46 protein-coding genes, 5 pseudogenes and 1 riboswitch are annotated in these 50,362 nt (G+C 37.0%); of the genes and pseudogenes, 45 read left to right on the plus strand and 6 right to left on the minus strand.

The genetic code is table 11. The features are described 5' to 3' along the window. The first annotated feature begins 198 nt into the window (after positions 1 to 198). The 13 genes from U473_RS13510 (at position 199) to glmS (ending at position 14,588) form a co-directional block, all read left to right on the plus strand. On the plus strand, positions 199 to 1,461 hold the full coding sequence (locus tag U473_RS13510; RefSeq protein WP_068727725.1) for a hemolysin family protein: 1,263 nt from the start codon (positions 199 to 201) through the stop codon (positions 1,459 to 1,461). 133 nt (positions 1,462 to 1,594) lie between these two features. Next, the gene (gene rocF, locus U473_RS13515) at positions 1,595 to 2,494 is read left to right on the plus strand and encodes an arginase (protein WP_068727727.1); all 900 of its coding nucleotides are present in this window, start codon (positions 1,595 to 1,597) and stop codon (positions 2,492 to 2,494) included. A gap of 49 nt (positions 2,495 to 2,543) precedes the next feature. Continuing rightward, positions 2,544 to 2,656, plus strand: a riboswitch (TPP riboswitch). A 99-nt stretch (positions 2,657 to 2,755) separates the two neighbouring features. Continuing rightward, positions 2,756 to 3,046: a thiamine-binding protein gene (locus tag U473_RS13520; protein WP_068727729.1), complete on the plus strand. Its 291-nt coding sequence runs from the start codon at positions 2,756 to 2,758 to the stop codon at positions 3,044 to 3,046. Positions 3,047 to 3,050: 4 nt separating this feature from the next. Beyond that, positions 3,051 to 3,821 carry an ABC transporter permease gene (locus U473_RS13525; protein ID WP_068727731.1) on the plus strand — a complete coding sequence of 257 codons (771 nt, stop codon included), beginning with the start codon at positions 3,051 to 3,053 and terminating at the stop codon, positions 3,819 to 3,821. 23 nt (positions 3,822 to 3,844) lie between these two features. Further along, the gene (locus U473_RS13530) at positions 3,845 to 4,873 is read left to right on the plus strand and encodes an ABC transporter substrate-binding protein (RefSeq protein WP_235589165.1); all 1,029 of its coding nucleotides are present in this window, start codon (positions 3,845 to 3,847) and stop codon (positions 4,871 to 4,873) included. 20 nt (positions 4,874 to 4,893) lie between these two features. Further along, positions 4,894 to 5,652, plus strand: coding sequence for an ABC transporter ATP-binding protein (locus U473_RS13535; RefSeq protein WP_399168322.1), 759 nt, complete (start codon positions 4,894 to 4,896; stop codon positions 5,650 to 5,652). Positions 5,653 to 5,898: 246 nt separating this feature from the next. Then, positions 5,899 to 6,489 carry an RNA polymerase sigma factor SigW gene (sigW, locus tag U473_RS13540; RefSeq protein ID WP_068727735.1) on the plus strand — a complete coding sequence of 197 codons (591 nt, stop codon included), beginning with the start codon at positions 5,899 to 5,901 and terminating at the stop codon, positions 6,487 to 6,489. Continuing rightward, positions 6,476 to 7,069 (plus strand): zf-HC2 domain-containing protein, encoded by a 594-nt coding sequence (locus U473_RS13545; RefSeq protein WP_068727737.1) that lies wholly within the window; start codon positions 6,476 to 6,478, stop codon positions 7,067 to 7,069. The genes sigW and U473_RS13545 overlap by 14 nt, the downstream gene beginning before the upstream one ends. 274 nt (positions 7,070 to 7,343) lie before the next feature. Next, positions 7,344 to 8,168 carry a diadenylate cyclase CdaA gene (cdaA, locus tag U473_RS13550; protein ID WP_068727739.1) on the plus strand — a complete coding sequence of 275 codons (825 nt, stop codon included), beginning with the start codon at positions 7,344 to 7,346 and terminating at the stop codon, positions 8,166 to 8,168. Beyond that, entirely contained in the window at positions 8,143 to 9,372 is a 1,230-nt protein-coding gene (locus U473_RS13555) for a CdaR family protein (protein WP_068727741.1), read from the plus strand. The genes cdaA and U473_RS13555 overlap by 26 nt, the downstream gene beginning before the upstream one ends. A gap of 4 nt (positions 9,373 to 9,376) precedes the next feature. Next, on the plus strand, positions 9,377 to 11,053 hold the full coding sequence (locus U473_RS13560) for an NAD(P)/FAD-dependent oxidoreductase (RefSeq protein WP_068727743.1): 1,677 nt from the start codon (positions 9,377 to 9,379) through the stop codon (positions 11,051 to 11,053). Beyond that, entirely contained in the window at positions 11,023 to 12,363 is a 1,341-nt protein-coding gene (glmM, locus tag U473_RS13565; RefSeq protein ID WP_068727745.1) for a phosphoglucosamine mutase, read from the plus strand. The genes U473_RS13560 and glmM overlap by 31 nt, the downstream gene beginning before the upstream one ends. Positions 12,364 to 12,755: 392 nt before the next feature. Then, positions 12,756 to 14,588 (plus strand): glutamine--fructose-6-phosphate transaminase (isomerizing), encoded by a 1,833-nt coding sequence (glmS, locus tag U473_RS13570; protein ID WP_068727746.1) that lies wholly within the window; start codon positions 12,756 to 12,758, stop codon positions 14,586 to 14,588. A gap of 627 nt (positions 14,589 to 15,215) precedes the next feature. Here the strand turns inward: glmS and U473_RS13575 are convergent. Continuing rightward, entirely contained in the window at positions 15,216 to 15,626 is a 411-nt protein-coding gene (locus U473_RS13575) for a cupin domain-containing protein (protein WP_068727748.1), read from the minus strand. 24 nt (positions 15,627 to 15,650) lie between these two features. Further along, positions 15,651 to 16,514 (minus strand): aldo/keto reductase, encoded by an 864-nt coding sequence (locus U473_RS13580; protein ID WP_068727750.1) that lies wholly within the window; start codon positions 16,512 to 16,514, stop codon positions 15,651 to 15,653. A 175-nt stretch (positions 16,515 to 16,689) separates the two neighbouring features. Here U473_RS13580 and U473_RS13585 point away from each other — a divergent pair. From U473_RS13585 to merA, 3 genes and pseudogenes are all read left to right on the plus strand, one after another. Next, positions 16,690 to 17,237: pseudogene (locus tag U473_RS13585) on the plus strand (TetR/AcrR family transcriptional regulator). A gap of 273 nt (positions 17,238 to 17,510) precedes the next feature. Continuing rightward, positions 17,511 to 17,909 carry an Hg(II)-responsive transcriptional regulator gene (gene merR, locus U473_RS13590; protein WP_068727884.1) on the plus strand — a complete coding sequence of 133 codons (399 nt, stop codon included), beginning with the start codon at positions 17,511 to 17,513 and terminating at the stop codon, positions 17,907 to 17,909. A gap of 144 nt (positions 17,910 to 18,053) precedes the next feature. Further along, complete coding sequence (gene merA / locus U473_RS13595) at positions 18,054 to 19,694, plus strand: mercury(II) reductase (RefSeq protein ID WP_068727752.1); 1,641 nt, start codon at positions 18,054 to 18,056, stop codon at positions 19,692 to 19,694. Positions 19,695 to 19,885: 191 nt separating this feature from the next. Here the strand turns inward: merA and U473_RS13600 are convergent, their stop codons facing one another. Then, positions 19,886 to 20,224, minus strand: a complete 339-nt coding sequence (locus U473_RS13600; RefSeq protein ID WP_068727754.1) for a helix-turn-helix domain-containing protein — start codon at positions 20,222 to 20,224, stop codon at positions 19,886 to 19,888. A gap of 169 nt (positions 20,225 to 20,393) precedes the next feature. Here U473_RS13600 and U473_RS15760 point away from each other — a divergent pair. The 4 genes and pseudogenes from U473_RS15760 to U473_RS15770 form a co-directional block, all read left to right on the plus strand. Continuing rightward, a pseudogene (locus U473_RS15760) lies at positions 20,394 to 20,669 on the plus strand (EAL domain-containing protein); the annotation flags it as partial. Between the two features lie 9 nt (positions 20,670 to 20,678). Then, the gene (locus U473_RS13605; RefSeq protein ID WP_153012094.1) at positions 20,679 to 21,572 is read left to right on the plus strand and encodes a GGDEF domain-containing protein; all 894 of its coding nucleotides are present in this window, start codon (positions 20,679 to 20,681) and stop codon (positions 21,570 to 21,572) included. Between the two features lie 36 nt (positions 21,573 to 21,608). After that, positions 21,609 to 21,812, plus strand: a pseudogene (locus U473_RS15765) (PAS domain-containing protein); the annotation flags it as partial. Positions 21,813 to 21,824: 12 nt separating this feature from the next. Then, positions 21,825 to 22,007, plus strand: coding sequence for a transposase (locus U473_RS15770; RefSeq protein WP_407701960.1), 183 nt, complete (start codon positions 21,825 to 21,827; stop codon positions 22,005 to 22,007). 53 nt (positions 22,008 to 22,060) lie between these two features. On the opposite strand, the pseudogene U473_RS13615 reads toward U473_RS15770, so the two are convergent. Next, positions 22,061 to 22,761 (minus strand): annotated as a pseudogene (locus U473_RS13615) (pirin family protein). A 295-nt stretch (positions 22,762 to 23,056) separates the two neighbouring features. Here U473_RS13615 and U473_RS13620 point away from each other — a divergent pair. From U473_RS13620 to U473_RS13650, 7 genes are all read left to right on the plus strand, one after another. After that, entirely contained in the window at positions 23,057 to 23,533 is a 477-nt protein-coding gene (locus U473_RS13620; RefSeq protein WP_068727760.1) for a ribonuclease H-like YkuK family protein, read from the plus strand. A 217-nt stretch (positions 23,534 to 23,750) separates the two neighbouring features. Then, positions 23,751 to 25,655, plus strand: a complete 1,905-nt coding sequence (locus U473_RS13625) for an OPT family oligopeptide transporter (RefSeq protein ID WP_068727762.1) — start codon at positions 23,751 to 23,753, stop codon at positions 25,653 to 25,655. An 89-nt stretch (positions 25,656 to 25,744) separates the two neighbouring features. Beyond that, on the plus strand, positions 25,745 to 26,128 hold the full coding sequence (locus tag U473_RS13630) for a PqqD family protein (RefSeq protein WP_068727764.1): 384 nt from the start codon (positions 25,745 to 25,747) through the stop codon (positions 26,126 to 26,128). Positions 26,129 to 26,143: 15 nt separating this feature from the next. Next, on the plus strand, positions 26,144 to 27,598 hold the full coding sequence (locus tag U473_RS13635; protein WP_068727766.1) for an aminoacyl-histidine dipeptidase: 1,455 nt from the start codon (positions 26,144 to 26,146) through the stop codon (positions 27,596 to 27,598). 28 nt (positions 27,599 to 27,626) lie between these two features. After that, complete coding sequence (pepT, locus tag U473_RS13640; RefSeq protein WP_068727768.1) at positions 27,627 to 28,853, plus strand: peptidase T; 1,227 nt, start codon at positions 27,627 to 27,629, stop codon at positions 28,851 to 28,853. A 168-nt stretch (positions 28,854 to 29,021) separates the two neighbouring features. Beyond that, complete coding sequence (locus tag U473_RS13645; RefSeq protein ID WP_068727770.1) at positions 29,022 to 29,324, plus strand: DUF1515 family protein; 303 nt, start codon at positions 29,022 to 29,024, stop codon at positions 29,322 to 29,324. A gap of 53 nt (positions 29,325 to 29,377) precedes the next feature. Then, a complete protein-coding gene (locus U473_RS13650; RefSeq protein ID WP_068727772.1) occupies positions 29,378 to 30,805 on the plus strand; it encodes an MFS transporter in 1,428 nt (475 codons plus the stop codon). Positions 30,806 to 30,811: 6 nt separating this feature from the next. Here the strand turns inward: U473_RS13650 and corA are convergent, their stop codons facing one another. Then, the gene (gene corA / locus U473_RS13655; RefSeq protein WP_068727774.1) at positions 30,812 to 31,753 is read right to left on the minus strand and encodes a magnesium/cobalt transporter CorA; all 942 of its coding nucleotides are present in this window, start codon (positions 31,751 to 31,753) and stop codon (positions 30,812 to 30,814) included. Between the two features lie 238 nt (positions 31,754 to 31,991). Between corA and U473_RS13660 the strand changes: the two genes are divergently transcribed. The 5 genes from U473_RS13660 to U473_RS13680 all read left to right on the plus strand — a co-directional run bounded on the left by U473_RS13660 (position 31,992) and on the right by U473_RS13680 (position 36,477). Then, a complete protein-coding gene (locus tag U473_RS13660; RefSeq protein ID WP_068727776.1) occupies positions 31,992 to 32,543 on the plus strand; it encodes an RNA polymerase sigma factor in 552 nt (183 codons plus the stop codon). Positions 32,544 to 32,545: 2 nt separating this feature from the next. Beyond that, complete coding sequence (locus U473_RS13665) at positions 32,546 to 32,749, plus strand: anti-sigma factor family protein (protein WP_068727778.1); 204 nt, start codon at positions 32,546 to 32,548, stop codon at positions 32,747 to 32,749. A gap of 306 nt (positions 32,750 to 33,055) precedes the next feature. Next, positions 33,056 to 33,889: a hypothetical protein gene (locus tag U473_RS13670; RefSeq protein WP_068727780.1), complete on the plus strand. Its 834-nt coding sequence runs from the start codon at positions 33,056 to 33,058 to the stop codon at positions 33,887 to 33,889. Positions 33,890 to 33,943: 54 nt separating this feature from the next. Continuing rightward, positions 33,944 to 35,047, plus strand: a complete 1,104-nt coding sequence (locus U473_RS13675) for an MGDG synthase family glycosyltransferase (RefSeq protein WP_068727781.1) — start codon at positions 33,944 to 33,946, stop codon at positions 35,045 to 35,047. Positions 35,048 to 35,292: 245 nt separating this feature from the next. Next, positions 35,293 to 36,477, plus strand: coding sequence for an O-antigen ligase family protein (locus tag U473_RS13680; RefSeq protein ID WP_235589166.1), 1,185 nt, complete (start codon positions 35,293 to 35,295; stop codon positions 36,475 to 36,477). A gap of 102 nt (positions 36,478 to 36,579) precedes the next feature. Here U473_RS13680 and U473_RS13685 read toward each other — a convergent pair whose 3' ends face one another. Next, positions 36,580 to 38,367 carry a S9 family peptidase gene (locus U473_RS13685; protein WP_068727785.1) on the minus strand — a complete coding sequence of 596 codons (1,788 nt, stop codon included), beginning with the start codon at positions 38,365 to 38,367 and terminating at the stop codon, positions 36,580 to 36,582. Between the two features lie 171 nt (positions 38,368 to 38,538). On the opposite strand from U473_RS13685, the gene U473_RS13690 reads away from it, so the two are divergent. From U473_RS13690 to U473_RS13750, 13 genes and pseudogenes are all read left to right on the plus strand, one after another. After that, the gene (locus tag U473_RS13690) at positions 38,539 to 38,928 is read left to right on the plus strand and encodes a DUF302 domain-containing protein (RefSeq protein ID WP_068727788.1); all 390 of its coding nucleotides are present in this window, start codon (positions 38,539 to 38,541) and stop codon (positions 38,926 to 38,928) included. A gap of 134 nt (positions 38,929 to 39,062) precedes the next feature. Continuing rightward, entirely contained in the window at positions 39,063 to 39,602 is a 540-nt protein-coding gene (locus tag U473_RS13695) for a peptidylprolyl isomerase (protein WP_201024228.1), read from the plus strand. 82 nt (positions 39,603 to 39,684) lie between these two features. After that, positions 39,685 to 40,047: a metal-sulfur cluster assembly factor gene (locus U473_RS13700; RefSeq protein ID WP_068727790.1), complete on the plus strand. Its 363-nt coding sequence runs from the start codon at positions 39,685 to 39,687 to the stop codon at positions 40,045 to 40,047. Positions 40,048 to 40,292: 245 nt separating this feature from the next. Continuing rightward, positions 40,293 to 40,976, plus strand: coding sequence for a TerC family protein (locus U473_RS13705; RefSeq protein WP_068727792.1), 684 nt, complete (start codon positions 40,293 to 40,295; stop codon positions 40,974 to 40,976). Positions 40,977 to 41,076: 100 nt separating this feature from the next. Continuing rightward, on the plus strand, positions 41,077 to 41,448 hold the full coding sequence (gene acpS / locus U473_RS13710) for a holo-ACP synthase (protein ID WP_068727793.1): 372 nt from the start codon (positions 41,077 to 41,079) through the stop codon (positions 41,446 to 41,448). A gap of 66 nt (positions 41,449 to 41,514) precedes the next feature. Continuing rightward, the gene (locus tag U473_RS13715) at positions 41,515 to 43,089 is read left to right on the plus strand and encodes a bifunctional ADP-dependent NAD(P)H-hydrate dehydratase/NAD(P)H-hydrate epimerase (RefSeq protein ID WP_068727795.1); all 1,575 of its coding nucleotides are present in this window, start codon (positions 41,515 to 41,517) and stop codon (positions 43,087 to 43,089) included. Between the two features lie 42 nt (positions 43,090 to 43,131). Further along, positions 43,132 to 44,151, plus strand: a complete 1,020-nt coding sequence (locus tag U473_RS13720; RefSeq protein ID WP_068727797.1) for an outer membrane lipoprotein-sorting protein — start codon at positions 43,132 to 43,134, stop codon at positions 44,149 to 44,151. 94 nt (positions 44,152 to 44,245) lie between these two features. Further along, on the plus strand, positions 44,246 to 44,752 hold the full coding sequence (locus U473_RS13725; protein WP_068727799.1) for a hypothetical protein: 507 nt from the start codon (positions 44,246 to 44,248) through the stop codon (positions 44,750 to 44,752). Positions 44,753 to 44,764: 12 nt separating this feature from the next. Then, positions 44,765 to 45,931: an alanine racemase gene (alr, locus tag U473_RS13730; protein ID WP_068727801.1), complete on the plus strand. Its 1,167-nt coding sequence runs from the start codon at positions 44,765 to 44,767 to the stop codon at positions 45,929 to 45,931. Between the two features lie 8 nt (positions 45,932 to 45,939). Further along, entirely contained in the window at positions 45,940 to 47,325 is a 1,386-nt protein-coding gene (locus U473_RS13735) for a Na+/H+ antiporter NhaC family protein (RefSeq protein ID WP_161937338.1), read from the plus strand. 169 nt (positions 47,326 to 47,494) lie between these two features. Next, positions 47,495 to 47,746 (plus strand): CopG family ribbon-helix-helix protein, encoded by a 252-nt coding sequence (locus U473_RS13740; protein WP_068727888.1) that lies wholly within the window; start codon positions 47,495 to 47,497, stop codon positions 47,744 to 47,746. 3 nt (positions 47,747 to 47,749) lie between these two features. Then, positions 47,750 to 48,099, plus strand: a pseudogene (locus U473_RS13745) (type II toxin-antitoxin system PemK/MazF family toxin). A 48-nt stretch (positions 48,100 to 48,147) separates the two neighbouring features. Further along, positions 48,148 to 50,307, plus strand: coding sequence for a Tex family protein (locus tag U473_RS13750; protein WP_068727805.1), 2,160 nt, complete (start codon positions 48,148 to 48,150; stop codon positions 50,305 to 50,307). Positions 50,308 to 50,362: the final 55 nt, after the last annotated feature.

The following is a 50,362-nucleotide window of genomic DNA, read 5'->3' on the forward strand; positions in this document are numbered from 1 at the left end:
TATTAATTCTGAGTACAACGTCGAGTTAACTTCTTTGCACGAAGAAAATCATTGTGCCCGTAGGGTACTCCATACATAGTTATATTCAAAGCGTTAGCTCTTTTCTTATAAGGATGGCGCTTTTTTTCATTTCACATAATGATTGTGTAAAGTTGGAATGCTATTGAATATAAATGAACTCATGGAGCGTGAATGTAATTGGAAACAATTCCATTGGGGTCTATAGCCTTATTAACGCTTTTATTGTTGTTATCAGCTTTTTTCTCTGGCTCTGAAACGGCATATTCAAGCTTAAATAAAATAAGAGTAAAAAATTATGCAGAAGAAAACCGTAAAGGTGCTAAAAACGCTTTATATATTTCTGTCCATTTTGATAAAACCTTATCAACGATTTTAGTAGGAAATAATATCGTAAATATCGCTGCAGCAACGATTACAACAAAAATAACAACAGATTTATTTAATGGGAATACAGCTTTAGTGATAAGTACTATTGTAATAACCGTTTTAATTTTAATATTTGGAGAAATCTTACCCAAATCATTTGCAAAAGAATATGCGGAATCTTTTGCTTTAGCTGTTTCTGGGGTATTAAAGTTTCTCATTCTTTTATTCACTCCTGTCACTTGGTTATTCCTTCAATTAAAAAAAGCAATTTCACGAATGATGGGAGAAAAAGAAACCATTCCATCTGTAACAGAAGACGAAATAAAAACGATGATCGATATTGGAGAAGAAGAAGGAACCATTGACAAAAGTGAAAAAGAACTGGTTCATAGTGCTTTGGATTTTAATGATATTTTAGTAAGAGAAATCTTAAAGCCCCGAATTGATATTGTGGCTGTAGAAGTGAACAACCCGATAGAAGTGATTAAACAAACATTTATGACAGAAAGATATTCAAGAATCCCTGTATATGATGGGAATATTGATCATGTTATTGGAATTTTGTCGGAACGGGACTTCTATTCTGCCTTATTGCAAGAAAAAAAGGTGAACATTCGAAGTTTATTAAGAAAACCCACTTTTGTTGTAGGAACGATGAAAATCTCTTCTCTACTCTCTGAACTTCAACGTAGTAAAACACATATGGCAATTGTTGTCGATGAATATGGGGGAACAGATGGACTCATTACAATGGAAGATATCCTAGAAGAAATTGTGGGTGAGATTTGGGATGAGCATGATGAAAAAGAAAGCTTTATGGATAAATTAGATAACCATACCTATATCTTCTCAGCAGATTTTCCTATTGATGATTTTAGTCAAATCGTTAATATTCGTAAACCGGACACTATTGCACACTCTATTGGTGGCTGGATGGTAGAACAGTTACAACATATGCCAAAAGTAGGGGAAAAAATTGTTTATGAACATGTAGAGATCGTTATTGAAGAGATGGAACGTTTACGAATAAAAAAAGTAAAAGTTGATGTGAAAGAACATGTTAAAAACCATTAGAAGATGATATTCTAGTGGTTCTTTTTATTATCCAAACAAAAACTTTTTTTCTTAGCATTTTTCAGAATTGAATGTAAAATAGAAATATATAACTTAATCTAAATGATGGAATATAAAAGGGGGTCGGTATCTCATGAATAAAGATATAACCATTATTGGAGTGCCTCTTGATTTAGGAGCTGGCCGAAGAGGGGTAGATATGGGACCCAGTGCTATAAGATATGCTAATGTCAAAGACCGTTTAGAAAAATCAGGTTACCATGTTCTAGATTTAGGTAATTTAAATGTTCCCACCCCTGAAACATACAAAATAGAAAATCAAAAATTAAAATATTTAAAAGAAGTAACTGCAATAAATAAAATCTTAGCTGAACAAGTATCCAAAATCATGCAAAAAGGTAGATTTCCTCTAGTCCTTGGTGGTGACCACAGTATTGCTATTGGAACGATAGCGGGGGTTTCAAAACATAAGAAAAATCTAGGTGTGATTTGGTTTGATGCTCATGGGGATATTAACACCCCAGAAACATCCCCATCTGGGAATATTCATGGGATGCCTTTGGCTGTTAGTCTAGGTGAAGGACATCCAGATTTAACACAGATATTAAATTTCTCCCCCAAGATTAAGTCAGAAAATATTGTTTTGATTGGTGCAAGAGATTTAGATAAAGGTGAACGGAACTTCATTAAAGAACGAGGGATTAGAGTATATACAATGCATGAAATCGATCGACTTGGAATGGCCCAAGTCGTAGAGGAAGCCATTTATTACGTGACTAAGAATACAGATGGAGTACATCTAAGTCTTGATTTAGATGGATTAGATCCTAATGATGCCCCTGGAGTGGGGACACCTGTCACAGGAGGTATTACCTATAGAGAAGGCCATTTAGCGATGGAAATGATTGCTGAAGCTAATATCTTAATCTCTGCAGAATTTGTTGAAGTGAATCCCATTCTAGATGAAAGGAATAAAACGGCTCATATCGCAGTAGGATTGATGGCATCCGCTTTAGGCGAGAAATTATTATAGTTTATAAGTTGACTTATAGTGAATTAGTGCTATCATAGGTTTAGATAAATAGGGAAAAATGGGGAGCTAGATGAGTCTGGCTGAGAGGGTATTCCGATCATAATACCGACCCACAACCTGATCTGGGTAATGCCAGCGGAGGGAGATATTTGTTATTCTTACGCATGTAAGCTGGCCTTTTGGGCTAGCTTCTTTGATTTTTAGCATAAGGTATTTGACAGGTCAAAATGTGGCAATTTAATAGAAAAGGGAGGGAAGAATATGCCAACCATCAATGTCAGTTTTCAAGTGATTCCAAAGGTTCCAGACCAAGATACATATCGTGTTGTTGATTTAGCCATCGATGTGGTGAAAAAGGCGGGAGTGAAATATGAAGTTGGACCAATGGAGACGACAATGGAAGGAGAGTTGGATCAACTTCTTGAGATCGTAAAAGAAGCTCAACAAGTCTGTGTCGAAGCAGGCGCTGAAAGGGTGATGACCATTATAAAGATCGATTATCATCCTCAAGGTGTGACAATGGAAGAAAAAGTAAGGAAATATCGGAGTTGATCAGATGGGTTTTATCAAAAAACATTATCCAGCCATTTTATTGATGTCCTTTTTAGTTGGTGTCTGGGAAGTGGCTGTAAAAGTTTCAAAGATTGAACCATGGATTTTGCCTCCCCCATCGCAAATTATCATGACCCTTTTTCGCGAAAGGGAAGTGATTATCGATCATACATGGGTTACTTTATATGAAGCATTAGTCGGTTTTCTATTTGCTATCGTCATCGCTTTCATATTAGCAATGATCATTGATCGGTTTCCTTTTTTCAGTAAGGGCTTTTATCCAATATTAGTGACTTCACAGACGATTCCGATTATCTCTATTGCCCCTTTACTATTTATCTGGTTTGGTTTTGGACTTTTGCCTAAAATTGTAGTTGTTATTTTAGTAGGTTTTTTCCCTATTGTAATCAGTACCGTAGATGGCTTGAATAGTGCGGATCGAGACTTAATTTCCCTTTTACAAACCATGAAAGCGTCCAAATGGCAAATTTTTACCAAGGTGAAGTTCCCATCTGCATTGCCTTCTATTTTTTCAGGATTAAAAATTGCTGCTACTTACAGTGTAATGGGAGCGGTAATCGGTGAATGGTTAGGGGCTAGTAAAGGGCTTGGTCTTTACATGAGAACTACCTCCCATTCATTTTTAACGGATCAAGTTTTTGCAGCAATTATTGTCATTGTACTTACTAGTATTTTGTTATATGGTACGATATTGGCCTTGGAATATCTTTTGATTCCTTGGAATCGTCAATATAAGCAAGAAGAATCCTTTTAATTCTATAAATGAGGTGAAAAGTAGTGAAAAAAGGAAAATTGTCTATCATTTTAATCCTAATATTTACCATTGTGAGTTTACTTATAGGGTGTACTAATGGGAATCAAGAACAATCTCAACCAAAAGAAGAACCGCAAAAACTGGAACCGATCAAAGTGATGTTAGACTGGGTTCCAAACACGAACCATACAGGATTATATGTTGCAAAAGAAAAGGGTTGGTACAAGGAACAGGGGCTAGACGTTGAAATCGTTCAACCCCCTGAAGGAGGTACTGCTCAATTGATCGGAGCTGGGCAAGCTCAGTTTGGTATAAGTTATCAAGAGGAAGTTACGTATGCTCGCTCAGGACCGAAGGAAAAACAACTTCCTGTCGTATCCATTGCAGCTATTATTCAGCATAATACTTCTGGATTTGCTTCACCAAAGGAAAAAAACATTACTACGCCTAAAGATTTTGAAGGGAAGAAATATGGTGGTTGGGGCTCCCCATCTGAAAAAGCGATTATTGAATCGATCATGGTGAAAGAAAACGCAGATGTAAATAAAGTCGAGTTTGTCAATGTGGGGGCCGCTGACTTTTTCACGGTCACAAAACGTGATGTAGACTTTGAATGGATTTATTATGGTTGGACAGGTGTAGAAGCAGAATTAAGAAATTTTCCAATCAACTATATTGAATTGCGGAAACTTGCACCAGAGCTAGACTTTTATACCCCTGTAATCATTACAAACGAAAAATATATCAAAGACCATCCAGATACGATTAAGAAGTTTATGGAAGCAACTACTAAGGGGTATGAATTTGCGATTCAAAACCCAGATGAAGCAGCAAATATCTTACTAAACCAAGTGTCTGGACTTAATGCCGATCTTGTAACGAAAAGTCAAGAATGGTTAAGTAAAAAATATCAGGAAGATGCTGAACAATGGGGGATTCAAAAAGAATCCGTTTGGAATAATTATTCTAAATGGATGGTTGACCATCAATTAATTCCTGAGATGATTGAGGTTAATAAAGTATATACAAATGAATTTTTGCCAAAAAGATAGGAGTATTGCTGTTGAGTGAAATTCTTAAGTTGCTTATAGAACAGGTCTATAAAGAATATCCAATGAAAGATGGAGCATTTGAAACGCTTCGCGATGTTTCAATGGCGATTAGAAAGGGTGAATTTATCTCCATTATTGGACCAAGTGGTAGTGGAAAAAGTACCCTTTTTAAGCTGATTAGTGGGCTAGAAGTGCCGACTAGCGGCAAAATCTTATTAGATGGAGATCCAGTAGTAAGAGGAAATGTAGGCTACATGCCACAAAAAGATCACTTATTACCTTGGCGTACCGTATTAGATAATGTCATTTTGGGACTTGAAGTAAAAGGAATCCCAAAAAGAGAGGCACGTCAAAAAGCGATTCCATACCTTAAACTTTTTGGTTTGGAGTCCTTTGAAAATGAATTTCCTTCCTCTTTATCTGGGGGGATGAAACAAAGGGCAGCCCTCCTACGAACCATCCTTTTAGAAAAAGATGTATTATTATTAGATGAACCCTTTGGTGCATTAGATGAAATTACACGATTACAAATGCAGAATTGGCTGTTGTCGATCTGGGAAAAGTTAAATCACACGATTCTTTTTGTTACCCATAGTATTGATGAGGCGATTTTCCTTTCTGATCGAATCTATGTTTTCTCTCCAAGACCTGCAACAGTGAAGCATGTGGTAGAGATACCACTACCTCGGCCAAGAAAACCAGTCATGATGACAGACGAAACCTTTATTCAATTAAAAAAGGAATTATTAAAACAATTAAGTGATATAAGTCAGGAATAGCCTGACTTTCTTTTTTTACAAAATTTTCATGATTTGCTAATGTTCTTATATTTTTTATGTGATACAATTGTGATAATGTAAGATTACGAATGTAAAAGAATCAAACGATAATGTCAATGAATTTGAGCAAACGAGTAATACAACTTTCTAATTGTTTGGAGTTTGGCACCTCTTTTGGTGCCTTTTTAAATGAAACCTAATTTATTTTGAATCGTATGAAATTAAGCCCCCATGTGGAGGTATGTTATGAACTTTGTAGATAAAAGATTAGTCACTAAAGCAAAGGAAGGAGACACACAGGCCTTTGCAGAGCTTATCACTCAATATAAGGATAAGATTTTTAATTTAGCTTATCGAATGTTAGGCAATATTCAAGAAGCAGAGGATGTTAGTCAGGATACTTTCATTAGAGTCTATACCAATCTTAGTCGTTATGATGATCAACACAAATTTTCAACATGGATTTTCCGTATTGCCACCAACCTAGCAATCGATCGGATGCGAAAGAAGAAGGCAGATTTTTCTTTAGATGCCAACTGGGATCAGGAAGAAGGTACTGACTGGCATTCTAAACTAGCGGATCCAAAAAATGGGCCGGAAGAAGAGGTTGTCGCAAAGGAGATGGAAGATACCATTCAACAGGCGATTATGAGCTTGCCACCAAAATACCGATCAATTATGGTTTTGCGTTATTTAGAAGATTTATCCATACAAGAAATTAGTCAAATTGTCCATTTATCAGAGTCTACGGTGAAAACGAGGTTGCACCGGGGTAGAGAAGCGTTACGTAAACAATTGATAGAAAAAGGAAGGAGTGGCCAAAATGAGATGTCGTGATGCCATCCCTTTGATGCACGCTTTTATTGATGATGATATCGATGAGTATTCGCATCAAGAATTATTCGAACACATTCAATCATGCCCAACTTGTGAACAACATTTTGCTGAACTAAAAGCAACAGACCAAGCACTAAGAAGGATAGCTAAATTAAAGACCTCACCCTCTTTTACTAGAGAAGTGTTAGCACATATCCCAGAAAAGAAAACAAACAAGATAAGTAAATCGCTTAGAAAATATCCTTTACTTGTTGCAGCGACCGTTTTCCTTCTATTATTTGCCACGAGTATGATCCCATATATGAACCAAAGTGATGAGTTATTGAAAATTGTTTCTGTTGATCAAACTGATTTGATTGTAGAAGGAAATCGAGTGATTGTTCCAGAGGGTAAAGAAGTTCAGGGCGACTTGGTTGTAGAAAATGGAACGTTAGAAATTAAAGGGGAAGTAAAAGGGAATGTAACGGTCGTAAACGGGAATTTACTTATGGCAAGTGCGAGCCAAGTAGATGGTCATGCACAACAAATTGATCAGTTTTTCGAGTTGATTTGGTATCAGCTTAAAAAATGGATGAAGTAACAGGGTTTGTATATTCCATAAACTGCGACATAGCGTGACTAGCAGCTTTAGCTGTGTAGCACGACTTGTACACTTTGTGTGCCTTCAGAAGTGCCCTTCTCTCCGTAATCTTTATTTATAGAAGGGCACGGATGACGGAGCGCGATGGAATATACAAACCTTTTCTTAATGGAAAGAAAGTAAAACTTCTTTGTATAAATAAAGCAGGAATGAACTTGTGAATTGCCGAAGAGAGGTTATACTAATAGTATTGAGTCATAATGGAGGAAAAACCATGGATATATTCGTTAATATGATTGATGATCTCGTTGATATATTATTGGTTGGTTTTGTCATATATCGACTACTTTTATTAGTAAGGGGAACTAGAGCGATCCAATTACTAAAAGGAATTATGATTATTGTATTCGCTTGGTTATTAAGCTCTTATTTTGAATTAAGAACCTTTCAATGGTTGATGAATCAAGCTTTCACATATGGAATTTTAGCAATTATTATCATTTTTCAACCAGAATTACGCCGGGCTTTAGAACAATTAGGAAGAGGAAGTTTTTTTTCGCGGACAGCTCATCCTGAGGAACAGACCATTTCCCATGTTATCGCTGAGATTGTAAAGGCAGCTAATTACTTATCAAAAAGAAGAATTGGTGCCCTTATCGTCGTTGAAAGAGATACTGGTTTAACAGATTATATTGAGACTGGTATCTCCCTAAATGCATCAATTAGTTCAGAGTTATTGATCAATATTTTTATTCCCAATACCCCTTTGCATGATGGCGCCGTTATTATCCGTAAAGAGCAAATCATGGCTGCAGGTTGCTATCTACCTTTATCAGAAAATCCATTTATTAGTAAGGAATTGGGGACTCGCCATCGGGCAGCGATAGGCATGACTGAGATCTCTGATGCTGTATCAGTGGTTGTATCTGAGGAAACAGGGCAGATTTCGATCTCTATAAATGGCCAAATTGAAAGAGGATTAACGGAAGAAAGACTAATGAATCAGCTATTTACTGCACTACGTCCTCCAGTCAAAAATTCAGGATCATTTTGGTCAAAAAGGGGGAATAAAGATGGACAACTGGCTAAAAAACAATAACGTTGTAAAAATTTTATCGATTATTCTAGCAGTGATGTTATGGAAAGTTATAAGCTTAGATACCCCTGCAGCACCTAATGTAAGCATTCCCATCGATCGGATTCAAAATGCTTACTTTTATGAGGCAAAAGTAACTCCTAAATATAATGAGAATCTATTTGCTGTCAGGTTATTTTCTGAACAAGTTGATGTAACTTTAAGGGGAAATACTAATCTTATCAATCAAATTCGTTCCGGGCAAAACATTGACAAGGGGCAATTCTATATTGATTTAACAGAATATAAAGCTGGAACCTATGAAGTTCCTGTTAAATATACAGGTTTTTCCGAACAAATCGATGTCGAAATCAATCCTAGTACGATAAAAGTAACAATAGAAGACAAGAAGAGAAAAGAAATGGAGATTATTGTTGATAAGCTTGGGAAAGAAAAAGAAGGCTACCAAGCGGGAGAAGCGATTATAAAGCCAAGAAAAGTTCACATTTCTGGGACAAAGGAACAAATCGACCAAGTGGCTTTTGTAAAAGCATCGATCAGTATTGACCAAGCAACAAACATGATCACTCAAGAAGTTCCTCTTCGAGCTCTAGATAAAAACGGTAATCCTATCGAAGTTGAAATTAGTCCGCATACGGCTGAAGTACAGATTCCAGTGACAAGTCCATTTCATATTGTTCCATTAACCTATAAGATTGACCAATATCCTGGAGCAGGATATGCGATTAAATCTATCGTACAAAAGACAGAAGAGGTTACTTTATACGGTCCGAAAAATATTGTGAATACCTTTATGGTTTATCCTGGCCCTGCACTAAATTTGGCTAATATCGTAGGCAAAACGACGATTCAAGCAAAAGTTCCTTTAGTAGAAGGTCTAGCAAAAGTTGAACCTAGCATGATCGAATTTGAAGTACAAGTGGTTAAGGCTGAAACCAAAACCTTTAACCAAGTTCCAATCAAGATCAATGGAATAGGGGAAGGCCTAACTGCCACGATCAATTCCCCTGAATCGGGTATAAGCATAACACTAGAAGGTGCACCTGATGTATTAAAGGCAGTTCAGAAGGATGATCTTGAAGCATTTGTTGATCTTACAAATCTACCTCCTGGTGAACACGAGGTACCTGTTCAATTTAACGTTCCATTATTAACAGAACGAATCAATGCAGAACAAACAGTGATCGTTACCATTGAGAAGGAGTAAATTTATGGCAATTCGAATAAACAACATCAAGTTAAATATCGATCATAGTGAGGCAGACCTAATTGTAGCAATTGAGAAAAAGTTACGTCTACCTTTCAAAAAAGTAAAAGATTTTGAAATTCTAAAACGGTCTTTAGATGCTAGAAAAAAAGATAAAGTGATTTTTGTTTACCAGATTGAATTAAAACTTACAGTTGACGAGAAAAAAATCGTTGAAAGAATCAATCATCCAGATGTGCAAATGGCAAAACCCAAAAAGCCAGTACTAAAGCTATTACCTGGAAATCAGGGTTTACAATATCCCCCCATTATTATCGGGGCTGGGCCTTCAGGGCTTTTTGCCGCTTTAGAACTAGCAAAGCATGGTTACAAACCGATTATTTTGGAACGTGGACGGGATGTAGAACGAAGAAATAAAGATATCCTCCATTTTTGGCGGACAGGTGAATTAAATACTAATTCTAATGTGCAATTTGGTGAAGGTGGAGCAGGTACTTTTTCCGATGGTAAATTGACTACACGGATTAGTGACTCCCGAATTGATCAGGTTTTTCATATCTTTGTGGAAGCAGGAGCTCCAAAGGAAATCCTATATGAGCATAAACCACATATTGGAACTGATAACTTGAAAAAAATCGTTTATAATTTACGAAGGAAACTAATTGAAATGGGAGCTGTGATTAAATTTGACTCCCTTGTTACCAAATTAGTCATAGAGCAAGGGAAAATTACTGCCGTAGAAGTGAATCATCAAGTACAAATCCCTGCACAAGTTGTAGTGATTGCCATTGGACATAGTTCAAGAGATACTTATGAAATGTTATATGAACAGGGAGTAAAAATTCAAGGTAAACCCTTAGCAATAGGTGCAAGAATTGAACATCCCCAACAACTAATCAATGAAGCACAATATGGTAAGTTTGCAAAAGCCCCTCAATTGGGAGCAGCTGACTATACCTTGGTCAAAAAAGCAGGTGAAGGAAACGATGACAGAGCAAGCTATTCATTCTGCATGTGTCCTGGTGGAGTGGTTGTTGCAGCTGCATCAGAAAAAGGAATGGTGGTAACAAACGGGATGAGCTATTTTAGTCGTGCTTCACGCGTTGCCAATAGTGCTCTCGTTGCAACCATATCAACCCAAGATTTTAAAGGAGAAGACCCACTAGCAGGAGTCAGATATTTAAGAAAATATGAAAAGAAAGCTTATCAACTGGGAGGTGGGGGATATAAAGCCCCTGCGCAAAAGGTTGACGATTTTCTTGATGGGGTTGCTTCAAATGACCTTGAGAATATCCCCTTTCGTCCTACATATCGACCAGGGATCACTCCTACAGATTTGCATTTAACATTACCTGATTTTGTTAGTGAGTCTTTAGAAAAGGCAATCGTTGAATTTGGCAAAAAGCTGAAAGGATATGATACGAGAAATGCCTTGTTAACAGGGATTGAAACAAGAACATCTGCACCTGTAAGGATACCTAGGAAAGAAGATTTTCAATCAGAAAATATTGAAGGACTTTATCCAGCTGGAGAAGGTGCAGGTTATGCTGGGGGAATTGTCAGTGCAGCAGTTGACGGGATTCGCGTTGCTGAACATTTGATACAAACTTATCAACGTCCAAGAGAAGAAGTAGAGGAGGAACTCTTTAAATGGGAAAATATTTCGGAACAGACGGAGTAAGGGGTGTGGCTAATCAGGAGTTAACGCCTGAGTTTGCTTTTAAATTAGGGCGTACAGGAGCATATGTCCTAACAAAAGAGACTAAACAACCTACAATTGTTGTGGGAAGGGATACAAGAATATCTGGAGAAATGTTAGAAAGTGCTTTGGTTTCTGGAATGCTCTCCATTGGAGCCAATGTGATCCGTCTTGGTGTGATTACTACCCCAGGGGTTGCTTATTTAACAAGGAAGCTAAAGGCGGATGCAGGCGTGATGATCTCTGCCTCCCATAACCCTGTAGAAGATAATGGCATTAAGTTTTTTGGAGCTGATGGTTTTAAGTTGTTAGATGAAACAGAGTTGGAAATTGAAGCATTGCTTGATCAAAAAATAGACCAATTACCAAGACCCATCGGTGGTGATATCGGCAAAGTTGTAACGAATATTGAAACGAAGAAGCAATATATGGAATATCTCAAAACAACGATCAACCACAGGTTTGATGGTCTTAAAATCGTACTAGATACAGCAAATGGCGCCTCTTATGAAATTGCCCCAACCCTTTTTCGAGAACTTGGAGCAGACGTCATTTCTTTATATTCTGAACCAAATGGGGTTAATATCAATAGACATTGTGGCTCCACTCATCCTGAATCCGTAGCAAAAGCAGTACTTGAACATCAGGCTGATCTAGGCCTTGCTTTCGATGGAGATGCAGACCGCTTAATTGCTGTTGATGAAAAAGGGAATATCATTGATGGCGATTTTATCATGATGATTTGTGGCCTTGCTTTCTCAGAAAATGGGAAATTAAAAGAAAAAACCGTCGTTAGTACAGTGATGAGTAACATTGGCTTTTATAAAGCGATTGAAAAGCATGGATTAAAAAGCATTCAAACCAAAGTTGGCGATCGCTATGTAATGGAAGAAATGAGAAAAGGCGGCTATAATCTTGGTGGTGAACAATCAGGCCATATTATCTTTTTAGACTATAATACAACAGGTGATGGTGTTTTAACTGCCTTACAATTAGTCAATGTGATGAAAGGGAGAGACTTACCGTTATCTCGATTAGCTGGTCAAATGAAGAAATACCCACAAATTCTTGAAAACGTTCGTGTGGCAGACAAAAGTAACTATGAAAATAACCCAGCCATTGTAGAAGTGATTAAGCATATAGAAGCAAAGCTAGGAAATGATGGTCGTGTCCTTGTCCGTCCTTCTGGTACCGAACCTTTGATTCGTGTGATGGCAGAAGGACCGGATGAAGAATTACTTAAAGCATATGTAAAGGAAATAATAGATGTAGTCAAAAAAGAATTATCATGATATGATAAAATATGTTTTGTGGGGAGCAAAATGCTCCCTACAAAAATATGATATATCAATCTTACTTTGTAAAGGAGGGTAGAGGTTTACAAGGAAATAAAAGCGCCTGAACTACTACTGAGTAAGTAGTTGACGAGGAGAAGGTTTATCGAGCTTTCGGCGGGTACCTTCCGGTAGACATGAATACCGTTAATATAAGTGTTGAAAAAGAAGGGGTGACCCTTCTGACAAAGCCTTATAGTCATGTTTATCTTGTAAGGAAAGACTTCTATAGAAGTGTGTTTTACAATCGTGTATATGTAGTAATACGAAGGAATTACAATGGAATGTCGGGGGCAAATCCCCTGATATCAGTGTGTTTTGCCTCCGAACAACGAAGGAGGACTACAACAATGTGTGGTATTGTAGGATATATTGGAAATAGAGATGCACAACCTATTTTAATAAATGGTTTAAAAAAATTAGAGTATCGTGGTTATGATTCCGCTGGAATTGCGGTCTATGAAAATGGCGTGATTGATCTAAAGAAAACGGTTGGACGTCTAAGCAATTTAGAAGAACAAATAGAAAAAAGTCCACTTCATGGCCACTTAGGTATTGGCCATACAAGATGGGCTACACATGGCCGTCCATCAGATCATAATTCCCATCCACATATGGATGAGAAGCATCAATTTGCGATTGTTCACAATGGAATCATTGAAAACTTCCAAGAAATCAAAGAAGAATTGATCAACAAGGGAGTTACCTTCATTTCGGAAACTGATACAGAAGTGATTGCCCATTTACTCGCAGATTTATATGATGGGGATTTAGTTACAACGGTACAAAAAGCAGTTGCTAAAATGGAAGGAGCCTATGCATTAGGCATTATCAATAAATATGAGCCAGACAAAATGGTTGCTGTTCGCCTTTCTAGTCCATTGATTGTAGGGCTAGGGGAAAATGAAAACTTTATTGCTTCAGATATTCCAGCTTTAATTGAGCATACACGTGATATTTATATTTTAAATGATGGCGAGATGGCTGTGATCACAAAGGATAAAGTTGAATTGATGACAACAAAAGGTGAAGTGATCGAACGCACACCATTCCGTGTTGAATGGGATATTGAAACAGCTGAAAAAGATGGTTTTGACCATTACATGTTAAAAGAAATCTATGAACAGCCACGTGCCTATCGTGAAACCTTGCAAAATCGCATTGATCATGAGAACAATAAAGTGGATTTAAGCAAAGAAATCAGTTTAACTCCTGAAGAAATCCGTTCTTTGGATAAAATCCATATTGTGGCTTGTGGTACAGCATACCATGCTGGATTAGTTGGTAAATATGTGATTGAAAACTTGGTACGAGTTCCTGTAGAAGTGGATGTGGCCTCTGAATATCGTTATCGCAATCCAATTATTACCGATAAGACATTAGTTATGGTCATCAGCCAATCTGGAGAAACTGCAGATACATTAGCAGCTTTAAGAGAAGCACAAAAACGAGATGCAAAGGTACTAGCGATTACCAACGTAAATGGTAGCTCTGTCGCTCGTGATGCTGATGAAGTACTACTTACCCATGCTGGTCCTGAGATTGCTGTGGCCTCAACTAAGGCTTATACTTCACAATTGATTGCAATTTATCTCTTGGGATTGTATCTTGCCCAAATTCGTGGTACACAAGAGGACACAGTGATTGCGAACTACCTTCAAGCGATCAAGGAACTCCCTGCTCAAGCGGATAAACTTTTAGAGTTCGCACCAACAATGAAACAATTTGCTGAGCGCTATGCTCATTATGAAGATCTGTTCTTCATTGGTAGAAGCCTTGACTATGCCGTATCTCTAGAAGGATCATTAAAGCTAAAAGAGATTTCCTATGTTCACTCTGAAGCATATCCTGCTGGAGAATTAAAGCATGGAACCCTTGCTTTGATTACCGATGGCGTTCCAGTCATCGCACTAGCTACCCAAGAAGATATCTATGACAAAATGGTAAGTAATATTAAAGAAGTAAAAGCACGTGATGCTTACGTCTTAGGAATTGGGTTAGAAGGAGATCAAGAACTTGCCAAATCCGTAGACGAAGTAATCGCTATTCCAAAAACATTACCATTATTAACACCCGCATTATCCGTCATTCCATTACAACTATTAGCTTACTACGCAGCCCTAGCTAGAGGTAACGACGTGGATAAACCACGCAACCTTGCTAAGAGCGTGACTGTGGAGTAAGGGAGTAGAAGATTAAACTGTTATTGTGTAAAAAGCAATCAAATTCATCTCAAAGCCTAAATAGTCGCACCAAAGCCTAAAAAGTCATGTTACGAGCCGAGCGAAATTCAGGGATCCACTCCCGTTTTTCCTCGGCTTTTTTCTCCGATTCACCAGGTTTGCAAAACGCGAAACTCCCTGATAAATTAGGCATTTCCCCGATTTTTTTACTCTAAGATCTTTTCCCAAGTCCCATTCTTTCCCTATATTTTCTCCTTGCCTGCCTCACGACTTTAATTGCTGTTTTTGCCCCGTTTTTTCACGTCCTCACTTCTGTTTTTCCATGAACCGTATCACGACTATAATTTCTATGGAATTTTTTTGGGAAATGGTGTAAAAAGGTTGAAAAGCCTTGTGGCTTTAAGAGCGAGAGGGGATTGGGGAAGGTGAGACGGGTGATACCACTTTATTTGCGAGGCACAGTAGCTCGTTCCTCTTCCAAAAAATCCCCTATGATTTTCCCATCCAATGATGTCAGCATGTGGCATATATTATATATGGTCTTTCCAAAGTATTACTCCTTTCTATAATGCTTAGGATTGATATAAAAAAAGCCCTGTTTAGCAGGGCAATTCTTATCATCAGCCATTATTTCAACTTGTTATATTCTTCATTTGATACTGGTTCCAACCATTCCGGTGTACCTGCAGTAATGGCAATGTGTTCAAACCAGCTATCTTTCGTTGCACCATGCCAGTGTTTCACACCATCGTGAGTAACAATAACATCGCCAGCTTTTAAAAATTGAGCAGGTTTTCCTTCTTCTTGGTACCAACCTTCTCCGCCAGTTACTAATAAAATTTGAAATCCATCACGATGAATATGCCAGTTATTTCTGCAACCTGGTTCAAAGGTCACATTCCCAACACCAACACTTACTTTAGGATCAGCAACTAATGTTTTAAGATAACTTTGTCCCACAAAAAATTGTGCATATGCTTCATTTTTTTCGCCCACTGGGAAAATAACGCCGTTTTTTACCTCTTCATGTCTTGACATATTTAATTCCTCCATATTTCCTGTTTATTTTAATTTCCCGCCAAATACCGGGAAGAAGCTATGCTCGCCATAATCCCGGATTCGCTCGACATTCTTCAAAGTCTCCATATCTTCATCGCTGATAACAAAATCAAGCTCTGCATTGTTTCTCATATGATCTGGATTTGCCGTCTTGGGAATGACGACAAGACCAAGCTGAAGATCATAACGCAGGCAAAGCTGAGCAACCGATACTCCATACTTATCAGCGATTGCCTTAATCTCTGCATTGTCAAGAATTGCACCATGTGCAATGGGGGAATAGGCCTCTACCAGGATATCATTCTTCTGGCAGAATTCAATCAGTTCGAAAGGAGTATTGCTCACGTGTGCCAATATCTGGTTTACCATAGGCTTGATCTCACAGCTAGCAATAATATTCTCGATATCATCCTCAAGGAAGTTAGAAAGACCGATCGCCTTTACCTTGCCTGCCTTATAAGCATCCTCCATTGCTTTCCATACTTCTTTGTTTTCCTCGAAGTAACGGTTTTCCCCACGGAACTTCTTCCAAGGCTGGGGGCTGTGGATAATCAGAAGATCAATGTACTCCAGTCCAATTTTTGCTAAAGACTCATCAATGGACTGCGTAACGGCATCGTAGTTCTTTAATTCTGCAGCAACCTTTGTCGTTATGAAAAGTTCTTCTCTTGCGACACCGCAGGAACGAATTCCTTTGCCTACACTAGCTTCATTCATATAATCCTGAGCAGTATCAATATGGCGATATCCGATCGATACCGCATCACGAACTGCCTGTGCTGCCTGTGCATCGTCAAGCAGCCAGGTACCAAGACCTAATTTTGGAATCTCTACACCATTTGATAATTTGAAAGTTTCGTTAAACATGCTTTTGTCTCCTTAACATGGTTTCAAAAAATCAATATTGATTGATTTATCAACACTTGTTTATAATTATAAAAAGAAACAGGATGCTTTCAATGGTTAAATGAACGCAATTTGTTGACTATTCAACAAATCAATTAAAATTGTTGATTATCGATAGAAAGATTGGTGAATGAAATTGTCTAAAGTAGATCGAAGAATAGCCAAAAGCCAAGAAGCGATAAAAATGCCGTAATTGAACTGATGTCTGAAAAAAATTTTGACGACATTACGATTCAGGATATTGCCGACAGAGCAAATGTAAATCGAGGAACCATCTATCTCCATTACACGGATAAATATGATCTGCTGGATAAGATGATTGAAGAACACATCAACAATCTCCGAGAACTTTGCCGATCCGCTTCTGAAATGACGTTTCAAGAAGGAAATTACGTATGGTTCGAATACTTTGAACGTCATTATGTATTCTTTTCAACCATGTTGGCAAGTAAAGGGGCTCCTTCTTTTCGCAGTCGGTTTCTTGATTTAGTCATTGAGGAGTTTAAAGCTGAGGTGGATGTAACAAAAGGAAAAAAAGTCGGTTTTCATGAAGATGTGATTCTCCAATTTTTTGGTTCGGCGATCGTAGGTGCAGTGGAATGGTGGTTTAAAAATGGAATGCCTTTGCCGGCTCGTGTTATAGCAGAACAAACGGGGGCATTGTTAGATCGGAATTTGGAGTAAAAGAAATGATTGCCTTAGATTGCGAAAAGACTTCATTGGAGTTTTGAAGACCCTGCAAAGCTTCGGGAACGAAGGAGGAAATTAAAGAGAAATTGCGTGAGGTTCGAGATGCGATTGCCAGGAAAGTGAGTTCCTTCATTGATGAAATTTAATTCTGGAAAAGTTGTGGGGCTGTCCCAATAAGCAAAGACTAAGGGATCGCCCCTTTTCTTTTCGAGCTAACAATTGACCATGTACTATGGTACAGGGTTTATAATGAGAATGGGTGATCACATGATGTATCGAATTAGTCAATTGGCGAAAGCGTGCAATGTCAATAAAGAAACCATTCGTTATTACGAAAGGTTGGGGTTGATTCCCGAACCGACTCGTACGGATTCAGGATACCGTATGTATCCAGAGGATATGGTGCAACGGATCGGTTTTATTAAACGCATGCAAGACTTGGGGTTTACACTTCAAGAAATTGATAAGTTGTTGGGTGTTGTAGATCGGGATGAAGTCAAATGCAAGGACATGTACGATTTTACTGTTTTAAAACTTCGGGAGATTCAAAGTAAAATTCAAGATCTCCGAAAAATTGAACGAATGCTCATTAGCTTAAAGGAAAAGTGTCCTGAAAACAAAGAGATGTTTGAATGTCCGATCATTGAAACGTTAATGGAAAAATAGAGGTGATGATGATAAGAGAGACAATGAAAGGTGTCGGCTGGTTTTTTGTAGCTTTGGTAACCTGTCCTTGCCATTTGGTTTTACGGGAAAAAACCGACCATTGTTGTGATGTAAAGGGGAAAGATTCATAAAGGGGGACTTCGCTTGAAAAGGTATCGACTAATCGTTCGAGGCATGACGTGTACGGGATGCGAAGAACATATTGCCACCGCATTAGAGAACATAGGAGCAGTCAATATTGACGCAAGTTACCGACACGGGGAGGCAACATTTGAACTTCCAGATGACGTTGATGTAAGAAAAGCACAAGAAGCGATTCGTGAAGCAAAGTATCAGCCTGGAGAAGTACAAGAAATCCAGCCGCCGCGAAATGGGGTTGCAGGGGATGAAGGCGAATACGATTACCTGATTATTGGGTCAGGAGGGGCGGCTTTTGCTTCGGCGATTAAAGCGGTCGAATATGGTGCAAAAGTCGCCATGATTGAACGCGGAACCGTTGGCGGAACCTGTGTCAATATTGGCTGTGTCCCATCGAAAACACTTTTGAGGGCGGGGGAAATTCATCACCTGGCAAAGACCAATCCTTTTATCGGGATACATACATCTGCTGGTGATGTGGATTTGGCTTCGTTAATCAAGCACAAAAATGAACTTGTCAGCCAACTTCGTGAGCAAAAATATGTAGATCTCATTGATGACTATGGTTTTGACTTCATTCGTGGCGAGGCAAAGTTTATCGATGAGAAAACCGTAGAGGTCGGTGGTCGCCGACTAACCGCAAAACGCTTTCTGATTGCTACAGGAGCATCTCCTGACATACCTGATATTCCAGGGTTAAAGGATGTTGACTATGTAACAAGCACCACATTGCTTGAACGAAAGAGGCTTCCGAAGCGTCTTGTCGTGATTGGTGCAGGTTTTGTTGGACTGGAATTAGGAACGCTTTTTAACAACTTGGGAACGGAAGTAACCATTCTCCAAAGAGGAGATACCTTTTTACGCAAGTATGATCTCGAAATTGCAGATGTGGTCAAACAAGCATTAACAGAACAAGGCATCAACCTTGTGACAGGAGCGACATACGAACGTATTGAACAACATGGAGACATCAAACAAGTTTATGTTACGGTAAACGGAAAACAAAAGGTGATTGAAGCTGATGAATTACTTATTGCAACGGGGCGAAAGCCAAATACCGAAGCTCTCCATCTTGAAGCGGCTGGTATTCAGGTGGGTTCTCGTGGTGAAATTGTCGTTGATGAATATTTGCGTACAAGCCATCCAAGCGTTTATGCCGCAGGAGATGTTACGTTAGGTCCACAATTTGTTTATGTCGCCGCTTATGAAGGCGGGATTGCGGCAGATAACGCCATCGGAGGAGCTAACCGAAAGGCAAACCTTGAAGCTGTTCCAGGTGTAACCTTTACAAATCCTTCGATTGCAACCGTAGGTCTTACCGAAAAACAGGCAAAAGAAAAAGGGTTGGAGGTAAGAACATCGGTTCTGCCTTTAAGTGCTGTGCCAAGAGCCATCGTAAATCGGGAAACCACGGGTATTTTTAAACTGGTTGCTGATGCCAATACCTTTAAAGTTTTAGGGGTTCATGTGGTTGCTGAAAATGCTGGTGAAGTCATTTACGCAGGCACATTGGCCGTGAAATTTGGATTAACCATTGAAGATTTAAGAGACAGTCTTGCCCCGTATTTGACCATGGCGGAAGGGTTAAAATTGGCGGCGTTAACTTTTGATAAAGACGTATCTAAATTATCCTGCTGTGCAGGGTAAACTTTATAGAACCATATTAAGCGTGAATGTACAGGAGAAGTGATGCGTTGTGTTTAATAGGGTTTGTTTGATGAGAGAAATGTTAATGACAATGTGTGCAAGATTAGCGAAATAGATTCATGGGGCGGAGTGTAAGCTTCCGCCTCATTTTTGTTTTCTGCCTCCACAAGTCTACTTGCTAACAATGGTTTTCACTGATCTTTCCAGTCCAGCAATAGATCCAGCAAGTTCAGGACGATTTTCTGATCTTTGATGTTTCGTGTTTGTAAGCGGGTGATGATTTGGGATAGTGTGTATTCTTGAGAATCTGGATTAGGGTGGATCGACCGAAAGAGGTCTTCTAATGAAATCTCCAGAGCGTTGGCCACCTTTTCGATGCTTTCCAGTGTCGCATTTTTCTCGCCTCTTTCCAATTGTCCAATGTATGTAGTGTGGAGATTGGCTATATCTGCTAATTCTTCTTGGCTCAATCCCTTTTCTTTACGGAAATTTCGAATCCGCTCTCCGATAACTTTTGGCAAATCACTCATTTAACCACCTCTTATGTAACTTTAGCTTTAATCTTTAAGCTTCCCCAAGAGACAATAGATATTCAAAATCATTAATGATATACTATAAGTATTATTTTTCAAGAAGTGACGAGATGTTGTCTTATGTGCAAACCATGTTGAAACAATCGAATCTCGTTATGTTATAGAAATAAATACCCATGTTACTTGTTCTGAAGACCTAGAAAATGATGGGTGGTTTAAGGGAGAAGATAGGGAGTTTTTTAATGTATATCCTTCCACCATAGTTCATCCTTCTTTTCCTGATTTTTTGGGAAAACTCAAGAGTATTCGCTTCTCTAATCGAAACATTGTGTTTGAAATCAACGAAGCAGAAAAAATATCGGACATGGGTTTGTTCAAAAGAGCGGTTCATTATTTGAAAGATAAAGGGTATGCCATTGCACTGGATGATTACGGAAAGGGGGCTGGAATTATGAAAATTTGTCGAATACTTCCATTTAAGGCGAAAGCTACAATCACTGGACAAAAGGAAAAAATACGAATGATGAACCGAAAGCTGATGTATGTATTTATCCTGGCGTCTTTAGCAATGGTGGTAGTTGTTAATTATTATTCGCCTTTAGAATCACTATGGATGCTTCTCTTGATACCTGCTATTGCAACAGTGGTCTTATTCCCAACGTGGAAAGCAACAATCACTGTTGGATTGTCAGGCTTCATTCTTATGGTTATTACGGAATTTGTGTTTCGTCAGGAACAAATTCAATATCAGGATGGGATTCATCTAATTATTACAGGAGCAGTGGAATGGGTCGTATTCACAATGATTTCTTCTTTTCGAATCAAGGTTGCAAGGTTAATAACGGAATTAGAACATCTTGCTTTGACTGACCCGCTCACTAAAATCTATAACCGCAGATACCTGGATTTGTATATGGAAAAAGCCATTCCTTTATCTCAAAGAAGAGAACATCCGATGACACTGATCATGTTTGATATTGACCATTTCAAAACCATCAACGATACATATAGTCACAACGCTGGGGATATGGTCTTGAAAAAAGTAACCAGAGTTATAGAGGGGATCATTCGTGATTCTGATGTATTCGTTAGAACAGGAGGAGAAGAATTTATGATTGTTTTGCCGAATGGTTCTTTAGAACAAGGAATTAAATTTGCTGAACGAATCCGAAAGACAGTGGAAGGAACCAAGTTTGTTTATAAAGGGAAACGGATATTGGTCACCATAAGTTTAGGGATAACAGAATATATCAAAGGGCAAGATCTGAGCCAGTTTATTGAGAAAGCAGATCAAGGATTGTATCGGGCAAAAGAAACGGGACGTAACAGAATTGTTGCTATATAACCATTAATATGTCATAAGTAAATGGAAGTGTAAGTTATGCTTGCCAGCATACACCAAGATTATATTTTAAACAGCACGACGAAAGGGATTTGTATATGTGATTGGAACGGTAGAGTTTTAGTGATGAACGATGTATTTTATGAAATGTTTAAAATTTCAGAGAAAAAAATCAAAGGGTCTAAGCTGTATCTTTCCCCGCACATACCAAGCTCATCTCGATTTGAAGTATATAGAATGTTTCGGGAGATACAAATGGCAAAAATAAAGAGGAAATATGAGAAGGGGCAAGGGTTTGAGCGTGGTTTTGGTTTCACCAAAGTTTATTATGATTCAACTATTGAACCTGTTTTTGGTCAAATCAAATATAATCATGGCTTTGATCGATTTATGTTAAGAGGCCTTTCCAAAACAACGGTGGAATGGAGTCTTATTTGAGTCGGCCCCATTCCAGTATTGATTTTATTTTTTGCCAGGTACGCTTAAAATAATTAATCTTGTTTCTTCATTTCAATGATCAAAAAATGTGAAGTTTTTTTGCCTTCACTAAAATATCTTCCTCTACAATTTCTAGTCCGTCCCGATCAGATAGTTCAACCGTATTAATCGTAGAAATCCCTTCTATTTGAACCAAATAGGCCTGTCTTCCTTTGTTTACTGGAAAGTTAATTTCTTTGCCTTGCTCTAATTCTATTGAGTAAATATTTGCATCCTGATTTATTTTGATTGGCGCATTTCCCTCTTTACTTGAAACCATATGAAGCCATTTATTTTTTCGATCATCCCAATTAAATTTATAGTCTCCATAGTTAGGTGCATAGCCTTGCTTATCAGGAAATATCCATATCTGCAAAAGTCTTAATATGTTTTTTCCGAAATTATGCTCACTATGATATACACCGGTCCCTGCACTCATGTATTGAACATGGCCACGACCTAACGTATTTTTATTACCCATATTATCTTCATGAGTAAGTTCTCCATCTACTACGTAGGATATGATCTCCATATCTCGATGAGGATGAAGATCAAATCCTGTATTAGGTTCAACTAAATCATCATTGATTACTCTTAAAACCCCAAAATTAATATTATCTGGATTGTAATACTCTGCAAAGGAAAAGTGGAATTTACTTTTTAGCCAGCCAAGATTGCTACTCCCCATATTTTCACTTTCTATTTTTCTGAACATGTTACACACCTTCTTTTGTTTATTTATAATGCATTTTTGAAATATACGAATATAATAACTTACTTTATGTAAGTAATATAATTTAAGTTACTTACTTTTGTCAAGTAAATATGACTTTCAGCATCTTTATAAACCTAGTATTACGATATACATGTAAGTAGTAATACGTAATACGCGATACTAGTAATACGATATAGAAGTACATCTACCTAATGACATTATGTGGTACATTATAGCTAAGGAACATATGATAAAGCAAAGAGGTTTACATTTCACTGAAAGGGAGAGTAAAAAGATGCGTAGTATCACCTACGGGGAAGTCTCCTTTGAAAGAATGTGCCAAATCATAAGCAACTATATTTCTAAGGATAAAGGTCAACAGTATAAAATTTCGGTTGGAACTGATTCACAAAATTTTGATTTGACAAAGACTGTGATTGTCGTTGCCGTGTGGAACGTTGGGAATGGTGGGATCTTTTTTTATGATATTAAAAGAGTACGTAAAATAACCAATATAAGGCAGAAAATATTTTATGAGACAAGTCTAAGCCTAGAAATGGCAAGTAAATTAGCCATGTATCTAGAACAAGAAGGTCACTTACATGATATTGGGATTCATGTGGATGCAGGAGAGGACGGCCCAACTTCAAAAATGATCCCCGAAATCGTTAGCTGGGTAAATGCTTGCGGTTTTCAATGTAAGACAAAACCGTATTCCTATGCAGCATCTTCGATCGCTAACAAACTTTCAAAAATAGAGCCATTATTATGATATCTAACATAATGAGTTGATTGAGAATAGGTTATTAAACTTATTTTCCGAATACTCTTAACTGTAGAAATATAAAGTAAAAGGTTGTAAATAATCCTAAAAATCTTTATAATAATACATGTTTTGTCAAAAGGATCAGTTCAAATTGTGGCCGCAATTTTCAAACAAATTAGAATCCTTTTGGAATTAACATTTTATATATAGGAGAGAAGGCAGAATGGCGAAAAGCGACAGCAGTACAAAGGAATTTAAACCTTTTATTTCTGCAGATAGAGTATTACCTGAGTTTACCAAAACTTCATTTATTCTAGGTATTTTATTGGCTGTTATATTTGGGGCTGCAAATGCTTATCTAGGTCTAAAAGTCGGAATGACAATTAGTGCATCAATTCCTGCAGCTGTTATTTCTATGGGTATTATTCGTGGATTATTCAAAAAAGAATCTATTTTAGAAAACAACTTGGTACAAACGATTGGTTCTGCAGGAGAATCGGTTGCAGCTGGGGCAATCTTTACATTACCTGCCCTTTACATTTGGTCTACCGAGTGGAATATGGGGGCTCCAAGTTTATTTACAATTACGGTTATCGCCATTATTGGGGGAACATTAGGTGTTCTATTTATGATTCCGTTAAGAAAGGCGCTAATCGTAAAAGAACATGGTATTTTACCATATCCAGAGGGTACTGCATGTGCCGAAGTATTGTTAGCAGGTGAAGAAGGTGGCCAAAAAGCGAAGACAACCTTCTTAGGTTTAGGTATTGGAGCGATCTACAAATTTATTGCTGATGGGTTCAAGCTATTCCCTAGTGAAATCGAAACAGCCATTCCTGGTTATAAGGGAGCTGCTATTGGTGCCGATGTTCTACCAGCGCTTTTAGGTGTAGGCTTTATCATTGGGCCTCAGATCTCTGCATATATGTTAGCAGGTGCAGTAATTGGTTGGTTTGGACTTATTCCTTTAATCGACTATATTGGTAATATGGGTGAAATTATTATGTACCCAGCAACTGTTCCAATTAGTGAATTAGGATATTGGGGAATTTGGGATAGCTATATCCGTTATGTGGGTGCTGGAGCCGTTGCATTTGGTGGTATTTTTAGCTTAATTAAATCACTTCCATTGATCATTCAAACCTTTAAGGATGCGATGAAAGACTATTCTGGTGGTGTGGGTGAGCAAACGAATAAAAGAACAGATCAAGACCTTTCCTTGAAACTTGTTTTAATCGCGGTACTTGTAATTGTCCTTGCGATGATGATGTTACCCATCATTCCTGTAGGTTTTGTTGGAGCATTATTAATTGCGATTTTTGGTTTCTTCTTTGCAACAGTATCTTCAAGAATCGTTGGTCTTGTAGGGAGTTCATCTAACCCTGTTTCTGGTATGACCATTGCTACTCTAATCATCACAGCGATCATCTTTAAAGCAACAGGTAATGATGGACAAGCAGGCATGATTGCAACCTTAACTGTGGGTTCGATAATAGCAATTATCGCAGCGATTTCAGGAGATACTTCTCAAGACTTAAAAACAGGTTTTCTTGTTGGGGCAACACCAAAGAAACAGCAAATTGGCGAAATTGTTGGTGTAGTTGCTTCTGCATTAGTGATTGGGTTAGTTCTAACTTTACTAAATGAAGCATGGGGATTTGGTTCTAATGAACTACCTGCGCCTCAGGCAACCTTGATGAGATTAGTTATTGAAGGTGTAATGGGTGGTAACTTACCATGGACATTGATTTTTGTAGGAATTGGAGTCGGGGTGGCCATTGAATTATTAGGTTTACCTGTATTACCAATTGCGATTGGTTTATATTTGCCAATCCACTTAAGTACACCAATTATGGTGGGTGGAATTGTTCGAGGAATCTTAAATAGAAAACTAAACAAAAATGGTGATGAAGATCAAAAAGTGAGCCAAAAAATCGACTCTGGTATTCTATTTGCTTCAGGATTAATTGCTGGAGAAGGTCTAATTGGGATCTTGTTAGCCGTATTTGCAGTTCTTGGTGTAGACCTTGTCCTTGGTATTGATTTAGGGCAAATCGGTTCCTTGATTTTCTTTGGAATATTAACTTATTTGTTAATGAAATTCTCCGTATTTAAAAAGGTAGATTAACCAAGCTAGAAAAAGAGGATATTTTCTATCCTCTTTTTCACTTTTGTGAACAATTTTAATAGCAAAGAAAGGATATTAGAGGTAAAATAATGGCGAATAAAATTTCAAAAAAGGATAATTTTTTAGAATTGATTCCTCTAAAAACAAATAAATATCAATCGATCATGACTGAAAAGGGAATCATTCAGATTATTATTCCCAGAAACAGTATGTTAGATCGAATCGTTAGAGTCTTTAAGAAAACACCTAAATTAATGAGAATAGATTTAGATACATATGGAACTTATATTTGGAATTTAATTGATGGGAAAAGAAATGTTAGTGAAATCGGAAGGCTATTGAAATTAGAGTTTGGAGAAGAGATTGAGCCTCTCTATGAAAGGCTAATTACATATATCAATGTTTTAAGGAATAATCAATTTATCACGCTTAAGAAGAATGAAAAAACTGAGAACATGTATGATAATCATTAGAAAGGGGCTAAATATATGAACAATCGTTTAGAAGGCCTTCAACCAGAATCCGTATTTAAACATTTTGAAGCGATTAGTAGAATTCCTAGAGAGTCAGGAAATGAGAAACAAATTAGTGATTATTTGGTCCAATTCGGGAAAAACCTTGGGCTTGAGGTTATTCAAGAGGAATCTGGAAATTTAATTATCAAAAAACCGGGAACAAAAGGCTATGAACAGTCTCCTACTGTAATCCTTCAAGGCCACATGGATATGGTCTGTGTTAAAAAAGAAGATTATCCTTTTGATTTTTCGAAAGATCCGATACCTTTAGTCGTCGAGGGTGACTTGGTCAAAACAGAGGGAACGACACTGGGGGCAGATAACGGAATTGCAGTAGCTATGATGATGGCCATTTTAGAATCAAAGGAATTAGAACACCCGCCAATTGAATGTTTGTTTACTGTAGCAGAAGAAACCGGGATGGATGGAGTACTCAATCTTCAACCTGAACACTTGACCGGAAAGATTCTGATCAATATTGATTCTGAAGAAGAGGGTATTATGCTTGCTTCTTGCGCTGGTGGGGTGAGAAATGTTGTTTCGATTCCAATTGAGTGGACAGAGGTCGATTTAGAGAAACAAGCTTATACTCTAACGATTAAGGGACTACGTGGTGGACATTCAGGCATTGAAATTGATAAAAATCGAGCTAGTGCGATTAAGTTATTAGGTAGAGTATTGAGGGGTATCGAAAAATCTATAGAGCTTGATATTGCAGCAGTAAGTGGTGGAGAAAAAATGAACGCCATCCCTAAAATGGCTTCTGCCACAATTTTGCTTGATGAAGCGTATATTAAAGAATTAGAAAAAATCGTTGATCAATATCAAAACTTTTTCCAAAAGGAATTTGAGGCATCAGATCCTAATATTCAGGTTCAATTGAATCAAGTAGAACAAGTGAAACAGGTATTCCAAGATAAAACTAAAAAGCACCTCATTCATGCTCTCCGTTTAATTCCTGCAGGAGTACAAACGATGAGTGCAAATATTAAAGGTTTAGTGGAAAGTTCCAATAATATAGGAACACTGGAAACAAAAGAAGAAGAAATCATTTTAAGTAGTGCAGTAAGAAGTTCGGTGAAATCCTTAAAAGATGAGATCAATGACCGAATTGCAAGTATTTGCGATTTGATTGGTGCGAAGATGGAGTTATTCTCTGATTATCCTGCATGGGAATATGAACCGAATTCAAGGATTAGAGATATCATGAATGAGGTATATAAAGAATTGAATCATACTGAAATGAAAGTGGATGCGATTCATGCAGGACTAGAGTGTGGATTCTTACAGGAAAAGCTTGGTAAAATCGATATGGTATCGATTGGACCAAATATCTATCATGCTCATACCCCTGAAGAATCTTTAAGCATTTCTTCTACCCAAAGGGTTTATGAGTTCTTAACTGAGGTATTAAAGAACATAAAATAAACAATATCCAAAAAATGGGGGATCTTTTATGTCAAATGTGGTTGAACGCTTTTTAAAGTATGTGAAGTATGATACTCGTTCAGATGATGAATCTAATACTGTCCCAACTACACCAGGGCAAATGGTATTAGCTAAAGCGATTGCAGAAGAACTAAAAGAGATTGGTTTAGAAGAGGTCACCCTCAATGAAAAAGGCTATATTTATGCAACTTTACCTGCAAATATAGATAGAGAGGTGCCAACGATCGGTTTTATTGCCCACATGGATACAAGCCCAGATATGACAGGTACCAATGTCAATCCAAAGATTGTGGAAAATTATGATGGGGAAGACATTGTTTTAAATGAAGAAAAAAATATTATTTTATCAGTAAAACAATTTCCTGAACTGAAAAATTACATAGGAAAAACATTGATCACAACAGATGGGACAACGCTTTTAGGAGCAGACGATAAGGCAGGTGTGGCCGAAATTATCACTGCTGTAGAATATCTCAAGAATCATCCGGAAATTCCCCATGGCAAAATCCGAATTGGTTTTACCCCTGATGAAGAAGTAGGAAGAGGGGCAGATCATTTTGATGTCAAATTTTTTGGTGCAGATTTTGCCTATACGATGGATGGTGGTCCTATAGGTGAACTAGAATATGAAAACTTTAATGCTGCAGGGGCCAAGATTATCATAAAAGGACGAAATGTCCATCCAGGGACAGCAAAAGATAAAATGATCAACTCGATTTTAATTGCAAATGAATATATCGCTTTATTACCTAAAGAAGAAACCCCTGCCCATACAGAAGGATATGAAGGATTTTATCATCTAAACAATATAAAAGGTGACGTAGAGACAACGATCCTTTCTTACATTATCCGTGACTTTGATAAAGCAACTTTTGAAAAAAGAAAAGAAACCATGCAAGAATTTGCCCAACAGCTTAACCAAAAATATGGAGAAGGCACAGTAACGGCTGAAATCAAAGATCAATACTATAACATGAAAGAAAAGGTTGAACCTGTAAAACATATTGTTGACACAGCGTTTAAGGCAATGGAAGAAGTAGGTGTCACACCGATCGTCAAGCCGATTCGTGGTGGAACAGATGGAGCAAGACTCTCTTACATGGGCTTGCCGACCCCAAATATTTTTGGAGGTGGTCATAACTTCCATGGAAGATATGAATTCATCCCTACTTATGCAATGGAGAAAGCAGTGGATGTGATTTTAAAAATTGTAGAGCTTTACACAAAAAGATAATATACGCAAAATTTAACTATCCATCTATATGAGGATTTTGTCGAAAGAAGATGTTTTAAGGAAGAACCTTAATTTCTTTGCCGAATCAAAACTAGTTTTGTCAACCGTGCAGGTGCTTAAAGAGAAATGAAGAATAGTAATAGCAAAGGAAGGAATGGAGGAATTAAGGTGGAGCATTTAATAAAAGAAGATCATGCAAATTTAAATCATCTCTTTCGCAAGATGGATGAGCTAGAACGGAAATTAGAACAAAAGGCAGACCGAGTAGTTTCAGTTCAAGTATTACATCATCGAAATGAAATTGATGAATTGATAGAAAAAATCAATACATTAGAACAAAAGCTTGAATCCTTAAAAGGATTGATGACAACGATTGAAAAGAGTGAAACAGAAGCGGAAATAAAGGAGATAGACAAATCTAGAGTAAAGAAGAGCTGGCTTGTAAGCATGCTTAGTATGTTTGGCATGTAAAAGAAATGTGGAAAACGCCCCCGAACCGGAGTCAAGATGAAGGGATGAAAGATATGACAAACACTCAATCTCTTACAAAAAGTAGGCGATTTCAGATTCTTAGCGCCGTTGCGATTGGTACCTTTATGGGACCACTAGATTCAAGCGTGGTCAATATAGCCTTACCTAACATTCGAGAATATTTTCAGACGTCTCTTGGTACGGTCGAATGGGTGGTCATGTCTTATTTGTTGGTGATTAGTAGCCTCTTACTGACTTATGGCCGGTTAGGGGATATGTTTGGGCATAAGAAAATCTATATGATTGGCTTCATTTTATTTACGATTGGTTCACTCCTTAGTGCAATCTCTCCATCGATTTTGGCCTTGATCCTTTTTCGAGCTTTTCAAGCGATTGGAGCAGGGATGATGATGGCGATGGGGCCTGCGATCGTAACAGATATTGCACCTCCAAAAGAACGGGGGAAATTTATGGGAATCATTGCGATCTCTGTTTCCATTGCATTAACGACAGGACCTGTTTTAGGGGGCTTTTTAACTACTCATTTTGGCTGGCAAAGTATCTTTTATATCAATTTACCGATCGGAATCATTGGCTATTGGTGGGCAAAAAAAGTGATACCAGAATCAAATCACTCTGGTGAACAGCATTTTGATATTAAAGGAGCAGTCGTACTCTTCTTATCTTTAACCAGTCTCTTATTCTCTTTAAGTTATACGGAGAAGGTCGGATGGAGTAATCCATACATTATAGGTTTATTGGTTGCTGGGCTATTCCTTTTAGTACTTTTTATCTACATAGAAAAAAGAGTAGATCATCCTATGGTCGATCTTTCGATTTTTAATAATCGGTTATTTTCCATGGGGAACTTATCTTCATTATTAAGCTTTGTTGCCCAGTTTTCTGTCATTCTTCTCATGCCTTTTTACTTGCAGCAATTATTAAAGCTACAACCTTCTGAAGCAGGCTTGTTGTTTATTCCCATGCCATTAACCATGTTGTTGGTTGCACCGATTAGTGGTGTCATTTCTGATCGAATCGATTCTCGTTATATTAGCTCATTTGGAATGGTGATTACAGCATTGGGGATGTGGCAATTAAGTTTGTTACATATAGAGTCAACACGTTTGTCCATGATCTTAGGAATGATTACAGTTGGTTTAGGCATAGGAATGTTCCAGACGCCAAATAATAGTGCTGTAATGGGAAGTGTTCCCAAAAATAGATTGGGTATTGCTTCAAGTATGTTGGCTACGATGCGTAATATGGGGATGGTGTTAGGAGTAGCTATTTCTGGAGCCATTTTTACTAGTCAGCAAAATCATCTTACAAACGTATTATCTGCAAAAGGTCTAACAGGAGCTGAATTAAAAATAGAGGCCTTTACAGGAGCCTTTCACCTTACTTTTCTTGTAGCAGCTCTATTAGCAGTCATTGCGGTATTCACTTCTTTGGTACGTGGACCATTACACAAAAAATAGGTTGGCCTAAAACCAACCTTTATGTTTAAACCAGAAATACATGCTTAACGCAATGATGCCCATGAATCCTAAGGTAATAAAATAACCATAATGCCAGTTTAATTCAGGCATATATTTAAAATTCATTCCATAGACTCCTGCAATAAATGTAAGAGGCATAAAGATCGTTGTGATGACGGTAAGAGTCATCATGATCGTATTCATTCGGTTTGAACTTAAGGAAAGATAACTATCGCGAATATCTGAGGTAACCTCTCGATTTGATTCAATCATCTCGGTCAATTTTAGAAGATGATCATAGATGTCGGTAAAATAAATATGTTGTTCTTTTACGATTTCAAGGCGTTCAGAGTTGATGATTCGATAAAGGAGATCTCGCATCGGGAAAATCGTATGACGAATGGTTAGTAATTGGCTTCTTAAATCGAAAACTTCATCCATTAACATATGAATCGGTCTTATGCTATTATCGATTTCATTGATTCGATCTTCAATTTTATAGATGGTTGGAAAATAATAATCTACAATTTTATCAATAATTCGGTACATGATATGAAAAGGACCTTTTTCTAAAGAAAGTGGATCAGAAATCAATTCTTGACGAACCAGTTCAATTTCACTGGATTGGAACAACTGAAAAGAGACAATAAATTGACTACTTACAAATAGGTCTACTTCTTCAGCTAGTAAAGTATCTTGATTAAGAGAATGAAGCACAAAAAAGTTATAACCATCGTAATAATCAAGTTTGGGCCTTTGTAAGAATTGCAAACAATCCTCAATCGCTAAGGGATGAAAATGAAAATAGCTTTCCAGTAACTTTTTTTCCTCTTCTGTGGGGGATTCAAAGTCTACCCAGTACCAGTCAATTTGGGAGGTTTTTAACTCCTCAAGTGGCAATCCTTCGATTAGTTGACGATTTTTTGTCACAGCAATGGTTCGAATCATGATTGGGCTGCTCCTTTTAGTTTTTACTTTTATTTTTGAATTTAATATACCATTTTTTCCAGCTTACACAAAATGCTCGGTTTAATCCGGGCATATTTTAATTAGAAAGTTTAATTTTCTTTTCTTAAAAAGATGAACTTTTTTAATTGAATAAAAGTCTTTTTTAATAAAACGATAAAAGAGAGATATATATTCTTTTCTTCTAGGGTACCAGGTAATGAATTGGGGTTGATATCGTTTGGAGCAAGATCTTTATCAAATCATACGGGATGCAAAGCGAGGGAAAAAAGAAGCATTTGAACAACTTGTTTCGAGATTTAAGGGCCAAGTCATAAGACAAGCCTATGCAATGCTAGGTGACCAGATGGAAGCAGAAGACGTTGCACAGGAAGCCTTCCTTAAAGCTTATTATGCATTTAATCAATTAGAGAGTGAATATGCTTTTTCTTCTTGGCTTGCACGAATTGTCGCGAATTTATGTTATGACCGGATGCAGAAGAAAAAGAGGGAAAAAGAGCTCTTTCAAGAGGGAATGGAGAATCGAGCAAATCAACAAATAAACAGAAATAACAATATTGAAGGAATCGATCTGAAAATGACAATTCAAGATGCGATGCAGCAACTTTCATTAGAGCATCGGGCAGTCTTAATTTATAGAGATATTCAAGGTTTTTCCTATGATGAAATTGCAGAGATCATGAAGATTCCTGAGGGAACAGTTAAATCTCGTATTCATATTGCACGGAACGCCTTGAAAAAGGCACTAACGAGTCAAGAGGAAGGGGTGTAAAAATGGAAAAACATCCAGATGAATTGCTTTCCGCTTATCTAGATCACGAGTTAACTTATGATGAACAGTTAGCTGTAGAGGATCATTTATCTACTTGTATTCATTGTCAAACATTATTAGAAGAATTGTCTTCGATAAAAAACAATTATTTAGCGCGTATCAGACATTGGAGATCCCAAATGATTTCGAGGAAAAGCTCATGTTAACGATTGAGAAAAGGGAAGTTGCAAAAATAGTGTCTGAGAAAAAATCTGGATAGGCATTGTTATTGGAATATTATTAGGATCAATGTTACTCATCCTATTGCCTTATACTTCATTTAGCTTTAATTTACTAACTTCGATTATTAAAGTACTATTTAGCGTGATTCAAACACTACCAACGATCTTTAGTTTCATTCCGTTCTTAGTTGAAGGATTCTTAGTATTTGCCACAATATTAGTAGCAATCTCTATATGGTCATTAAGAAAACTTTTACAAACAAAAGCGTTAGGATAAAGAAGGTGAACCAGATGAAAAATCAATGGAAAAGAAGATTCATCCTTTTTAGTTTAATTTTTATTTTTATTCTCAATATAAGCACACCTGTTTCTGCAGAGAATTTGTATTCGCAAAAGGATACGGTTATTCCAAAAGGACAAACCGTGGAAAATGTTTTCGTTTTAGGCGGGGATGCTACGATTTCGGGTACAGTTAAGGACGCGGTCGTGATCGTTAATGGTGATCTTAATATTAAGGGATCTGCTCGAATAGAGGGATTAGTCCTTGTCATTGGTGGGGAGATCAATCAAGAACAAGGGGCTCACATTTCAGAGCATGTACTTAATCTCTCGTTTAATTCAATGACAGCAAATAGTTTTCTACTTGGAGGAGCACTATTACTTGGAATTTGGTTCCTTCGCCTAATAACTAGTCTGTTACTTATTATCCTCTCTACCGCTACTGTCGCAATAGCCAAAGAACGATTACAGCCCTTTAAAGAGATGATAATAGAAAACCCATTACGACTCGTGACAGTAGGGATTGTTACAAGCTTATTGTTTTTAGCCTTAAGTGGTCTATTATCCATTACGATCGTCGGAATTCCAATTGTCCTTGTCTTATTAGTTGTTTTGTTTATTTTCTTATTGATTACTTTTTCATCTATTAGCTTGATCATTGGTGAGTGGTTACCTGGAAGTATCAACAGAGCACGATGGATGATAGCACTTGGTGGGGCCATCCTCGTTACAGCTGGAATCAATCTTCCGCTATTAGGATGGCTTTTATTTTTAGGCGTAATATGGATGACTTTTGGATTAATGACAATGTGGCTATGGCAGAAAAGAATGCAAAGAAAAGTGTGATTAGAAAATTTTTGAACACTTTATGAAATTCAATGATTTAAGGAGATATGTAAAATGTCGGGGAAACGCATTTTAATTTTATCTGAATCATTTGGTGCTGGTCATACAAGAGCTGCTGAGGCCATAAAAGAGGGAATATTATCCTATCATCCTGACTGGCAAATTCATGTTCTTGAACTTGGAACCTGGTTACGCCCTACACTAAGTCATTGGATAACAGGAATATACCTAAAAACATTACGTTTTTCTCCAAAAATATGGGGGATGATTTATCGAAGGGTACAAAATCGTACAGTGAAGCCCCAATTTGAATTCTTCTTACATCGAATGATCTATGCTCATATTTTGCAGTTGTTTCATGAATATAAGCCGGATTTGATCGTGACAACTCATCCTTTTCCTAGTGCTGTCGTCTCTAGATTAAAACGAATGGGCTTAAATATTCCCTTGCATACGGTGATAACCGATTATCATGTTCATGGATCATGGATCAATACGGGTGTAGATTATTACTATTTACCTAATCATGAAGCTAAACTACAAATGCAACAGCTTGGAGTATCAGAGAAGCGCCTTTATATTACAGGAATTCCTACCCACCCGAATTTTTGGAACAAAACGGATAAAAGAAAGATAAGAAAAAAATTAGGACTTTCTGATCGGCCAACACTATTATATATGGGAGGAGGACTAGGAATCGGTTTGTCTCCAGATATGCTAAGTACCATTCATCAATATCGGGATGAGATGCAAATATTGATTGTAACAGGAAGGAATCGTACTCTATATCGTTCTTTAAAACTTGATCCTTCATTTAATCATCCGCATATTCATATCTATCCTTTTGTAAAAAATATTGATGAGTTAATGGATGCAGCAGATTTGCTTCTTACTAAACCAGGGGGTGTGACCGTTGCAGAAGCGATGGCGAAGGGAGTACCAATGATTATGTTAAATCCAATACCAGGACAGGAAGAAGAAAACTATGAATACATTCTTCAGAATCAACTTGGTATTTCTGTAAAAGATATGGAAGAGCTGAATAACCTTCTTGAGCAATTTATTAAAGAGCCATACATGATCTCAAAATATTTTAAAAGTCTTTCAAAAACATATAATGGACGAAACGCAGTAGAACAAATCATCAAAAATGCCTAGTATTCGCTAGGCATTTTTTAAATGGTGTGCTCTGAATAAGAGGAAGTGTGACATTTACGACGAAAAGGAAGGGTTTCCCGCGAAAATATATGTATAGAACTGGAAATAGCCTTATATCTGAGCCAAAAAGCAAAATTTGTTACTTGAAAACTTAACTTATTTATTATACTGTTCTATTGTTACAGAAATATTACAATGAGATTACAAAAAGACAAAGGGAGAAACCAGGAGGGTTTTCATTGATTGTGAATATAGGATTGGCTATGGTTGTTTATTCGCCTTATTTAGCCTTTTTACCAATGATCTATCTCCTCTATTATTTAATACGCAAGGGGAAGTTGTCACTTAAAAATCCATGGAATATCGGAATAGCCCTTTTATTCTTTTGGTCATTCATTGTTGGGATCATCAATGAGAATGAAATGTCTACTCTAGCATCTCTTGTCATTTTAGGACTATTATTAGTAAGTGTCTACTTTCAAGATAAATATCAATCAGTCACTGATGTAGAACGACTATTTTTTTCAATCTTTTTGTTTTCTATTGGGTCTGCTTTGATGGGAATTTTGGAACATTTTAATATCATTACCTATTCCCCAACGTGGTGGAAATACTTACTTGGTACTCGTTCTATTGACGATATTACCGAAAGCTATAGAATATCTGGGACTTTTAACAATCCAAACTTAGCAGGGACTTGGTATGCGATCATGATCCTTTTTGGGGTTTATTTCTTTAAAAAGTCAGAGGGGATACATAAAGTTTGGTTTGCAGTTGGTACAGCGTTATTTGTCACTGTTTTAATGATGACAGGTTCAAGAGGAGCTGTAATTGGACTTTTCTTTGGCTTTGTTATTTATAGTTATTTTTCTGGTCATAAGAAAAAGATGCTTTTCTTAATGTTCACTTTATTATCAGGTATTACCTTGATGCTTAATTTTCCAGAGTGGTTCCCACGAGGGGAAATCCTATTTTCCTCTATTCGTGATCGACAAGCAATTTGGGAAAATGCATTATATATGTTTATGATGAAGCCAGTGACAGGGTGGGGTTTACTGGGAATTTATTATGCGGATAGTTCAATTTATCATTATTTAAGAGTCTTTCATGCCCATAACACCCTTCTAACTATAGCAACTACGCTTGGTGTTGTTGGCTTATCGATTTTTCTTTGGATGGAATGGTCATTATTACAAGAAATTCGCTTACTTTATCAAAAAAAATGTAGAATTACTCCATTACTAGGAGGAATTCAGGCGATTGTTTTAGGCCAAGGGTTATTTGATTTTACCATAATGAGTCCACAAGTGGCTCTCCTGTTTGTTGTCAGTTCAACCTTAATTGGGAGCTTAGCTTATTCTTATATTCCACAAACCATCCCAACCTATCCCCTTACTTTGCGTTATAAAAAGTCTTGGAAAAAAGCATAATTAGAACAAAAATGCACCCATATGATTGGGTGCATTCTAACCTAATTTTTCATTCAAAGAAATTCACGGACAACGGAGTGCGTTAGAATATATAAACATCTTTTATTGATGCCGTTCAAGGAAATCTAAGATCAATCGATTCACTTTGATTTCATTTTCCTTTTTAGAGAATCCATGTCCTTCATCTTCTAAAACTAGATACTCCACTTCTACTCCTTTTTCCCTCAAGGATGCAACAATTTGATCAGATTCAGCTTTAACGACTCGAGGATCATTTGCACCTTGGATAACAAGCATGGGTTTGGTCATTTGGTTAAGATAGGTGATCGGGGAATCCTTTGTTAATCGTTCTTTATCAACTTCAGGATCTCCTAACCAACGAGTCATAATTGGTTTCCAATGCTCAGGAACAGAATCAATAAAGGTAAATAAATTACTTGGCCCAAAGATATCGACTGCCGCTCTGAAATATTCTGGATGACGCCCTGCTAATAGTAAGGTCATATAACCACCATAGCTACCACCAACAACAAATAACTTATCTCGTGCTGAGATACCCTGATCAAATAACCACTCAATACCAGCAACGCAATCTAAACGAGGGCCTTCCCCCCAATCGCCTTCTACTAGCTTTGTAAAGCTTGCTCCATAACCGGTACTTCCTCTAAAGTTGGGGGCAAATATCGTGTAGCCTCGGCCTAATAGGAATTGAAATAATCCTCGGAAAAATTTACGTTCAGCAGCTTGTGGACCTCCATGTGGCCAAAAGATCGTATATCCATTTGCAACCTCTGGCTTTGCTTTAAATAATAAGGCCTCGATTTCCAATCCATCAAAGGAAGGATAACGTACAACTTCAGGATCAACCATGTCTGATTCAGGAACACCTAAAACTCGATTGTCAGTAAGAGGATGCCATTCTCCATTTTCTTCTCTTTTAAAAATATTAAATGGTCTTGTTGCACTACGCCCTAATAGATAAAGGTTGCCGCTATCAGCCACAGTAAACTGCTGGATATTGTCTACAGGCGTGTTAATCGGCGTTAGAATTTTATTGTCGATCTGATAAGCATAGAATTGGTCTGTAACGCCTTTTTCCGTTACGATGTATAAAGTTCTGGTTTTTTCATGCCATTTGATTCCGGTAACATCCTCTTTCTTCAACTTCAAAATAGTGGCAAATTCTTTCGTTTCTAGATTAAAGGACGCTACATAAGAAAACTCTTCTTCAAAATTTGTTACGAAATAAATGGTTGACTCATCGATATAAAGAGCATCTGTTGCTGTATGAACTTTTTCTGGGGATGGAGTTAAACAAAAGACTTCATCACCAACTTTTACATATGCAACAACATAAGTGTTTGCATACATTTTGATATAAACATAGCTTTTCTCCTCAGGACTGGTTGTCACTAAATAGGTTGTTGTTTCATCCCCTTGAAATAATAATTGATCCTCTTTTGTTACTAGGTTGTAAAGCCGAGCATCAAGGAAGTTGGGGTTTTCCTTGTTTGTCATATAATAGAGCCGTTCTCCATCTTTAGATAGTTCAGCAAAGAAATATTTTTCCTTCCTATCACCTGTTAGTATTGGGAAAGGTTTTCCTCCCTCTACAGGTAAGGCATAAATTTGATAATTTTCATCGCCATCATGGTCAAAACCCGTAAGGAAAAAGCGATTCTTTGGATCGATTTTAATAAAGCTGCTATTTTGATCATGATAAGTAAGTGGATATGGATAGGTCTGTGGCAAATCCATTGCCCATAAATTAAATTTCCCATTCATGTTGGTACTAAAGATTAATTTACTTTCATCTTTACTTATTGCAAACTGAGAAATGACATAAGTTCGAAAGAATTGTTCTACATCTGGTTTAGGAAATGAAATCATTTATAATCCCCTTTCAGAAATTAGATATTTTTGTGAAAAACCTTAAACAATATATTCTTCATTAGGGGAATTATTCCTCTATTCGTGGAACATCATAGGATGAATAAATCTAGAGATAAAAGGAAAAATTTATCTATGTGACATGAACAACTAAATGAGGAGGATAAAAAAGTGAGCGAATATCATTACACAGTTACAACAAATAAGACTGTAGAGCAAACCATTCAGGATTTAGAAAACGTCTTAAAAGAAGATAAGTTCGGTATCCTATGGAAGTTCGAAATCCATAAAAAATTAGCTGAGAAGGGGTTAAATGCCTCTAAAAATATTACTGTTCTTGAAGTATGCAACCCTGAAGAGGCACATGGGATGTTAGAAAAAGACCCAATGGCTAGTTATTTTCTCCCTTGTAAAATGGTAGTTACTGAAGAAGGGGATCACACGAAGGTGGGTTTAGTACGGCCAACCACGTTAATTGGTCTCATGGAGCAAGAAGGATTAAATCAAGTCGCCAAAAATATAGAAGATCGTTTAATTCACTCGATCGATAAAGCAATTTAAAGATTTTGAAAACAACAACAATTAAAATAGATAAAAAGAATGGCGTGTGATGAACAGATTGCACGTCATTTTTGTTTATCAAGGGATAAACTGCTATAATATGTTTGTTACTTAGTTTGAAAGGAGACAAAACAATGAATATCAAACAATACGCAAATGCACCAGAGATGCAAATCGATCCTGATAAGGAATATGTAGCAACCATACATACAAATAAAGGAGATATTAAGATCAAGTTATTTGCAAATGGAGTCCCAAAAACAGTAAATAATTTTGTTTTTTTGGCGAAAGATGGTTATTATGATGGGGTAAAATTTCACCGTGTCATTGAAACCTTTATGATTCAAACTGGTGATCCACTTGGTAATGGAATGGGAGGTCCGGGGTATTCCTTTGAAGACGAATTACCACCAGTTAAAGCCTATGAGCCAGGAATCGTTGCGATGGCAAATGCCGGCCCTAACACCAATGGCAGTCAATTCTTTATTTGTAGTGGTCCAGATAGTACCTTTCTTAACCAGCATCCTAACTACACCGTTTTTGGTGAAGTGATTGAAGGAATGGATACGGTAAATGCCATCGCTAGTGTACCAGTTGGGCCTTCTTTTGGTGGTGAAATGAGTAGCCCTAAAGAAGCGGTATATATGAAAAATGTAAAAATAGAGGAAATGTAAATAAACTTATAATCTTAACAAAAAGATAAACATCCATTATGCTTATGTAAAAGAGAAAAAAACAACAATCGAGGTGACTGTCATGTCATTGTCAGATGAATTATTAAATATTGCACCTATTGAATTTTCAGGGATAGAAGATGAGAATCTTAAACAACAGATCATTGAAGCATTGATGGAGGTTAATGACCCTGAAATTCATATTGATATTGTAAATCTTGGTTTAGTTTATGGTGTTCATTTGGATGAAGAAAAAAATGTTGTCGTTAGAATGACACTTACAGCAATGGGCTGCCCATTAGCGGGTTCTATTTCAATAGATGTCCAAAATGCATTAGCCGGGATTGAAGGAATAAATAAGATCGCTGTAGATATCGTTTGGAATCCTCCTTGGGATAAAGATCGTATGTCAAAATATGCAAAGATGGCATTAGGTATCAGATAAAATGTGGAATCAATGAAAACCTAGTAGGCCATGGTACTAATTGACAAATCCCTATATCCGTGTTATTTTTACTATAAAGGGGAGTAGCTAATAAGCAACAAAGTCGTCAAGACAGGAAATTTTTCCTCGGCTTTGTTCACAACTTCATTTATGTTGTTAGCAAGACCTTTATCTAAGAAGATAGAGGTCTTTTTACATGTTTTTATCTTTTTAGGTAATGATAAAAAGTGGGGGTGTACAGATAGATGGACGTAACAGGGATACAGTTCTTAAGTAGCTTACTTAGTATTATTATGATTGATATCGTTTTAGGAGGAGACAATGCAATATTAATTGCCTTAGCCACCCGAAAGTTACCTAAAGGTCAACGAAAAAAAGCTATTTTTTGGGGAGTTATTGGGGCAATCGCCATCCGTGCAGGGTTAACTGCTATAGCAGTTTATATACTAGAAGTTCCCTTTATTAAATTAATCGGTGGGGTTTTACTTATCTGGATTGCATACAAATTATTGGTTGATGAAGATCAACATGAAGATGTTCAATCAGGAAATAATGTTTGGGAAGCAGTAAAAACCATTATTATTGCAGACTTATTGATGGGGATCGATAATGTATTAGCGGTTGCTGGAGCTGCACATGGCCATCCAGTGTTAGTGGTTCTAGGTTTATTAATTAGTGTTCCTATTATCGTTTGGGGAAGCACTATTATCTTACACTTTATTGAAAAGTATCCTATTATCGTTTTCATTGGGTCTGCAGTCATTGCTTGGACATCCGGTACAATGATTGTTGAAGATCGGTTGGTTCATGAAAACCTGATTCAAAAGCTTCCATATCTTGAATATATTATTCCGATTCTGATTATCTCATTCGTTATTGGAATGGGATATTGGAAAAGAAAAAAGGATGAATCCTACAATCGTGTATAAATGATGATCGTTAAGACTGTTTATTTGATAAACGGTCTTTTTTTCTTTATTTCACTCAGGTATGATATGGAAAAAGACAAAAGGTAAAAGGTGATAAGGGATGATCATTGGCATCGGAATTGACTTGGTTGAAATACCTAGAATCAAAGGAATCATTGAAAATAAAGGAAGTCACTTTCTTCAAAAGGTTTTTACCCAAAAAGAATTAGCAGGAGCCCCTTTAAATCCACAAAGAAAAATAGAGTATTTAGCAGGAAGATTTGCAGGAAAAGAGGCAGTAGCCAAAGCCTTTGGTACGGGGATTGGAAAACAATTAAATTGGAAGGATATTGAAATCAGTTCATTAGATTCAGGAAAACCAATCGTAGTGATCAAATCGACGGAAGTAGAGAAAGAAAATCTTACCATACATATCAGTATTTCTCATACAAAAACAATAGCAATCGCAAAAGTTATTATAGAACAAATATAGACAGCCTGCATATCTGTCCAAATTCGGACATACATATATAACGCAGTGAAAAAAGGAGGAGGAAAAGTGTTTCTGGTAACTGCAGAAGAAATGCGTGAAATTGACAGGAAGACGATTGAAGAAATTGGTATTCCAAGTATCGTTTTAATGGAAAACGCCGGAAGTCAAGTAGCGAGAGAAATGATGCAATTTATTTTCAAACCGGCAAAGATTGTGATTCTTTCCGGTCATGGGAATAATGGAGGGGACGGTTTTGTTACAGCTAGGCATTTGGGGAATCATGGTTATGACGTTCAAACTTGGTTAATTGGCAGTCCTGAAAAATTCACACCTGAAACGACGATTCATTTTAATGCACTTATTCAATCTGGATATAAAGTAAACATATTTAGCCAAGACAATGAACTGGAATTAAAGGAAAGTTTGATCAAAGCAGACATCATTGTAGATGCCTTATTGGGGACAGGTGCAACAGGAGGACTCAGGGAGCCATATAAATCAATCATCCAATTTGTAAATCAGACGAATGCAACGAAAGTGGCCATTGATATTCCCACGGGAGTGAATAGCAATACAGGAGAAGTGGTTGAACTTGCCTTAATTGCCGATTATACCATTACCTTTGCCTTACCTAAGATTGGGCAATATCTCTATCCGGGTACAGAGTATATAGGGAAACTAAAGGTAGTAGATATTTCAATCCCTTCTATTGTGATTAAGGAAGTTGACCCAAGAATCAGCCTTTTATCTCAGAACGACCTTCGTACACGTTTACCCATCCGCAAAAGAAATAGTCATAAAGGGACTTATGGTCATGCTTTTATCATAGGTGGCTCTAAAAATATGCCAGGTGCTATTACACTTGCAACAATGGCCGCTTTACGTACTGGTGCTGGGTTAACTACCTCAGCTGTACCAGCTTCAATCCAACCCATGGTGTTCTCTAGAGTCCCTGAAGCCATTTGTATTGCAATGGATGAAGATTCGACAGGACATTTTGCACTAAATAGTATAGAAGCTCTCCGATTAGAAGAAAAAAATTATACAGCGATCGGCATTGGCCCAGGAATTGGCCAATGGGAATTAGGGCTGGAATGGTTTAAAAAACTCCTTTTATCCATCAATCTTCCAATGATCATCGATGCAGATGGATTAAACCTCCTATCAAAGGAGATAGGTCTACTCGATCAACGAAAAAGTGAAACGATTCTTACCCCCCATCCAGGAGAGATGGCACGACTTATCAAACGAGATGTTGCCTATGTAGAAAAAAATCGAATCAAGGTTGCTAAAGAATTCGCATCTCAATATGGGGTTTATCTGCTGTTGAAAGGGGCGCATTCCCTTATCGCAACTCCAAATGGAGATTTGTATCTCAATCCAACTGGGGGGCCTGAACTAGCCAAGGGTGGTTCAGGTGATGTTCTAACAGGAATGATAACAGGATTCGTTGCTCAAAAATTACCGATCCTAGATGCAGTGATGTTAGCCGTCTATCTTCATGGGATTGCTGGAAATCTTGCTAGTAAACCTTCTAATTATAGTACAATCGCTACAGATGTAATCGACAAAATAGGTTTTGCCATGTCTACTTTGTCAAATCACGTCGATGCGTTACCGACACATTTCCCAGGAAATTGACAAGTTATTTGAATTTGTCGAATTAGAGGGGGAATATATAAAATGCGTCGAGCTAAATGGTTATTTGCTTTAGTTATCATTTTGCTTCTCTTCTCATCTGGTTGTGGACAAAAAAGTGCTGATGATATCGTTGGAGATTTAGAAGACACCTTAGATTCTTTAAATAGCTATAAGGCGATTGGAACAATGAATATAAAAACAGGCGAAACGACTCAAGAATACTCGGTAGAGGTTTGGTATAAACAGCCTAATTATTACCGAATTGCACTAAGTAATGCCAATTCTCAAGTAACACAAATCGTTCTAAAAAATGATGAAGGTGTCTTTGTCTTAGATCCTTCTTTAAACAAAAGCTTTCGCTTTAAAAGTGATTGGCCAGAATCAAATGGTCAAGTTTACTTATTTCAATCTCTTGCTAAAAGTGTAATTGAGGATGGAGAGCGTGTTTTTTCTGAAGAAGAAGATCATTATGTTTTCCAAATAAAAGGGAACTATCAAAATCAAACACTAAGCCAACAAAAGGTTTGGTTTGATAAAGATCTTCGCCCAATTAAAGTTGAAATTTTTGATCCTAATCAGACACAACTTGTGACCATGGAATTTACAAACTTTGAATTCGATGTTGAATTTGAAGATGATGCGTTTGATATGCAACGTAATTTGACAGGATGGGATCTAAGCTCTATGCCAACATTAGCCAACACAGACAATAGTAAGAGTTTTGGTATTATTGAACCAAGTTATATACCTTCTGGGGTAACAAAACAGGCTCCTCAAGTCATCAATCAAGGCGAAGATAGAAAAGTGGTTATTAAATATAAAGGTGAATTTAATTACAATCTCACAGAGTCAAGACCAAAAGCAATCAGCGCTTCAGCACCAGATTCTGCAAAAGCAGATATTATCGATCTTGGATATGGATTAGGTATCCTAACAGACATGGATGAAATAAGAACCCTTTCCTGGACATACGATGGTGTTGAATTTAAATTAACAGGTGATTTGCCTGCAGAAGAAATGGTTTCTGTTGCACAATCAGTATTTGAGCAATCAGGTAAATAATCAAAGTTCATAAAAAATATTTTTGGGCGGAAGAACCGCCCTTATTTTTTTCCAATTTTCCCATTTAAAAGAGATGCACGGACAACGGAGAACGTTGGAATATACAAATCTTAAGAAGACGAATGTTGACAAAAGAGCAAAGAAAAGACTAAGATTGGCGATAGAAGTAAATGAGATGGGTGTGAAGATTGTGGAAGAGATTCGACAAGAAAAACCAAGTTATCTGACATTATTTTTACGAAAGTCTCCAAGAGTAAAAATTGTAGAATCTTTAGTTTTTGTTTTTTATATATTAACTTTAATTGTAATCGTAGGATATAATCATCCTTCATTTAAAATCTACGCTGTTATCGGTGCCGTCTTTATTCTGCTGATCCAGCCATTTTTTTATCAATTGCTTTATCGACCACTATATATTTTAACGAATGTTGACTTAAGAATTAGAAAGGGGAATCAGCAAACCATCATTCCTTTGGTGCAAATTGAACCTGCTTATGATTTACGTCATTTTTACAAAATCAAAGGAAAAAAAACAGCGTTAGCCGTTTCTGATGAGTTTTTAAAAACGTTAGAAGAGCAAATTGCAAAAGCTAAAAGATAGAAGGTGCATAAGGTGGAACACTCTTTTTATCGTCCAACTATTGCTGAGATTGATTTAGATGCTGTAACCCATAATGTCCATTTTTTCAAAGAACGGATTCCTCATTCAATGACAATACTTGCAATCGTTAAGGCTGATGCTTATGGCCATGGTGCGGTACCTATTGTTAAGCATTTGCAATCGATTGGAATACATTATTTTGCGGTTGCTTTTATAGATGAAGCCATCGAATTAAGAAAGGCAGGCATCATGGATCCCATTCTTATCTTAGGACATACCTCGATATCTGCTGTTGAAAAAGCCTTTGAATATGATATAACCCTTACAGTTTTTACTAAAGAAATAATCAAGCAGATCCATCTTGTAGGAGAAAAACAAAAAAAGAAATTGAAAGTTCATATAAAGGTAGATACCGGAATGGGGAGAATTGGGGTTTTCCCTGAAGAAGCACTAACCTTTTTTCATGAATTAAGAAAATCTCCTTGGATTGAGATTGAAGGGGTCTTTACTCATTTTGCCACAGCAGATGAGGAAGATAAAACATTTACGCAAAAGCAATATAAGACATTTATGACTGTTGCAGAAAAAATGAAATCAATCCAAGATATACGTTTTGTCCATGCTTCTAATAGTGCTGCGATGATTGATATGCCTAATCTACAACAAACAATGACACGGCTAGGAATTAGCTTGTATGGATTACTTCCTTCAAAGAATGTAAAGATTTCAAATCATCATTTAAAGCCAGTGATGTCGATCAAATCCAAAGTAGTGTATTTAAAAAAGGTTTTTAAAGGACAATCGGTTAGTTATGGTGCTACATTTGTAGCTCCAAGAGATACAATGGTTGCAACGATTCCAATCGGATATGCAGATGGCTTTTCAAGGGGGTTATCCAATAAAGGATTTGTTCTAATTCGTGGAGAAAAAGCTCCTGTGATTGGCCGTGTTTGTATGGATCAAATCATGATTGATGTAACCGATATTCCATTGGTTCAAGTGGATGATGAAGTAGTCATTTATGGCACGCAAAATGGACTGTCGATTCAAATGGATGATCATGCAGAACAATTAGGTACGATTAACTATGAGTTAGCTACACTCGTAGGAAAGAGGATCCCGCGAATTTATTTAAAGGATGGCCAAATTGATGCTGTGATCAACAACTTATGGAGATAGGTGATGTAATGAAGGCCAAGATCCCATATTTTGTTGCTTTAATACCGATTGTATTAACGGTTGCATTTCTCATGATCACTGTATTTCTTTTAGATATTCCCTTATTTATTCCATTACTATTTGGCTATTTTTTAACGGTTCTTATTGCCATGATTTATCACATAAAGGTTCAATCTCTATGGATAGCTTCAATTAGCGGAATTCGCTCTATCTCGATGATAATTGTCATCCTTGTTTTAATTGGTATCTTAATTGCAATCTGGTCTAGTAGTGGTACAATCGATGCTCTTGTCTATTATGGTTTAGCTCTAATTCATCCAAACTATTTGGTCTTCATTAGTTTTATTGTGAGCTCTTTGATCTCCATGCTTTTAGGAACTTCTGTGGGAACCTCTAGTACAGTAGGCGTTGCTTTTATGGGGATGGCACACCATTTGGGGATTTCTCCTTCTCTTGTTGCAGGGGCTTTGGTGTCCGGAGCATTTGTTGGGGATCGGACCTCCCCCTTATCTTCAGCAGCACAAATGAACTCACTAGTTACGGATACCAACTACTATGAAAATATCAAGGAACTGCTAAAAACACTGATTCCAGCAATGATGATTACCTCAATTTTCTATTTATTTATAGAAAGTGGGATAGATAGCATTGGTGGAGGGGCAGATTTTGTTGTTGGACAAGCAAGGAGAGAAATAGTTAGTTTATATGGCACATTATCCCTTTGGTTACTTTTGCCCCCTTTAGTTATCATGATTTTAGCTTTTTTTAAAATTTCAACACGATTAAATTTGTTAGCAGGTATTCTGATTGGGGCTGTCTTAGCATATATATTTCAAGGAAGGGATGTCTTAGAATTAGGCCAATATGCTCTCTTCGGATTTAATCATCCAAATGGGAAATTATTTGGCGGAGGATGGAATATGTTTAACCAAATCCTTCTTATTGTTGTTGCTGGTGCCTTTTACGGGGTTTTAGATTCATCAGGCATTTTATCAATCATTTTAGATAAAATGACAAAATCGATGAAAAATGAATTATCAGTTGTTCAAAAAACAATGGGAATCAGTATTGCATCAGCTGCCCTATCTTCTACCCAGGTGATGGGTATCATTATTCCTGGAAAAGTCATGTCAAATATCTATAAAAAAATGGATATGAAGCTTACCTTATTAAATCGGATGATTTCAGATTCTGGAATGATGGTTGCAGGATTAATTCCTTGGAATTTGAATGCGATTCTTTTAGGAATAGCGTTAAATATATCTGTATTAGATTATTTACCCTATGCCTTCCTTTTAGTTGTATTGCCAATCTATAGCTATTTGCACTATTGGTGGGGTTTTGCTAAAAAGGAAAAAACTACTGGCAGGAAAATTGCAAAAAATATCGAATAATAGTGTATAATAGTATTTTGTATAGTATTGTTTTCCTACTGCTTTTTATCAAGTATATTTTTGCATGAAATTCGACATAATGGTATTATTAAAAAGAAATGATTATTGTTATCTTGTTCTCGTGATATTTGTTGGGGGTGCTTAGACTGTGGCCAGTACAAAACGTATTATGATCACCTTACCTCAAAATCTTTTACAAGAGGTAGATGGAGTAGTGAGAAAGGAAAATTTAAATCGTAGCGAATTGATACGGGAAGCAATGAAATTGTATCTCCAAGAGAGAAGAAAAAGATCCATTCGTGAAAGTATGCAAAAAGGTTATATGGAAATGGCTAATATTAACCTTAACCTTGCCTCTGAATCTTTTGTTTTAGAGGATGAGGCTGATACAGCTTTGGACCGCTTAGTAAGCGGGGTGTAAGTCTTGATTGTTAAACGTGGCGATGTTTTTTTGCGGATCTTTCCCCTGTGGTTGGATCAGAACAAGGGGGAATTCGCCCTGTTTTAATCATACAAAATGATATAGGGAATCGCTTCAGTCCGACCGTCATCGTCGCAGCTATTACAGCACAGATTCAAAAGGCAAAATTACCTACACATGTCGAGATTGATGCGAAGACATATGGGTTTGATCGTGATTCTGTTATTTTATTAGAACAGATTCGAACCATTGATAAGCAAAGATTAACAGATAAGATCACACATCTAGATGAAGAAATGATGTTAAAAATCAATGATGCCTTGCAAATTAGTTTAGGAATGATAGACTTTTAAAGAGGGTTAAACCCTCTTTTTTTAATGAGAATAAAGGGAGAAATGTAAATGGAATCATTACAATTTATGACACGTCAAATTGGGGAAGAAATGCATTTAAAAGAAGAACAAATAAAGCAGGTCATATCTTTATTGGATGATGGCAATACCATTCCTTTTATTGCGAGATATCGAAAAGAAATAACTGGGCAATTGGATGAAACCCAATTAAGGGAAATTGCTGAGAGAATTACTTATTTAAGGACATTATATGATCGAAAACTAGAGGTTATACGTCTTATTGATGAACAAGGGAAGTTAACGGAAGAATTGCGAATACAGATTGAACAAGCCACCAAATTACAACAAATAGAGGACCTATATCGCCCTTATAAGCCTAAACGAAGAACGAGAGCGAGTATTGCTAAAGAAAAAGGATTGGAACCATTTGCTTCTATTTTGTTGGATCCAAGCAAAGTGGACCAAATTGAAGAGATAGCACTTCAGTTTATCAATCCAAATCAAGAAGTAGGCTCAATCGAAGACGTGATACAAGGTGGACAAGATATTATTGCAGAAATGATTTCAGACGATCCTTCAGTTAGACAATGGATCAGAGAAGAAACTTTAAAACATGGGGTACTCATCGTACAAGCAAAAGATAAACAACAAGAAAGCGTCTACGAAATGTATTACGATTATCAAGAACCAGTAAAAAGCATCAGAAGTCACCGAATATTAGCCATCAATCGTGGAGAAAAAGAGGATTTTATAAAAGTTAAAATACATATGGAAGAAGAGTCTATTTACAAACACATACAAAAAAAGTTTACTCCACTAACAAATTTTAAGAAGTTACCTGAAAGGCTTCTTCTGGTTATTGAAGATAGCTATAAACGATTGATTGCACCTTCAATAGAAAGGGAAGTTAGACAAATTTTAACGGAAAAAGCAGAGGAACAAGCAATACATATTTTTTCAGCTAACCTTAGACAGCTTTTATTACAACCTCCGATTAAAGGGAAAATGGTTCTTGGGGTGGATCCAGCTTATCGAACTGGTTGTAAGCTTGCAGTCATCGATCCAACCGGTAAAGTAGAGGATATAAGAGTGATTTATCCAACTCCACCACAAAATAAAATAGAGGAGTCTAAAAAGCAACTAAAGGAGTTGGTCGATCGATTTCAGATCGAATTAATTGTAATTGGCAATGGGACGGCTTCGAGAGAAACAGAACAATTTATTGCTGATTTTATTCGAGAAATGGAGCAAGATATCTTTTATTTGATTGTCAATGAAGCTGGAGCAAGTGTATATTCAGCTTCTGAATTAGCAAGAGAAGAATTCCCTGAGTTGGATGTATCAGAGCGTAGCGCGATCTCGATTGCTAGAAGAATACAAGATCCATTAGCAGAGCTTGTAAAAATCGATCCCAAATCAGTTGGTGTTGGTCAATATCAGCATGATGTATCTCAAAAGAGATTAGAAGAAAGTTTGAAACAAGTGGTCGAATCCGTAGTAAACTACGTGGGAGTAGATGCAAATACCGCTTCAGTTTCTCTCTTACAATATATCTCAGGTATGAATAAGACAGTAGCCAAAAATTTGGTAGCCTACCGTGAAGAATATGGGAAATTTAATTCTCGTGAGGAATTGAAAAATATCCCTAGATTCGGAGCCAAAACGTATGAGCAAGCAATTGGGTTTTTAAGAATTGATGGAGACAATCCATTAGATAAAACCTCTATTCATCCTGAATCTTATCAAGTTGCCTACGATTTACTTGACTATATAGGGTATCCTGTTCATGACATCGGTAGCGAAAAAATAAAAGAAAAACTAAAGGAAATACAAGTAGATGCATTAAGTCAACATTTACAAATTGGAATACCCACTTTGAAGGATATCATAGAGAGTTTAATTCGCCCTTTTAGAGACCCGCGAGACGAATTACCAAAACCGATCCTGCTAAAAGATATTTTAAAAATTGAAGATTTAAAACCAGGAATGCATTTACAAGGTACTGTTCGTAATGTTGTCGATTTTGGCGCATTTATAGATATTGGTGTGAAAGAAGATGGGCTAGTTCATATTTCGGAATTAAGCGATCATTATGTGAAACACCCATTAGATGTTGTTTCTGTTGGAGATATCGTCGATGTTAGGGTTCTTCAAATCGATGTTTCGAAAAAGAGAATCAGCCTTACGATGAAAAATCAAGGGAAATAGTTGCTGATATGGGAAATGAAAGAAGCGGCCTATGAAGGTCGCTTCTGTTCCAAGT

The organism is Tepidibacillus decaturensis (genome assembly GCF_001561915.1).
Classification (GTDB): Bacteria; Bacillota; Bacilli; order Tepidibacillales; family Tepidibacillaceae; genus Tepidibacillus_B; species Tepidibacillus_B infernus.

Excerpts from the sequence above, each read along its gene's own strand:
- U473_RS13605 (WP_153012094.1), top strand. The coding sequence starts at position 20,679 with ATGAAAATTTGTCGAATACTTCCATTTAAGGCGAAAGCTACAATCACT.
- U473_RS13670 (WP_068727780.1), top strand. The coding sequence starts at position 33,056 with ATGAAAAATCAATGGAAAAGAAGATTCATCCTTTTTAGTTTAATTTTT.
- acpS (WP_068727793.1), top strand. The coding sequence starts at position 41,077 with ATGATCATTGGCATCGGAATTGACTTGGTTGAAATACCTAGAATCAAA.
- sigW (WP_068727735.1), top strand. The coding sequence starts at position 5,899 with ATGAACTTTGTAGATAAAAGATTAGTCACTAAAGCAAAGGAAGGAGAC.
- U473_RS13600 (WP_068727754.1), bottom strand. The coding sequence starts at position 20,224 with ATGAGTGATTTGCCAAAAGTTATCGGAGAGCGGATTCGAAATTTCCGT.
- glmS (WP_068727746.1), top strand. The coding sequence starts at position 12,756 with ATGTGTGGTATTGTAGGATATATTGGAAATAGAGATGCACAACCTATT.
- U473_RS13735 (WP_161937338.1), top strand. The coding sequence starts at position 45,940 with ATGAAGGCCAAGATCCCATATTTTGTTGCTTTAATACCGATTGTATTA.
- U473_RS13665 (WP_068727778.1), top strand. The coding sequence starts at position 32,546 with ATGGAAAAACATCCAGATGAATTGCTTTCCGCTTATCTAGATCACGAG.
- U473_RS13580 (WP_068727750.1), bottom strand. The coding sequence starts at position 16,514 with ATGTTTAACGAAACTTTCAAATTATCAAATGGTGTAGAGATTCCAAAA.
- U473_RS13575 (WP_068727748.1), bottom strand. The coding sequence starts at position 15,626 with ATGTCAAGACATGAAGAGGTAAAAAACGGCGTTATTTTCCCAGTGGGC.
- U473_RS13630 (WP_068727764.1), top strand. The coding sequence starts at position 25,745 with ATGGCGAATAAAATTTCAAAAAAGGATAATTTTTTAGAATTGATTCCT.
- U473_RS13705 (WP_068727792.1), top strand. The coding sequence starts at position 40,293 with ATGGACGTAACAGGGATACAGTTCTTAAGTAGCTTACTTAGTATTATT.
- merR (WP_068727884.1), top strand. The coding sequence starts at position 17,511 with ATGATGTATCGAATTAGTCAATTGGCGAAAGCGTGCAATGTCAATAAA.
- U473_RS13560 (WP_068727743.1), top strand. The coding sequence starts at position 9,377 with ATGGCAATTCGAATAAACAACATCAAGTTAAATATCGATCATAGTGAG.
- U473_RS13700 (WP_068727790.1), top strand. The coding sequence starts at position 39,685 with ATGTCATTGTCAGATGAATTATTAAATATTGCACCTATTGAATTTTCA.
- U473_RS13695 (WP_201024228.1), top strand. The coding sequence starts at position 39,063 with ATGAATATCAAACAATACGCAAATGCACCAGAGATGCAAATCGATCCT.
- glmM (WP_068727745.1), top strand. The coding sequence starts at position 11,023 with ATGGGAAAATATTTCGGAACAGACGGAGTAAGGGGTGTGGCTAATCAG.
- cdaA (WP_068727739.1), top strand. The coding sequence starts at position 7,344 with ATGGATATATTCGTTAATATGATTGATGATCTCGTTGATATATTATTG.
- U473_RS13685 (WP_068727785.1), bottom strand. The coding sequence starts at position 38,367 with ATGATTTCATTTCCTAAACCAGATGTAGAACAATTCTTTCGAACTTAT.
- rocF (WP_068727727.1), top strand. The coding sequence starts at position 1,595 with ATGAATAAAGATATAACCATTATTGGAGTGCCTCTTGATTTAGGAGCT.
- U473_RS13525 (WP_068727731.1), top strand. The coding sequence starts at position 3,051 with ATGGGTTTTATCAAAAAACATTATCCAGCCATTTTATTGATGTCCTTT.
- U473_RS13720 (WP_068727797.1), top strand. The coding sequence starts at position 43,132 with ATGCGTCGAGCTAAATGGTTATTTGCTTTAGTTATCATTTTGCTTCTC.
- U473_RS13520 (WP_068727729.1), top strand. The coding sequence starts at position 2,756 with ATGCCAACCATCAATGTCAGTTTTCAAGTGATTCCAAAGGTTCCAGAC.
- U473_RS15770 (WP_407701960.1), top strand. The coding sequence starts at position 21,825 with ATGGCAAAAATAAAGAGGAAATATGAGAAGGGGCAAGGGTTTGAGCGT.
- U473_RS13740 (WP_068727888.1), top strand. The coding sequence starts at position 47,495 with ATGATCACCTTACCTCAAAATCTTTTACAAGAGGTAGATGGAGTAGTG.
- U473_RS13635 (WP_068727766.1), top strand. The coding sequence starts at position 26,144 with ATGAACAATCGTTTAGAAGGCCTTCAACCAGAATCCGTATTTAAACAT.
- U473_RS13675 (WP_068727781.1), top strand. The coding sequence starts at position 33,944 with ATGTCGGGGAAACGCATTTTAATTTTATCTGAATCATTTGGTGCTGGT.
- U473_RS13650 (WP_068727772.1), top strand. The coding sequence starts at position 29,378 with ATGACAAACACTCAATCTCTTACAAAAAGTAGGCGATTTCAGATTCTT.
- U473_RS13625 (WP_068727762.1), top strand. The coding sequence starts at position 23,751 with ATGGCGAAAAGCGACAGCAGTACAAAGGAATTTAAACCTTTTATTTCT.
- U473_RS13750 (WP_068727805.1), top strand. The coding sequence starts at position 48,148 with ATGGAATCATTACAATTTATGACACGTCAAATTGGGGAAGAAATGCAT.
- U473_RS13545 (WP_068727737.1), top strand. The coding sequence starts at position 6,476 with ATGAGATGTCGTGATGCCATCCCTTTGATGCACGCTTTTATTGATGAT.
- U473_RS13555 (WP_068727741.1), top strand. The coding sequence starts at position 8,143 with ATGGACAACTGGCTAAAAAACAATAACGTTGTAAAAATTTTATCGATT.
- U473_RS13620 (WP_068727760.1), top strand. The coding sequence starts at position 23,057 with ATGCGTAGTATCACCTACGGGGAAGTCTCCTTTGAAAGAATGTGCCAA.
- pepT (WP_068727768.1), top strand. The coding sequence starts at position 27,627 with ATGTCAAATGTGGTTGAACGCTTTTTAAAGTATGTGAAGTATGATACT.
- corA (WP_068727774.1), bottom strand. The coding sequence starts at position 31,753 with ATGATTCGAACCATTGCTGTGACAAAAAATCGTCAACTAATCGAAGGA.